Source organism: Pseudomonas sp. KH_027 (assembly GCF_057838565.1).
In genome coordinates this window covers 2,900,404-2,957,533 of the sequence record NZ_CM174470.1, presented here as the reverse complement: position 1 = coordinate 2,957,533, position 57,130 = coordinate 2,900,404, and the positions used below count along the sequence as shown (strand labels likewise).

Here is a 57,130-nt window from a genome sequence, read left to right as displayed (position 1 = left end):
GGTGCTGCTGTCGTTGGATGGCCTGTTTCGCAGTGACTTCGAAGACGGCTCGTTGGAGCAGTGGGTCCTTTCGTCGCACCCCCTGGCTCTTCTGGTTTTGGCCAAGGTGCTGGCACACTGGCTGTTTTCCGGGCTGGCATTGGTTTTGCTCGCACCTCTGCTGGCGTTGATGCTCGGCTTGCCATCGCGCTGCCTGCCGGTGCTGCTGGTGACACTCTTGCTCGGCACGCCGGTGCTGAGCCTGCTCGGCGCCGTGGGTGCGGCCCTGACCGTGGGCCTCAAGCGTGGCGGGCTGTTGCTGGCACTGCTGATTCTGCCGCTGTATATCCCGGTGCTGATTCTCGGCAGTGGTGCGTTGCAGGCGGCACTGCAGGGTTTGCCGGTTGTCGGTTACTTACTGTGGATGGGCAGTCTCACCGCGTTAGCGGTCACACTGACACCTTTTGCGACAGCTGCCGGCCTGGCCATCAGCGTCGGCGAATAATAATGACTTGGTTACCGTGATGAACTGGACTTGGTTTCATAAATGGGGTTCGCCCAAATGGTTCTACGAAATCAGTGGCCGCTGGTTGCCGTGGCTGACGGTGGCCGCTGCCTTGCTGATCGGCGTGGGCCTGGTCTGGGGGCTGGCTTTTGCCCCGCCGGATTACCAGCAGGGCAATAGCTTCCGGATCATCTACATCCACGTACCGGCGGCCATACTCGCCCAGTCCTGCTACATCATGCTGGCGCTGGCGGGCGCGGTCGGGCTGGTGTGGAAGATGAAGCTGGCGGATGTGGCGTTGCAGGCCGCTGCGCCCATCGGCGCCTGGATGACCGTTATCGCACTGCTGACCGGCGCCATCTGGGGCAAGCCGACCTGGGGCTCCTGGTGGGTCTGGGATGCCCGACTGACGTCAATGCTGATTCTGCTGTTCCTGTACTTCGGTCTGATTGCCCTCGGGCAGGCGATCAGCAATCGTGACAGCGCCGCCAAAGCCTGTGCGGTGCTGGCCATCGTCGGGGTGATCAACATCCCGATCATCAAGTACTCGGTGGAGTGGTGGAACACCCTGCACCAGGGGGCCACGTTCAAGCTCACCGAGCGGCCGGCGATGCCGGCGGAAATGTGGCTGCCGCTGCTGCTGATGGTGCTCGGTTTCTACTGTTTCTTCGGCGCGGTATTGCTGTTGCGCATGCGTCTGGACGTGCTCAAGCGCGAGGCCCGCAGCAGCTGGGTCAAGACCGAAGTGGCCAAGCAAGTCGGGCTGGGGGGCGTACGATGAGTTTTGCTTCCTTCAGCGACTTTTTCGCCATGGGCCAGCATGGTTTGTACGTCTGGTCGGCCTATGGCATCAGCCTGGCCGTGCTGGCCATCAACGTCGCGATGCCGCTGCTGGCGCGACGCCGTTACCTGCAAGAAGAGGCGCGCCGTTTGCGCCGGGAGAGTCAGAAGTGAACCCGCTGCGCAAGAAGCGTCTGTTGATCATCCTCGGCATTCTGGCCGGCGTCACGGTTGCCGTTGCGCTGGCGCTCAGCGCCTTGCAACAGAACATCAACCTGTTCTACACCCCGACGCAGATCGCCAATGGCGAAGTGCCCCATGACACCCGGATTCGTGCCGGCGGCATGGTCGAAAAGGGTTCCTTGAAGCGTTTCGGCGACTCGCTGGACGTGCAGTTCGTGGTTACCGACTTCGCCAAGAACGTCACCATCCAGTACCGCGGCATCCTCCCTGACCTGTTCCGCGAAGGGCAGGGCATCGTCGCCCTCGGCAAACTGAATGCCGACGGCGTGCTGATCGCCGATGAAGTGCTGGCCAAGCACGACGAGAAATACATGCCGCCGGAAGTGACCAAGGCCCTCAAGGACAGCGGTAACTATGAGTCCATGCAGCCGACCGCCACGCAAGCAAAAGAGGTAGCGCAATGATGTCTGGATTGATGCCTGGCCTGATGGTGCCCGAGTTGGGCCATCTGGCGATGATCCTGGCGCTGTGCATGGCGCTGGTACAGGCCACGCTGCCGATGATCGGCGCCTGGCGCGGCGACCGCCAGTGGATGAGCCTGGCGCAACCGGCAGCCTGGGGGCAGTTCACCTTTGTGCTGTTCGCTTTCGCCTGCCTGACCTATTCCTTCATGGTCGACGATTTCTCGGTCGCCTATATCGCCAACAACTCCAACAGTGCCTTGCCCTGGTACTACAAATTCAGCGCCGTGTGGGGCGCTCACGAAGGCTCCCTGCTGCTCTGGGCGCTGATCCTCGGCGGCTGGACCTTCGCGGTGTCGATCTTCTCCCGGCAGTTGCCGGACGTGATGCTGGCCCGCGTGCTGGGCGTGATGGGCATGATCAGCATCGGCTTTCTGCTGTTTCTGATCGTCACCTCCAATCCCTTCGAGCGCCTGTTGCCGCAAAGCCCGGTGGACGGTCGCGACCTCAACCCGCTGCTGCAGGATATCGGCCTGATCGTCCACCCGCCGATGCTCTATATGGGCTATGTCGGCTTCTCGGTGGCCTTCGCCTTCGCCATCGCCGCCTTGCTCGGCGGGCGTCTGGACGCGGCCTGGGCGCGTTGGTCGCGGCCATGGACCATCGTCGCCTGGGCTTTCCTCGGCATCGGCATCACCCTCGGTTCCTGGTGGGCTTACTATGAGTTGGGTTGGGGCGGCTGGTGGTTCTGGGACCCGGTGGAAAACGCCTCGTTCATGCCCTGGCTGGTAGGCACCGCGCTGATCCACTCGTTGGCGGTGACCGAGAAGCGCGGGGTATTCAAAAGCTGGACCGTGCTGCTGGCGATTGCGGCGTTCTCCCTGAGCCTGCTGGGGACCTTCCTGGTCCGTTCCGGGGTGCTGACCTCGGTGCACGCCTTCGCCTCCGATCCCGAGCGCGGGGTGTTTATCCTGGCGTTTCTGCTGCTGGTGGTCGGCGGTTCGCTGACGCTGTTCGCCCTGCGCGCGCCGGTGGTCAAGAGCCACGTCGGGTTCGCCCTGTGGTCGCGGGAAATGTTGCTCCTGAGCAACAACCTGGTGCTGGTCGTCGTCGCTTCGATGATCCTGCTCGGCACCCTTTATCCCTTGGTGTTGGACGCTTTGACCGGCGCTAAACTGTCGGTCGGCCCGCCGTATTTCAATGCGTTGTTCGTGCCGCTGATGAGCCTGCTGATGCTGGTGATGGGCGTCGGTGTGATCGTGCGTTGGAAGGACACCCCGCTGCGCTGGCTGTTCGGTATGCTCAGTCCGGTGCTGCTGGCCAGCGTGGTACTGGGTGGCGTGGCATCCATGCTGGTGGCGGATTTTCATTGGGCGGTGTTGGCGGCTTGTCTGCTGGCAGCCTGGGTGGTGCTGGCCGGGGTGCGCGATCTGCTCGCCAAGAGCCGCCACACTGGCCTGCTCAAGGGCATTCGCAGCATGACCCGCAGTTACTGGGGCATGCAGGTGGCGCACATCGGCATCGCCGTCTGCGCCCTCGGCGTGGTGCTTTCCAGCCAGAACAGCGCTGAGCGCGACCTGCGCCTGGAGCCGGGCGAGTCGATGGAGTTGGGCGGCTATCGCTTCCTGTTCGAAGGCGCGGAGCACTTCGAAGGGCCGAACTTCACTTCGGATAAAGGCACGGTACGGGTGACCGAGGATGGCCAGGAAATCACTGTGCTGTATCCGGAAAAACGCCTGTATACCGTACAGAACTCGGTGATGACCGAAGCCGGCATCGACGCCGGTTTCACCCGCGACCTCTACGTTGCGCTCGGCGAATCGCTGGAAAATGGCGCCTGGGCCGTGCGCGTGCACGTCAAACCCTACGTGCGCTGGATCTGGTTCGGCGGCCTGTTGACCGGTTTCGGCGGCTTGCTGGCAGCCTTCGACCGGCGCTACCGGGTGAAAGTGAAAACCCGCGTGCGCGATGCCTTGGGTCTGGCTGGAGCACAAGCATGAAACGGGCGATCTTGCTGTTGCCGCTGGCGCTCTTCCTGATCGGCGCGGTGTTTCTCTACCGTGGCCTGTACCTCGACCCCTCGGAACTGCCTTCGGCCTTGATCGGCAAGCCGGTACCGGCGTTTTCCCTGCCAGCGGTGGAGGGCGAGCAGACCCTGACCCAGGCCGATCTGCTTGGCAAACCGGCGTTGCTCAATGTCTGGGCCACCTGGTGCGTGTCTTGCCGGGTCGAGCACCCGGTGCTGAACAAGCTGGCCCAGCAAGGCGTGCGGGTCTATGGCGTGAACTACAAGGACGACAATGCCGCGGCGCTGAAATGGCTGAAGGAATTCCACAATCCTTACCAACTGAATATCCGCGACGAGCAAGGCAGCCTGGGCCTGAACCTGGGTGTCTATGGCGCCCCGGAGACCTTTCTGCTCGACAGCAAAGGCATCATCCGGCACAAGTTCGTCGGCGTGATCGACGAGCGCGTCTGGCGCGAACAACTGGCGCCGCTCTATCAGGGGCTGGTCGACGAGGCCGGGCAATGAAGCGCTGGTTTGTCGCCGCCATCCTCGGCCTGAGCCTGGTCGGCGCCGCTCGGGCGGCCATCGATACCTACGAGTTCGCCAATGAGGCCGAGCGCGCACGTTTTCGCCAACTGACCCAGGAACTGCGTTGCCCGAAATGCCAGAACCAGGACATCGCCGACTCCAACGCACCGATCGCCACCGACCTGCGCCGCGAGATATTTCGCATGCTCGGCGAGGGCAAGAGCAACGAGCAGATCGTCGAGTTCATGGTCGATCGATACGGCGAGTTCGTGCGCTACAAGCCGGCGCTGACTGCCCGCACCTGGCTGCTCTGGTATGGCCCGGCGGGCCTGCTGATCGGCGGCCTGCTGGTGATGGGCGTGATCGTGCTGCGCCGTCGCCGGGAAGCTTCTGCCGGGGTCGCCGCGCTTTCCGCCGAGGAGCGTGCGCGCCTCGACGCACTTTTAAACCCAGAGCCTGTGGATAAAAAACACCCATGATCGATTTCTGGCTCGCCGCCGGCCTGCTGTTGCTGGTGGCCTTGGCTTTTCTGCTGATTCCCGTGTTGCGTGGCCGCCGTGCCCAGGCCGAGGAAGATCGTACCGCCCTTAACGTCGCCCTCTATCAGGAGCGCTTGGCCGAGCTGGAAGGTCAGCAGCAGGCCGGTGTCCTTAGCGTCGAGCAACTGGACATCGGCCGCGCCGAGGCGGCCCGCGAGCTGCTGGCCGATACCGAAGGCGCCGAGCCCGGGCGCAGCTCGCGTTTGGGCAAGCTGACGCCGTTATTGGTCACGGTATTGGTACCGTTGCTGGGTTTTGGCCTTTACCTGCACTGGGGGGCGGCTGACAAGGTGGAACTGGCCCGTGAATTGGCCCAGCAGCCGCGTTCGGTCGAGGAAATGACCGCGCGCCTGGAGCAAGCCGTCAAGGCTCAGCCGGATTCCGCCGAGGCCTGGTACTTCCTTGGTCGCACCTACATGGCCCAGGAGCGTGCCGCCGACGCGGCGACTGCGTTCGAGCGAGCTCTTGGCGTGGCCGGCCGGCAGCCCGAACTGCTCGGCCAACTGGCCCAGGCGCGGTATTTCGCCAACGGCAAGAAATGGTCCGCCGAGCTGCAAGCGCTGACCGATGAAGCCTTGAAGGCCAATCCGGAGGAGGTCACCAGCCTTGGCCTGCTGGGTATCGCGGCGTTCGAGGATCAGCGCTTCAAGGATGCAATCGGTTTCTGGGAGCGTTTGGCGGTGCTGCTGCCGGCAGGCGATGCGTCGCGCAGCGCGATCGAGGGGGGGATCGAGCGTGCCCGTGAGCGGCTCGCGCCTGGCGAAAGCCTGTCCGAGCCGGCTGCGGTGGCCGCGGTTGCCACGCTGAAGGTACGGGTCGAGCTGGCACCGGCGCTGCTGGGCAAAGTCCAGCCAACTGACACGGTCTTCGTTTTCGCCCGCGCCGCTTCCGGCCCGCCGATGCCGCTGGCGGTCAAGCGCCTGACCGTGGCCGACCTGCCGGCGGAGGTCAGTCTGTCGGATAGCGACGCGATGATGCCGCAGCTGAAACTCTCCAATTTTCCTCAGGTCTTACTGGTAGCCCGTGTGTCACGGGCGGGAAATGCCAAGGCGGGCGAGTGGATCGGTCGCAGCCAGCCTTTGGCGAGCGGCACGGCTGATCAGCAACAGCTGACTATCGATACGGCGGATGGCCCGACACAATGAAAAACTCTCTTCGTCTCGGTGTGGCGCTGCTGCTGTTGGCGCTGGCCGGTTGTACGCTGCCAGTCGTGCAGCAGCCGCTCCCGCCACAACCGATTCCGCAACCACCTGGCGACAGGCAGCCGCCGCCAGGCCCGCCACCGCGCAGCACCCAGCACCCGAAAAGCCAACCGATCCCGGCGCAGCCACCCGCGGCCACGCGGATGAAGGCCCACCCGCACTTTGCCCCGCCGCCGAGCGCGAGCAGCTTTTGGGACAGCAAGCTGGGGGTCTATGTGCTCGAGGATGCTAAAGGCATCTACTACCGCGAGCGCACCTACTACCGCTGGAACAACGGCTGGAGTTGGGCCAGTAACCCGCAAGGGCCCTGGCAGCCGACCGACAGCAGCGGCGTGCCGCCAGGCTTGAGCCGCAAATACCCGCAGTAGGCATGGTCGCCGCAGAAAGCCTGTCGTTTCAGCTGGAGCGATCCATGTGCTGGGCTGCCAGCCATCCCTGGCGCAAGGTCGCGACGGACATCACCCGTGTCGTGGCTAACCTTTGCCAACCCAGAGTGGATCATTCCGTCGCGTAGAAACAAAGAGCCCGGCAGAAGCCGGGCTCTTTTGACCGCTAATTGTTGAATGCCACGGCTATTCGGGGAATGCGGCATCAAGACTGCAGTCTGGGCTCTAGAATACCCATCAACCGATGCAAACAAACTTCTAAGGGGATGATGGCCGTGTCCAGGCTCAAGGCCGGGAGCAGCGGAGGTTCGTAAGGTGCCGAAATTCCGGTGAAATCCTTAATCAGACCTGCTCTGGCGCGCTGATAAAGGCCCTTCGTGTCGCGTTGCTCGCAGCTCTCGAGAGAGGTGCTGATATGGATTTCCCGGAAAGCCTCATCGCCAATGATCAATCGGGCCATCTCACGGTCTTCGCGATAAGGGGAAATGAACGACGCAATGACGATAAGGCCGGCCGTGTTCATCAGCTTGGCGACTTCCGCAATGCGTCTGATGTTTTCCCGGCGATCATCCTGGGAAAACCCTAAATCCCTATTGAGTCCATGGCGGACATTGTCGCCATCCAGCACGAAGCAGATGTGGCCAGCCTGCAGTAGCTGTTTTTCCAGCTCGAAGGCCAATGTCGACTTTCCTGCCCCGCTCAGGCCCGTCATCCAGAGTGTCGTCGGCTTCTGGTGCAGTAGGACTGTTCGTTGTTGCGCATCGACTAGCGTGCTTTGCCAAACAATATGTTCCTGATTGCTGTCCATATTCATATCGGGTGTCGCTCAAGATGTGTGGCTGTAATCAATGTGAATAAGGTGCTTTAAGTGGCCGTAGACGGCAGGGCATCAAGGCCCTCTGGTTTTCCTCAAATCTTCCCGAGTAGGGTCGCCGCCAGAAGGCCAATGTTGCCAAATACTGTTTGCCGGTGCACGCCGGATCGGCCAGTTCCTATGAGCCTTGGCAGTAGTGGCGGCTTTCTCGCAACAGAAAACTTCGTCAGGACTCTTTCGTTAGGCGTTGCGGTGGTTGAAATTTCAACCACCGATTTGGTTGGCGCCAATACCGAAGAGCTGAGCAAACTCGTTAAGCATGGCGTGGCTTCAAGTAGGCAATTGATTGGTAACTGTCGGAATCGTTTTTCTCGATACCTGCCAGGGTCCACTCTTTCCAGTTGCGAACTATATATTCAGGTGAGATGGATGCGTCGCCATATGTGATCTCGCCGTCAATGGCTTCGCGTTTGTGTGGAACGAATGCATAGCCTTTGCTCAGGTGATCGCTCTTGAGTTTCTCAAGATCGATTTTGCCATGGTACTGATTGTGCAGATCCCAATATTCCGGGGGGCGGATGGTAACCACCAACAGACCGTCAGGAGCGATGGACTTGCGCAGGCAGGAAAGTACTGCCGTTGCGGTTCTTTCCGAAAGGTGGGTGAAAACTGAAAAAGAATAAATGAGGTCGAATTTATTCTCTGCGAACGGAATATCCTGCGGGATGTAGTCGCAAAGAGCTAAGTTGCCTTTGATGCCATGCTGCTGACACAAGCTGATCGATTGGTCCCAGGGGTCACAGCCAAACAGATTCTCGGGTGCGGTGAACGCGTACATCAGACGCATGATGCGGCCCCAGCCACAACCGTAATCCAATATCTGCTTGTCTTTAAGATCCTGGCCGGTGATGGTCTTGAAGTTTCTCGAGATCGAGTTGGCAAAGTCCACGGTCTGCGCCAGCAGATGTTCGCCGGCTGAACCTGTCCAGGAAATCTGCACCTCGTCAGCTGGCATCGAGGGCAGCGCAGCCTTAAGTTTCGAGTGTACATCCGGGATGTTGAGCAGCAACTTTCCTACGGCCTCGGCGGATGACTCCCTGAGTGCATCGAAAAGCGCCGTTGATCCGCCGTTATCGAGCCGGTCTTCTAGTTGCGTATAGAACGATGTGTTCACGTAGTACTTCCCCCGAGAGCGGATTGTTGTATTTATGTCGTCGCGTCAGAAAACTCGTAACTCAAGTTGGCCTGAACACCTTCGCTGCTGCGTACATGCAGCCCGGCAGCCACGGCGCTGACGGTCAGTGCACGTTCCAGCGCATGGGCGAAGGTGCCATCGATCTGCCCAGCCTCTATCTCGAAGTCCTGTTCATCCAGGGCCAGATTCAACAGTGGTTGGAGTGCCTTGAGGCTAGCAAAAAACATGGTTCCGGCTACGAAGGTGAGGTCTTTTAGTTCGCTCGGGCGCAGGCCCAATCGACAGGCCAGCTTCTCAACGGTGGCCGCATTCGAGCCCCAGTAGTAGTTCATGGGTACGACGTGGCCAGCAGGGCCGAGAATACCTAGTGTGGTATCTGCGCTGAAAGCCTCGATGGCATGCAGCATGGCGGGCTCGGTCAGCAGCTTATCGTACAGATCCCGCCGCCAGATATCGCCATCTACCCGGTGCGTGGATTTCTTGGTATGCACTTTGACGATGTGTTCAAAGCCATCCTGGATCAACTGCGGCAGGACTTTCATGAAAGGCAATACATCGCGCCCATGATTGTGCATTTCCTGCAGGGAATGCTCATGCGGGCAGTTTTCGAGGAGCTTGCCGATGGCCGCGCCGCGCCCGATTGGTGTGGTGATGTAGAGCTTTAACGTAACCCCCCGGATCGCATTGAGGTAATCGATGATTTCCTTGAACACATCCGGGTAGTAAGCGTGGATCACCACTGCCAGCTTCTTGTCGGGAGCCGGGCGGGTGGGGGCCAGTTGCAGGGATGCCCTCAAGCAGGCCATCCGGGTGGCTTCGAGGAAGCCATAGCCATGGCGCTGATCCGGTTCAAGGTGCGCACCTTCAGCCCACTCGTTCCAGGCATTGATGAATACCAGGCGCTCGTCCTTGTTGGGCTGCTGGCGCACGGTGTCCTGGATCGCGTTGAGCAGCCACTCCTGGTAACCGCGTGGCGAGCTGTTGATAAAGGACGTGCCGTGACTCTTGCGTCGCGCGGTGTTATCCCATGATGGACACACACCGCGGAACAGTTTGTAGGCGGGTTTGCCATAGTTGGCGCTGCGTTGCAGAAAGACCCTCCAGTCGTACACTTTTCCAGAAAACTCGTTGTTCAGAGGCGCGATCTTTTCCGTGACGTCAGGCGGAGTCGTATTGTTTGGTGGAAACTCGATGGCGGCGTCAAAGTCATACTTGCCGGGCGGCACCGACTCGAATGACTGGGTGTAGGCCAGGTAAATTTCGCCGACTCCATTCTCTCGACACCAGGTGCGCCAGAGTTTGGCTGTCTCTCTGGCATCAGGCAGCAGGCTGGGGCGATAAACGAGCAGCAGCGGTTTGCCGTCGATACGGATGTAGCGTTCATCGCGCAGGTATTTGGCTATGTAAGTAATGAAAGCCAGGTCGTCTTGCGCAGAGTGGTTCTGTCCGATGAGGATCTTGCTGTCCAGGCCATCCCAGCGCCGGCTCCAGTTTTCATTCGCCCAGCACAGACAGAAAGGAAGGTCCAGGTCGCGGTTTTGCAGGTATTGCTCGATCGGGTTTTCTAGCAGGCGCTTGCCGTCGAACCAATAGAAATAGAAGCAGAAACCACCTAAGCCGTAGAGCTTGGCCAGCTCGACTTGGCGGCGCTGGGTCTCAGGGTTTTCTAGGTTGTAGTAACCCAGATCACTCGGTACATGGGGCTGGTAGTGGTCCTGATACCAAGGTTGTGCGGGCTTGACGTTGCTCCACTCGGTAAAGCCTTCACCCCACCAGAGATCGTTCTCCGGGATCGCATGAAACTGCGGCAGATAGAAGGTGATCAACTGGGCTGGCAGCTCGGATGGCGCAGCGGCCAGGAGCTTTCTGACTGGCGCTATCGGTTCTTTGATCAGTTTAAGCGGCCGCTCATCGGCGGGCGGTGCGCTATTGGCTGCCGAGGTGCTGGCGCTGGAGCAGGCCCGCTGCCAATCCTGAAATGCCTTGGTGTGCTTCAGGGCGAAGCCGCAATTCTTGAATAGGCATGCCTTAATGCGCTGCTTCAAGCCTATCGAGCCCGGCAAGTTCCTCCACGCCAGGCGAGCGCTTTCCGAGAGCAGCGCGCGGACTAGGAGCGGGGGGTTACGGCGGTGCTTGCGCAGCCCGCGCAGTGGCCGGGTCAGCGACCAGGATTTGCTGGAAAGTATCAGCTTGAGCTGCTCGCGCAGCTCTTCCCGTTGTTGGATGCTGAGGAGCAGTTCGCTGGAAAGCTGGTGCTTGTCCTGCGTCGCCCTGTCGTGCATGGACCAAGCTTGCTGGCATTCTGCCTGGTTAGCCGCGAGCAGCGCCAACAGGTTGTCACGTTCGCTGCCGAGGATCCCATAGTCGAGTTTCTGCTTATCGGCGAGCTCTTCCAGGCGCCTGCGGTCCGCGTTCAGCAATTCAACTTCTTGAGTAAGCGGTTGCAGTGCTTCGAGGGCGTCGCGCAGGCGACTGCGGTCCGCGTTCAGCAATTCAACTTCTTGAGTAAGCGGTTGCAGTACCTCGAGGGTGTCGCGCAGGCGCCTGCAGTCCGCGTTCAGCAGGTCAACTTCACGAGTAAGCGGTTGCAGCGCTTCGAGGGCGTCGAGCAGGTGCGCGCAGTCGGCCTGGAAGCCGTGCGCGGTGGTATCGAGCGCATCGTTCGCAGCAGCGTGTAGAAGCCTGTGCAGCTTGTGCACCAGTTGCGGGACTTCGGCCAGGTTGCTCAATTGCGCTTCAGCAAAAATATTATGACGAAGCGTGGGTGTGAGGAATTCCAGGCTGAATTCCTCCAGGGCCCGCGGGTTCTCGCCTGGCGCGGGGAGATTGAAGGCTGCGGCGATTCGCGCGAGCTGCACATGCGGATTGTCTAGAACGCCATCGTAGTCGACGACCAGGCGCAGGCATGAATGGGTGTCGCGCAGCGCGTGCAGCATATGCTTGGCCCAGAGTAACTGGGCCTTGGCTTGGTACATGCTGTCGCGTTTGCGCAGTGAGGCGGCAACGCTCAGCGGATTGCGGAAGCTGATCAGGTAACGGATATCTAGGTTCAGCTGGGCAAAGATGTGCTGCCAGAAGGGCAGGAGCAACGAAGTGCGCGGATCTTTGAAGGCGAATAGACGGGTGTTCAGCAGCTTCTGTTCGAGGAGGCTGCGGGCCTCCTCCTGTTCCGCTTGAAACGCGGGTTGCAGCAGCTGCTGCGGTTCGATCGGCGAGAGCTGGTCCCAGGCTGAGCCGAGGCTGAGCAGAAGCCGTTCGTTGAAGGCGTGGATATCCAGGTCTTCGAAAAAGCCTTTCTCGTTGTTGTCTTCGGCGCCCGGCATGAGGTTGTCGCCCAGCTCCACTCCGAGGACCTCCAGCCCGCGGGTAATGGCACTGGTGCCGCTGCGATGCATGCCCAGCACGACCAGGACTTTTTTACGCTCAACGCTCATTTCTACCTCAGCCCACAGGCTTCTGCGGATGCTGAGCATCCCTTTCTTGTTATGTGTTGCGCTGCAACCAAGTGTCAGCTGGCTAAGGCCGCGCGGGCTGCGACTCGAGCTTTGCTGTTTTCATCACGAACAGCGATACGGATAGCTTCAAAGTATTGATCGATGATGTCATTCGGGTTGCCGCAGATGATGGATTTGCCCTTTTCGATCCACAGCACGCGGTCGCAGAGCTCGCGGATGGCCTCCATGCTGTGTGAGACCAGCACTACAGTCTTGTTGGACTGGATCTTGGACTTCATTGCCGCATGGGATTTGAGTTTGAAGCTTTGGTCGCCGACGCCGAGCACTTCGTCGATCAGCAAGATGTCGGGATCGGTGTGGATGGCTAGTGCGAAGCCGAGGCGAGCCCTCATCCCTGTCGAATAACTGCCTACGGGGCGCTCGAAAAAATCGCCCAATTCACTGAAGGCGCGAATTTCTTCCATTTTTTCTGTGATGGCCTTGAGGCTCAGGCCGAGCAACAAGCCACCGAAGATCACGTTCTCACGGCCAGACAATTCCGGCTTAAAGCCGACATTGAGGGCCAGCAAGCTGGCGGTCATGTGCGGGTGACGCCAGACGTGTCCACGGTTGGGGTCGATGATGCCGGCGATCATGCGCAGCAGGGTGCTTTTCCCTGCGCCATTGCTGCCAATCACGCCCAGGGTTTCGCCGGCACGCAAGGTGAAGCTGACATCGTTCAGCGCCCAGAAATTTTCGTATTGCAACAGCCCAGTGCGCTGCCGATAGGATATGCCGACATTGTAGGCATTCAGAATCACTCTGCCTGTCATGGAGAGTCTGTCCTCAGAGCATCAGTTTCGGGTAGAGCCGCTCGTTGCAGCGAAGGATCACGCTGGCGAGGATCAGCATGGGGGTGGCTACCAGCACAACGTAACCGAGTTGACCCCAGTCGGGCCACTGGTTGCTCAGCAGCACCGTGCGGTAGGACTCGATGATCAGCACCATCGGGTTGAGCTCAAAGGCGAAACGCATCGATTCGGGAACGCTGTCAGCACTGAAGAAAATACCGGACATGAACATCATCAGCATCAGCAGGTTGTCCACAACCTGTTTGAGATCCTGGGCGAAGGGGATGACGGCTGCGAGCAGCAGGCCCAGCGAAATGATCAGGAAAAGCTGGGACAATATGACGGGTAGCAGGCCAAACCAGTGCAGTGAGGGTTGCTTGCCGGTGATCAGCAGAAAGGCTATCAGCAGTAACAGCACGATGATGAACTTGAAGGTGTTGCTGAAGATCTGGATCAGTGCGAACAGACTCTTGGGCACGTAGATCTGCTGGACCAGGCCGGAGTTCATCGAAATCGAAACACTTGCCTGGCGTACCGAACTGTCGAACCATTTCCAGGCGATCATGCCGCTCAGCAGAAAGGGCACGTAGCCGGGTCCCCCCTGGCGCAGGGCGAGGCCGAAAACGACGTAGAAGGTGGCCATGTACATGACCGGTTCGATGATCCACCAGAGAAAGCCGAGGAAGCGTCTGGCCACTTCAGTACGCAGATCGCTGTAAACCCCGTACAGCAAGATTTCTTTATAGTTCATCTAGTTGTTGGCCGGATTGAAATAGGTGCGTGATTTAAACACAATGCGTTCTCTTGTCATCACGTTGCCAGCAAAGTTAGGCTGTTGTCCGTTGAGCGGTGCACGGCAGCGTACATAACAATAATGAGGAAGTCATGCGTTTCATCCGGTCTTTAGTGGCTCGCGTCTTGCCCTCGGCTTCCCAGGCCGGTGTGCCTGTGATGGTGGTTGGCATGCACCGCAGCGGCACCAGTTTTCTGACGGGCTCCCTGCAACAGGCAGGTCTTGAGTTGGGCAAACACAGTGCCTGGAATCCGCACAATCTCAAAGGTAATCGTGAGAACCTCGATATCGTTGCGTTCAACGATGCCGTGCTGGCAGGGCGCGGGTATTCATGGGATAACCCGCCCACGCAGACGGTAAGCTGGAGCAGCGATGAGTTCCGCCAGGCGCGCGAGCTGATTGCCGGCTATGACGGTGTGCCGCGCTGGGGCTTCAAAGATCCGCGCACGTTGTTGCTGATCGAAGGGTGGCACAGGCTGTTGCCGGATTTGCGTTTCGTCGGAATTTTCCGTCATCCAACCGCCGTTGCCCAATCGCTGGAAGCCCGCGGCGGGATGCCCCAGGAGAAAGCCTTCGCCTTGTGGAAGGCCTACAACCTCTGCTTGCTCAAGCTGTATCGGCAAGTCAAGTTTCCGTTGCTGTGTTTTGATGATGACGAAGCGTTGTTGCACCGCAAGCTCGATGTGATCCTGCAGGAGTTGGGGCTCGATGCGCTGGCGGATGAGCGTTTCTTCAGTGCCGAGCTGAAGCATCACGAGCAGGTGCCCCAGGCCGTGCCGGAAGATCTCGAAGCCTTGTATCAAGAGCTGCGTGCTTGCGCCCGTTAATTCAGAGATTTCCCATGCCGTTATTTCGCCGAAAGCCCCGTCTGTCAGTGGTCCTGATCGTCTACAAGATGCCCGACCAGGCGGAAAAGACCCTCTACTCGCTCAGCCCCGCCTATCAGCAGGGCGTGCGCGAGCAGGATTACGAAGTGATAGTGGTGGAGAACCACTCGGATCGCCTGCTGGGAGCCGAACGGGCGACCCAGTACGCGAAGAATGTGCGCTATTTCCATCGTCACGAGACCCAGCGCTCGCCGGTGAATGCCATCAACTTCGGTGCCGCACAGGCACACGGCAGCCATGTCGCCATCATGATCGATGGGGCGCGGATGCTGACGCCGGGCGTGGTCCGGCTGGCGCTGGAAGCCTTCCAGATGGCTCCGCAGGCAGCGGTTTCCGCGCCGGGCTATCACATTGGCCACAAGCTCCAGCAGGTCGCCGTCAACGAGGGTTACAACGAGGAAGCCGAAGCCGCTCTGCTGCAGAGCATCGAGTGGCCGAAGGATGGTTACCGGCTCTATGACATCGCCGTGTTGAGCGGCTCCTGCCAGGGCGGGTTTTTCCAGTCCAATTACGAGAGCAACTTCATCGCCATGTCGATGAAGAAGTGGAAGACGCTGGGTGGGGTCGACTCGCGATACGACGATTTTGGTGGCGGCAATGCCAATCTCGATCTCTACAAGCGCCTGCTCGAATATCCCGACACTCCCTATTATCTGCTGTTTGGTGAGGGCTCCTTCCACCAGTTCCATGGTGGGGTGACTACCGGAACCCTGAAGGCCGAGCGCGATGTGATCTACAAGGCGCTGGATGATCAGGATCGCGCCCTGCGCGGCGATAATCGGGCCGCGCCGAATGTGCGTCCGATTCTGCTGGGCAGCCCACACCCCAGTGTCTACCGCTTCGTGCGCCTCTCGCTGGAAAGGGTAGGGGTTTAGTGAGTACGCCCTTGCTTTCCATCATCGTCATCGCCTATGACATGCCGCGTCAGGCGTTGAATACGTTGATCAGCCTCAGCCCTGCCTATCAGGAGGGCGTGGAGGCTGATGACTACGAAGTGATAGTGGTCGAAAACCGTTCGGGGCGGAACATGGATGCCGAGGCCATTGCGGCATTGCCGGGCAACTTCCGCTATTTCCTGCGCGATGAGCCCGGCGTGTCGCCGGCTGCGGCGATCAATTTCGGCTTCACCCAGGCGCGTGGCCGTTTCATCGGCCTGATGATCGACGGCGCCCGCATGGTAACCCCGGGCGTGGTGCGTTATGCCTTGATGGCATTCCGGGTCACGCCGGATGCGATGGTGGTGGTTCCTGGCTACCACTTGGGGGAGAACGAGCAGCAGTTCCACCTCACCCATGAATATTCCGAGGAGAAGGAGCAGGTCCTGCTCGACGAGATCGACTGGCAGCACAACGGCTATCGGCTATTCGACATCTCCTGCCTGAGCGGCGCCAACCCCAACGGCATCTTCCACCCTTTCATGGAGTGCAACTGCCTGTTCTTGTCGGCGGACATCTTCCGAGACATTGGCCAGGCCGACGAGCGCTTCAACCTTTCCGGTGGCGGAGCGTTGAACCTTTACCTCTACCGCCTGGTGGCGCTGCACCCGCGCACCGAGCCTTATGTACTTGCCGGCGAGGGGTCCTTCCATCAGTTACATGGTGGCGTCACCACCTCGGAGAGCGGCGATCGCGAGCGTATTCTCGAACGCCAGCGCGTCCAGCTCTCCGAACTGCTCGGCTATCCCTATACCTCGCCAACGGTCGAGCCGATTTTGTTCGGTAAGATTCGTCAGCCTGCCATGCGTTACCTGAGGCAGTCGGTGGAGCGCGGTAGTGAGCGGCTGGCGCGCTTCGCCCGGCAGAGCGGCGACCCTTATGCCGACGACACGCAGAAGAAGCTTGCCCTCACGGAGGGGTTGTGAGGGCAGTTGAGCGAATTGCGGGTCTCGATGGCTTGCGCGGCGTAGCCATTCTATTGGTTGCGCTCTATCACATCTGGACGTGTATCAGCGGTCAGAAACAGATGCCGGAAGGCTCTTTACTGTCTTTCCTGTATGCCGGAAACACGGGTGTCACGCTGTTTTTCGTGCTCAGTGGCTTTCTGGTCAGCCGTCCATTCATCAAGAGATTGGAGCGGGGCGAGACGTATTCGTTGAGGGAGTACGTTGTACAGCGCGCTCTGCGGATACTCCCGCCTTACTACACGGTTGGCCTGATCGGTGTGCTTTGCATGCAGCAGTTCGACCAACTGTTGCCCATGTTGCTGCTCTGCGCCAATGGCTACGATCTGGGTGCTTTCAGCGCGGTCTGGTGGAGTTTGGCGACAGAAATCCAGTTCTACGCATTGGTACCCCTCTTGTTCTTCATGGCGCTACACCCCCGCAACGCTCCACTCTTGCTGCTGGTCGCGTTGTCGGCCATAGCGGTATATCTGGCGGTGATCTTCAAATTGATCGGCGCACCAGGGAATGCGGGCTTCGAGTTGAAGTACCAATTGATCCTATCGGTCATTGGGCAACTGCCGGCCTTCATGGTGGGGCTTTTCCTGAGTTTCGCCCATCGCCGTTGGCCTGGCCTGGCCGTCGGATCCTGGGTAAGTCGCATTTGCCTGCTCGGGTTGCTGGCTTTGCTCGGATGGGTGCTGCTACCTGCCGCCAGGATGGGGCCGGAAATATACATATGGAACAGCCCTTGGTATGTATTGCCCGAGGCGCTTATCTGGGGCGCAGTGGTCTGGGTGATGCTGCGTCGGGAGCCAGGCGTCTTCAGCATGCTGGACAACCGATTGACTCGCTATTTCGGTCGAGTCTCTTTCTCTTTGTATCTCGTCCACATGCCGGTGATCCAGCTTGTGCAGAATGTTGGAGAGTTCACCAGCATCTGGGCTGCGCTGCTCTTGGCTTTTGCAGTGTCGCTGGTGTTGGCCCAGTTGCTTTACTGGCTGGTAGAAAGACCCTCTCTGGCCCTAAAAATCAATCTATCGCAACCGCAAACACTGCAGGGAATACAAGTATGAGCCATGTATACATGCCGCCCTCGATCCGCCATTTCGAACCCCTGCACATGGTGTTCAGTACCTGGGTCGATCACCTTGCTTTCGGTTATGACCTGGTAACCGCGATTCGCCCGAAAATGCTGGTCGAACTGGGTACGCACAAGGGATTGTCCTATTTCACCTTTTGCCAGGCCATGAAGGAGAACGAGATCGATGGCCTGTGCTACGCGGTGGACACCTTCGAAGGTGACGAGCACACCGACAAGTACGACGAGACGGTATTCAACGCGGTGAACAACCATAACCGTCAGAACTATCACGGTTTCTCCTATCTGATGCGGATGTTCTTCAATGATGCCTTGCGGCATTTCAGCGAAGACAGCATCGATCTGCTGCATGTCGATGGCTTTCATACTTATGAAGCGGTCAGCGAGGATTTCGCCAGCTGGTATCCGAAAGTTAAGCCAGGCGGCATCATCATCTTCCACGATGTGGCGGCCCGCCTGCAGGATTTCGGCGCCTGGAGGTTCTGGGACGAAATTCGTGGCCAGCATGAGACCTTTACCTTTAATCACGGTTTCGGCCTTGGCGTTCTGAGAAAGGCCGGTGGTGATCGTAGCCAGGACTCCGCGCTGCTCAAGTTGCTGTTCGAGAACCAGACGGAGGACTCATCCGCCACGTTGCGCGCCTTCTATGTGCATGCCAGCAAGCACCTGGAGAACATGCGCAAGATCAAGCGCCTGACCCCAGCACCGAAAGTGGCCAGTCAGCCGGAATGAGTCGTGCCGAGCGACCTGCAGGGCTGCGTATTGCGGCGCGGTTCATTCCCGAGTTGGAGTCTCTGCGCGGTTGGGCCATCCTTCTGGTTATCGCGTTCCATTACTTCGGAATACTTACCAGGGGCCAACAGAGCACGATCGCGGACGCCCCTTTCTTGGTGAAGATAGCGGCCGCCGGCAATACCGGTGTCACTCTGTTCTTCGTACTCAGCGGCTTCCTGTTGGTCCAGCCTTTTATTGCTGCGTTACAGAAGGGAGAGCAGGTCAGCATTCGGCGTTTCTACTGGGCACGGCTGCTACGTATTGTTCCGCTGTATTACACGGCGGTGCTGATTGCCTGGCTGGTTAGTCCGGATATGGCGGCATTGAAAGCGCTGGCGTTCATTCCAGTTGGCTTCCAGATGTTTCCTTTCAGTGTGCCCTGGTGGTCACTCTGTACCGAGATGCAGTTTTATCTGGTGTTGCCCTGGATAATGTTTGCGTTGCAATACAAGGTGGGTCGCTACGCTATGGTTTCGGCTGGCCTCGGTTGGCTCTGCCTGCATGTGTACTATTTCCACCAGCCGGGTTGGCTGACGAATATCCAGACGTTGTGGCTGCAGCCTTCTATCTTCGGGCGTGGTGTTGCCTTCCTGATCGGCGGGTTCTGCGCCTGGTTGTATGGCAGTCGTCACTACGCGCGCTTTGTGGCCTCGCCCAAGGCCGTTCTGCTGAGCTACCTGCTTTTGCTCTGGGCGTTGCTCGAGTTGTTCCAGTGGTACTCCGTCATGGGGCAGCAGCCCGCCCTCATGGCGATGCCGCTGTACCATGACCTGGAAGCCTTGTTGTGGGGAGGACTGCTGCTCTGTGTTCCCAGCCTGACGGGGTGGGTCAAGCGAGTGTTCATCAACCCGCTACTGAATCATTTCGGCACCATCTCCTATTCGCTGTATCTGGTGCACATACCTATCCAGTTCTATCTCATATATCCAATCACGGCTGCAGCACAGGGGCCTGTGGACTACATGGACATGAAAACCATCGCAGCACTGGTTGCCAGTTTCCTATTGTCCTGGCTGCTGGCAGTGCTCTGCTACCGGTTAATCGAAAAGCCATTCCTCAAGCTCAAAGCCCATCTTCCGGTATTTACCGATAGGTTCCGGGTAAATCCTGCCAGTGCGTAGCGAAGCCTGGCTCTGCTTCACCTTCCGGACGTCCGTTGGTGTAGTAATAGAGGGCCAGGGATTTGCGGTAGACCGTTTCGGGGCAGTTGAGCGGTTGTGGATGCCCGTGAAACGAGGTCGCGGTGGTGGTGAATACGACGCAGCGATTGAGGATCGGTGAAATTTTCAGGGGCGGCCCTTGCATGTGCTGATCCCAAAGCTGCAGATGACCGCCGTATTCTTCCTGCCAGTCTTCATTTAGATAAAGTAGAAAGTTCAGGCGGCGATCCAGGCCAAAGTCGCGATGGGTGGCGAAGTCGGCATGCACCTTGAGGAAGCCACCGCGACTGATCTGATGAATTCCGGCACCGCGCAGATTGGGATCGGGAAGCAGGTTGTCGATCCCGCTCAGTTTCGCCATGAAGTCGAGAAAGTAGTGGGAGTTCAGTTCCCAGATCAATTGTCGGTAGGTGGGCGGCATGCGCAGCGGATCGCGAATGTTGCGCTTTTCCTTTTGTACGTACTCGCCAGTGGCCTTGTCGCGATGGGTCGCGTCGTTCCAGAAGGTCGAGGACTGGTCGTACGGGTACTCGGCCAGCAGGGCTTGCACCGTTGTTTCGGGCAGGAAGTTGTCGATCACTATATGCGCGAAAGGCTGGTTTTCCCTGTAGTGGCGGCCCAGTTGCGCCACGGAGTCTTGCAATACCGCATAGTCGATCAGCAGCCCGGAGTTATCTGTTTCGGCAATTTGATTGTTTGGCAGCTTCGGGAATAATGCGTCACTCATTTGCCAAGGATCCTGTACATGTCGGTTTCCTCTAGTCATAGAAGAATATTGGGTGTGGGGCTGCTGCTAGTCATAGCCATTGTGTTGGGATTCATGGGTTGGGGCAATGTCGCCGAGCAGCCTCCAAGACCGAATATTCTATTTATCCTGGCGGATGACCTGGGCGTTAACGATATCGGCTCATGGGGGGATGGTGTAGCGTCGACGCCCACCTTGGATGAGCTGAGCCAGCAGGCGATTCGTTTTCGCCGACACTATACGGATAGTACTTGCTCCGTCAGCCGGGCTGCGCTGCTGAGCGGGCGTGCGCCAGTGAGCATTGGCTTCGAACCGGATGGCCTGGGGCTCTCCCCGGATCTGCCGAACCTGCCGAAGTCTCTCAAGGCTCTGGGGTACCGGACTCACCATATCGGCAAGTGGCATGTCGGCGAGGCGATGGAATATCCCGATGTCTGGCCCTACCGGCAGGGCTTCGATGACTGGTTCGGAATGTTCAATCATTTTGTCCTGCGTGGCCCGGACGCGAGTGGCCAACTGATCCGCCGACCGCCGACCTATTACAATCCCTGGCTGCAGGAAAATGCCGGCCCGCCCCAGCAATATCAGGGCCATCTGGACGACATCCTGACGGAGCGGGCGATTTCCCTCATCCAACAGCCGCAGGGGCGTGAGCCCTGGTTCATCAACCTGTGGCTATTGGCACCACACCATCCCTTCGAGCCTTCGGAGACCTTCAAACAACAGTTTCCCGATACCCCGCAAGGTCGCTATCTGGCCCTGCTGAAGCAGCTGGATCACAACGTCGGGCGAGTGTTGAAGGCACTCAAGGAGTCGGGTCAGTGGGATAACACCATCGTGGTGTTCGGCAGCGATAACGGCAGCCCGAATCTGACGCGAAACAGCAACTACCCGTTGGAAGGTGTCAAAGCGTCTTATCTGGAGGGGGGGGTGCGTACCCCGTTGCTGGTGCGCTGGCCTGGGCACCGCGCGAATGTGGATATTCAGGCCATCACCCATATCACGGACCTCTACCCGACCCTGATCAGCATGGTTCAGAGTGACGTGCCAGAAGGTCTGAGCGGGCTGAATCTGACCGGGCTGATGGACGCTGGCGAGCAACTGGCTGATCGCCAGCTGTATTGGGCGATGGATGTGAAGGATAGGGGCATGGCCTATGCCGGACATCTACCCGGCCATGGGATTTTTTATCGTGACCTGTATGCGCGCCTGGAGAGCTCGTCCATGACTGGGGCGCTGGTGCCCAATTCAACCCTGGGGCCATGGCGTAGCGAGTTTTCCCTGGAGCAAGCCTCACAGCTCATCCGCGCCTGGGAACAGCGGGTCCGGCCTGTACCGCTGCAATGGCACCCGGCGACAGCATCGAGCGCGGCTTTTGTCAGTGGTCGCGACTATCAGCGGACTCCGGCATTCGGTTCCTACTCCCTGGGGGTGGGGCTCGAGCCCGCCGGCAGCACGATAAGCGATCAGACTATTCTCGAGCAGAAAGGGGTGTGGAAGATTGCCCTGGATAGCGAAGGCCAAGTCCAGGTAACACACGGTGCGACTCGTTTGGCCGGTCCGGTCCTCAAGTTCAGGCGCGGCTGCAACAGTCTGGTGGCCAGTTTGAATATCAAACCGGGGACGGCTTTCCCATTCGCCAGTAAGGTCGCGAGTATTTTTGCGCTCTATCTGAATGGGGAGCAGGTCCTTGGTAGCGAAGAGCTTATGCAACGTCCCGCTGTGCCGGCTGCCTTGAGTCAGCCCACGATTCTCGGGCGTGGCGCGGATGGTAGCGCCCCCTTCATGGGTACCGTCGGCAAGCCAGTCATTGTCGGCAAGTATCTATTGCCCATGCAGGAGGGGTACAACCTCGACGACATGCAAGAGGCCGTGTGTTCCGACTCCCGTCGAGCGCTGGCCGCCGGGGGCGAAGCTGAGTGACGGGGCACGCGGCTTGTACCTGACAGGTAACAAGGCGCCAGGTTGAAACCGGTGTGGCAATGCTGAAGGGGGAAAGTGGCGGGAGGCCTGACGCTGCGGGTGATGCTCTAGAGGAGTGTCTGTACCTATGCCAAAGCGCAATTCAACCACCCCGCGCGTTCTGGCCGAGCTGCTGGACAGCCTGTGTATGAGTGCGGGCTAAGAATAATAATGCAGTCCATTAAGGGGTCCTCTTCCATGTCTTACCGCGAGAATCTGCCGCAGTGCGAGTCGGTACGTGGAATCGCCATCCTGTTGGTGTTCTGCTTTCACTATTTCGGTGACCTCCGAGGGTACTTGCCCTACCCGGAAATGCCTACGGGCATGGGGTTATTCTTCGGTGGGAATACGGGCGTCACCTTGTTCTTCGTTCTTAGTGGCTTTCTCCTGACGCGCCCTTTCATCCTGGGTGCGCCCTTGCAGGTGAGGAGTTTCCTGTCTCGCCGCGCCTTGCGCATCCTGCCGATGTTCTATGTTTCTATCCTGCTGGGCGGGTTCTTGACCGGTCAATGGGGGGCGGTGTTCAAGTCGCTATTCTTCTACGACATCGGCCTGACGACGCTCTGGCCGATGGGTTCGGTCTGGTGGAGTCTGGTGGTGGAGGTGCAGTTCTACCTGCTCCTGCCGCTGTTAGTGTGGCTGGCCGACCGACCGAACTGGCGTCTGTTGCTGTGGCCATTGTTAGCGGGTGCCCTGTACCTTTACCTGCAAATTCGCAATGCGCCGATGGACACTGCCTGGCCCGGGTTGCGGGATAGCATCCTGGGACGCTGGCCGGTGTTCTTGACCGGCGCAGGCTTGGCCTTGGCCCAGGTGAGGTTTGGTGCGCGCTTGCACATACAGGAGGGGCGCCGGCCCTGGCCCTGGCTCGGGCTGCTGCTGGTCCTGATCGCGATCAGCGCGCTGGTGCTGCTCTGCGATCACCGTCTGCGCGTGTACGGAATGCTCGCCCACGTACTCTGGTATGACCATTACGTCTTCGAGGGGCTTGCCTGGGCCTTGTTCGTTTTTGTCTTGCTGAATTTCCGCTTCCCTGGCTATCGGCTGTTCGTCAATCCGTTGCTGCATCATTTGGGTCAGTGGTCCTACTCGCTCTATCTGCTGCACAGTGCCGTGCTGTTCTTCGCGTTGAAGCACAACCCGCTTCTGCCGGCGGGCTGGTTGCCCAGCGGCAACATCCAGGTCGCGCTGACCGGTGCAACGCTGCTGCTCATTGCCACCGCGTTGTCGGCGCTGACTTATCGCTATATCGAGCAACCGTTCCTCCGCCTCAAACCGCGCTGGTCATCACCGATGCAGCGTACTGGAGCCTTGGCCAACTGAGATCCGGCTCCCGCATCGATCTTGGCGTTTGCGCTTCCACGCGGCGAAAAAGCCACGTCTGCGTTGCCGGCTGCGCAAGAAGGCCTGCCCCAGCGTTGCCGCACCTCGCCATAGCCCAGCAATGGCTCGTCGCCACGCCTTGTCTCGGACCCCAGGCATCCGAGCTTGAATTAACCAACTCGCCGTACAGGTCCCTAGAGACTTTTTTATAACCGCCGCAGGGGCGTCGTCGGCTTTGATTCGAGGGCCGCCTGCCGCACCGAGCGGCGAGCGGCCTGCACCAGCCAGCAGGCGAGAATAAAGGGCGCGGTCAGCGCCGACAGCCCCAGGGCCGCAAAGCCCGGTTGCAGGAGCAGCGCCAGCACGATGCCGAGCAAGGGCGCCCAAGGTTGTCGATGGTTCTGGCTGAGGGCGATGGCGACCAGGGCGGCGTTGTAACCGTAAAGCCCGGCCAATGCGGTTGGCAGCGGCCAGCCCTGCAGCAGGGCCAGGCCCAGCCCGGCAGCGGAGCCGAACAGTGCCCAGCAGGCGGCGCGGCGGCTGGCCACGAGCAAGCCGGCAAACAGAATCAGGCCCGCCAACGGTTGGTCGAGAAATATCACTTGGCCCAGGCCGCGAGCGACGGCGGCGCAGAGGGTCAGCCAGTCGATACTCAGTGCCGGGTTGTTGACTGCAACTGCGGGCGTCAACTGCAAGGGGCTGGCGATTGCCAGCAGCAACCAGCTCAGCACCACAAAGGGCGAGGTGTAGGCGGCTAGCCATTGGCGCTGACGCGAACGCTGCAATAGAAAATTCAGCAGCATGGCGGAAATCCCGCCGCTGGCGATGATCAGCAGTGGCAGCAGCGGCGACCAGGCGAATGTATAGCAGAGCAACAAACCCAGCAGTACGCCGTTGTAGCTGTACAGCCCGGCCTCGATATCGTCTTCGGCATATTGCCGCTGCCGCGCCGTCAGCACCCCGGCATAACCGCCGAGCACGGCGCCGCCGAGCAACTGCGGGGCCGTCAGGAAAATCGCCAGCAGGCAAAGCAGCCCGAACAACGGCTGCCGTTGCAGGAAAATCTGGCTACAGCCATTGAGCAGGGCTCGGGGCTGGCAAAGGGTTCGAGCGGGCAGCCTGGGGTTGAACATGTCGGCAGTCGTTGGATAAAAAGCAGGCGCCAGGTGAGGGAACACCAAGCGCCTGGAAACTGGCAAAGCCAGATGGGATGGGTTGATCGACGCCTCGCCCGCAATGGGCGAGGCGTTGTTTCAGTGCAGCGTTTCGATGCGCAGGGTGTTGGTCGTGCCCGGTTGGCCGAATGGCACGCCGGCGGTGATCACCACGGTGTCGCCGCGCTGCGCCATGTTCTGCGCCTGGGCGATTTCCAGGGCGGTGCTGGTGATCTCTTCGACCTTGTTCAGTCGTTCATTGACCACCGAGTAGATGCCCCAGGCGACGGTCAAGCGCCGCGCCGTTTGGATATTCGGTGTCAGGCTGAGGATTGGCGCCTTCGGCCGTTCACGCGAGGCGCGCAGGCTGGAGCTGCCGGACTCGGTGTAGTTGACCAGCGCTGTCACCGGCAGAATGCCGCTGATACGACGGATCGCACAGCTGATGGCATCGGAGGCGGTCGCCTCGGCTTGCGGGCGGCTGACGTCGAGCTGGGCCTGGAAGTCCGGGCCGTTTTCCACCTGGCGGATGATCTTGCTCATCATGCTCACGGCTTCCAGCGGGTAGTCGCCGGAGGCGGTTTCAGCCGACAGCATCACCGCGTCGGTGCCTTCGGCCACGGCGTTGGCCACGTCCGTGACCTCGGCGCGCGTCGGTGCGGGCGAGAAGCGCATGGATTCGAGCATCTGTGTGGCGACCACCACCGGCTTACCGAGCTGGCGGCAGGTGCGGATGATGTCTTTCTGGATGCGCGGCACGTTTTCCGCCGGCACTTCCACACCCAGGTCGCCTCGGGCCACCATGATCGCGTCGCAGAGCTTGGCGATTTCTTCCAGATGCTGCACGGCCGAGGGTTTCTCGATCTTGGCCATGAGGAAGGCTTTACCCTGGATCAGTTCGCGGGCTTCGATGATGTCTTCCGGGCGCTGCACGAATGACAGCGCGACCCAGTCGACGCCCAGCGCCAGGCCGAAGGCCAGGTCGATGCGGTCTTTTGGGGTCAGTGGGCTCAGTTGCAGCACGGCTTCCGGCACGTTGACGCCTTTGCGGTCGGACAACTCACCGCCGGCAATCACCAGGGTGTCGACGCCGTCGGCCTGTTTGGCGGTCACTTGCAGGCGCAGGCGGCCGTCGTCCAGCAGCAGGTTCATGCCGGGTTGCAGGGCTTCGATGATTTCCGGGTGCGGCAGGTTAGCCCGTTGCGCCGTGCCCGGCGTGCTGTCCAGGTCGAGGCGAAAAGCCTGGCCGCGCTCCAGGTTGACCTTACCTTCGGCAAAGCGGCCGACGCGCAGTTTTGGCCCTTGCAGGTCCATCAGGATGCCGATCGGGTAGTTCAGCTGCTTCTCCACTTCGCGCACCCAGCCAAAGCGCTCGGCGTGGTCGGTGTGCTCGCCGTGGCTGAAGTTCAGGCGGAACAGGTTGACGCCGGCTTCTACCAGTTGGCGGATGTCGTCGATGCCCTTGACCGCTGGACCCAGGGTGGCGAGGATTTTTACTTTCTTATCAGGCGTCATTTGGCGGGGCACTCCAGAATCAAGATGGCACGGAAATCGTTGACGTTGGTACGCGTCGGCCCGGTGACGAGCAGGTCGTCGAGGGCGGCGAAGTAGCCATAGCCATTGTTGTTATCCAGTTCGTCACTGGCGCTGAGGCCCTGGCGGGCGGCGCGGGCATAACTGTCGGGGCTCATCAACGCGCCGGCGTTGTCTTCCGAGCCGTCGATACCGTCGGTGTCGCCGGCCAGGGCGTAGACGCCGGGCAGGCCTTTCAGGCTGTCGGTCAGGCTCAGTAGAAACTCCGCATTGCGCCCACCGCGCCCCTCGCCGCGCACGGTGACGGTGGTTTCGCCACCGGAGAGGATCACGCAGGGCGCTTTGAGCGGCTGGCCGTGCAGGACGATCTGCCGCGCGATACCGGCGTGGACCTTGGCCACCTCGCGGGCTTCGCCTTCCAGGTCACCGAGAATCAGCGGCGTGAAACCGGCTTCCAGGGCTTTGGCGGCGGCTGCGTCCAACGATTGCTGCGGGGTGGCGATAAGCTGGAAATGGCTGCGGGTCAGGCACGGGTCGCCCGGCTTGACCGTTTCCGAGCGCGGGTTCTGTAACCAGGCACGCACATGGGCCGGGATCTCGATGGCGTAGCGGCTGAGTATCGCCAGGGCTTCGACCGAGGTGGTCGGGTCGGCGACGGTGGGGCCAGAGGCGATCACCGTTGGTTCGTCACCCGGTACATCGGAAATCGCGTAGGTGTAGACGCTGGCTGGCCAGCAGGCCTTGGCCAAACGGCCACCCTTGATTGCCGAGAGGTGCTTACGCACGCAGTTCATTTCGCCGATGCTGGCGCCGGATTTGAGCAGGGCTTTGTTGATCGCCTGCTTGTCCTTGAGGGTGATGCCCTCTGCCGGCAACGCCAGCAGCGAAGAGCCGCCGCCGGAGAGCAGAAAGATCACCCGGTCGCTTTCACTGAGGCCGCTGACCAGTTGCAGCACCCGTTGGGCCACCGCCAGCCCGGCGGCATCCGGCACCGGGTGCGCGGCTTCGACCACTTCGATTTTCGCGCAGTGGGCGCCATGGCCGTAGCGGGTGACCACCAGGCCGGAAATTTCGCCCTGCCACTGCGCTTCGATCACTTCGGCCATGGCCGCCGCGGCTTTGCCGGCGCCGATGACGATGACCCGACCGCTGCGGTCGGCCGGCAGGTGGTCGGCCAGCACCTGACGCGGGTGCGCAGCGTCGATGGCGGTGGCGAACAGGTCGCGCAACAGGCTTTGTGGGTCGATAGGCATGGCAGGGCTCCTGAGTTCTTGTTGTGCTGCTGGGCCGATTGCAGTCCGCAGCCGCTGTGGAGTACAGCGGCTCGGGACTGGAATCGACCAACCCGGCAAGCAGGCCGTGACACCGTTTGCCGGGAGGTCGAAAGGGTGCCCTCTCCCCGTAAAACCCCGTGGGAGGCGCTTCAGCGGCGACGCGACGGTCGCGGCTAAAGCCCCTCCCACAGCCCATTGGGGAGAGGGGTGGGCTTACTCTTCGCGGATCGAAAAGTTGGCCATATGTTCCAGGCCCTTGATCAGCGCCGAGTGGTCCCAGTTGCTACCGCCGATGGCCGCGCACGTGCTGAACACCTGCTGGGCGTTGGCGGTGTTGGGCAGGTTCAGGCCCAATTCGCGGGCGCCGGCCAGGGCCAGGTTGAGATCCTTCTGGTGCAGGCTGATGCGGAAGCCCGGGTCGAAAGTGCCTTTGATCATACGCTCGCCATGCACTTCGAGAATCTTCGAGCCGGCGAAGCCACCCATCAGCGCTTCACGCACCTTGGCCGGATCGGCGCCGTTCTTGGCGGCGAACAGCAACGCTTCGGCCACCGCCTGAATATTCAGGGCGACGATGATCTGGTTGGCCACCTTGGCGGTCTGGCCGTCGCCATTGCCGCCGACGCGGGTGATGTTCTTGCCCATGGACTGGAACAGCGGCAGGGCGCGCTCGAAGGCATTCGGGCAACCACCGATCATGATGCTCAGAGTCGCAGCCTTGGCGCCCACTTCGCCACCGGATACCGGTGCGTCGAGGTAGGCGGCGCCGGTGGCCTTGATCTTCTCGGCGAAGACTTTGGTCGCAGTCGGCGAGATCGAACTCATGTCGATCACGACTTTGCCGGCGCCAACGCCTTCGACTACACCGTCCTTACGGAACAGCACGTCTTCAACCTGCGGCGTATCCGGCACCATGATGATGATGAACTCGGCTTCCTGGGCCACTTCGCGCGGGTTGGCCAGGCCGATGCCGTTGTTGCCCAGCAGGTCGGCCGGTGCTTTGTCGAAATGTTCCGAGAAGAACAGGGTGTGCCCGGCTTTTTGCAGGTTCTGAGCCATGGGCTTGCCCATGATGCCGGTGCCGATAAATCCGATTTTAGCCATGAGGGTGCTCCTTAAATGGCGTTATGGGTTTTCAGCCAGCCGAGGCCAGCAACGGTGGTAGTAGCCGGCTTGTATTCACAGCCGATCCAGCCCTGGTAGCCAATGCGGTCCAGGTGCTCGAAGAGGAAGCGGTAGTTGATCTCGCCAGTGCCCGGCTCGTTGCGGCCCGGGTTGTCGGCCAGTTGTATGTGGTTGATCAGCGCCAGGTTGCCTTCCATGGTGCGGGCCAGATCGCCCTCCATGATTTGCATGTGGTAGATGTCGTATTGCAGGTACAGGTTGGCGTTGCCGACCTTCTCGCGAATAGCCAGCGCCTGCTTCGTGGTGTTCAGGTAGAAGCCTGGGATGTCGCGGGTGTTGATCATTTCCATGACCAGCTTGATGTCCGCAGACGCCAGCTTCTCTGCCGCGTACTTGAGGTTGTCGACAAAGGTTTGCTCGACGCTGGCGCAGTCCAAACCTTGCGGGCGGATGCCGGCCAGGCAGTTGATCTGCTTGTTGCCCAGCACGTTGGCGTAGGCGATGGCCTGGTCGACGCCGGCGCGGAACTCGGCCACACGGTCCGGGTGGCAGGCGATGCCGCGCTCACCCTTGGCCCAGTCACCGGCGGGCAGGTTGAACAGCACCTGGGTCAGGCCATTGGCGTCCAGGCGCGCCTTGATTTCCTCGGCGCTGAAGTCATAGGGGAACAGGTATTCGACGCCGCTGAAGCCGGCTTGGGCGGCAGCGTCGAAACGGTCCAGGAAGTTCACTTCGGTGAACAGCATGGACAGGTTGGCAGCGAAACGGGGCATAAGAACTCTCCTCGGTTAACACCCCTCTCCCGGCCTTATTTCAGGTAGAGGGGGAGAGGGGCCGGGGGAGAGGGTAAATGCAAAAGCCCCTCTCCCTAACCCTCTCCCATAAGCGGGAGAGGGGATGGTTGCGCATCAGTCCAGCATCGAAATGGCCGTCGGTGCATCGGCACCGGTCAGCGCCAGGTCTTCGAACTCGTTGACCGCATTGATCTCGGTGCCCATGGAGATGTTGGTCACCCGCTCCAGAATGATTTCCACCATCACCGGTACCCGATGCTGTTTCATCAGTTCCTGCGCCTGGCGCAGGGCCGGCTGGATCTCGCTCGGCTCGAACACGCGGATCGCCTTGCAACCCAGGCCTTCCACTACAGCGACATGATCAACGCCGTAGCCATTCAGCTCCGGCGCGTTGATGTTGTCGAACGCCAGCTGTACGCAGTAATCCATCTCGAAACCGCGCTGCGCCTGACGGATCAGGCCGAGGTAGGAGTTGTTTACCACGACATGGATGTAGGGCAGGTTGAACTGTGCGCCGACAGCCAACTCTTCGATCATGAACTGGAAGTCGTAGTCGCCGGACAGCGCCACCACGTTGCGGGTCGGATCAGCCTTGACCACGCCCAGCGCCGCCGGAATGGTCCAGCCCAATGGGCCGGCCTGGCCGCAGTTGATCCAGTGGCGCGGCTTGTAGACGTGCAGGAACTGCGCGCCGGCAATCTGCGACAAGCCGATGGTGCTGACGTAGCAGGTGTCCTGGCCGAACACCGCGTTCATCTCTTCGTAAACGCGTTGCGGCTTGACCGGCACGTTGTCGAAGTGAGTCTTGCGTTGCAGGCTGCGCTTGCGTTGCTGGCAGGCATCCAACCAGGCGCCACGGTTCTTCAGTTTGCCGGCGGCGTGCCACTCGCGGGCGACGGTGAGGAACATGTCCAGCGCGGCGCCGGCATCGGAGACAATACCCAGGTCCGGGTTGAATACGCGGCCAATCTGCGTCGGCTCGATGTCGACGTGGATGAAGCGACGGCCTGCGGTGTAGACATCGACCGAACCCGTGTGGCGGTTAGCCCAACGGTTGCCGATGCCCAGTACCAGGTCGGATTCCAGCAGGGTGGCGTTGCCGTAGCGGTGCGAGGTTTGCAGGCCGACCATGCCGACCATCAAGGCGTGGTCATCCGGGATCGTGCCCCAGCCCATCAGGGTCGGTACCACCGGTACGCCAACCAGCTCGGCGAACTCCACCAGCTTGGCGCTGGCGTCGGCGTTGATCACGCCGCCACCGGAAACGATCAGCGGGCGCTCGGCTTCGTTGAGCATTGCCAAGGCTTTTTCGATCTGGGTGCGGTTAGCGGCGGGCTTGGCCAGCGGCAACGGTTGGTAGGCGTCGATATCGAATTCGATCTCGGCCATCTGCACGTCGAACGGCAGGTCGATCAGCACCGGGCCCGGGCGGCCGCTGCGCATTTCATAGAAGGCCTTCTGGAACGCGTAAGGCACTTGGCCCGGCTCCATGACGGTGGTCGCCCACTTGGTCACCGGCTTGACGATGCTGGTGATGTCGACCGCCTGGAAATCTTCCTTGTGCATGCGTGCACGCGGCGCCTGGCCGGTGATGCAGAGGATCGGGATCGAGTCGGCGGAGGCCGAGTACAGGCCGGTGACCATGTCGGTGCCGGCAGGGCCGGAAGTACCGATGCACACGCCGATGTTGCCGGCTTTGGTGCGGGTGTAGCCCTCGGCCATGTGCGAGGCGCCTTCAACGTGACGGGCCAGGACGTGGTCGATGCCGCCGACTTTTTTCAGCGAGGAATACAGGGGGTTGATCGCGGCGCCGGGGATGCCGAACGCGGTGTCAACGCCTTCACGGCGCATTACGAGGACGGCTGCCTCGATTGCTCTCATTCTGGCCATTTTTTTGTGCCTCTTTTGTTCTTAAATTGTATACAACTTTCTGTGGCTGATTCTATTCAGCACATGACTTAACGGTCAAGTTTTTTTATCCGGCAAAACACGCCCGTGAAAAAATCTTTTAAAACAGCTGTTTGAGCGGAGCCTGCGCAGGATCATGGGTTCTTGCTGATGATCGTGTATACAAGTATCTATTTTATTGTGTTGTTTGGTTGCGTTTTTTGTTTTAGGTGGGATATTGGCGTTGCCTTTTCGATTGCCTCCGCTCGGCGCGGATCGCATTTTCTGGCGGCTGCGAGCTAGGGCAGTCGCGCTGCCAGACAGCGCCGGCAGGTGGTTTCTTGCGCTTTTTCACTCCAATAAGAAGGTTCGACGATGAACGCTTTAACGCTGCAAACCGCTACCAGCATTACCAACCAGGCCCTGGCTGCAGGCCGCGCCATCTCCGCCGCGCCGCTGACCATTGCGGTGCTGGATGCAGGTGGCCATTTGATCTCGCTGCTGCGCGAAGACGGCGCGAGCATGCTCCGGCCGCAAATCGCCATCGGCAAAGCCTGGGGCGCGGTGGCGCTGGGCAAGGGGTCGCGTCTGATTGCCGCCGACGCGCAGCAGCGCCCGGCGTTTATCGGTGCGGTGAACAATCTGGCTGACGGCAACCTGATCCCGGCACCGGGTGGCGTGCTGATCCGCAATGCGCAGAATGCGGTGATTGGTGCCATCGGCATCAGCGGCGACACCTCTGATATCGACGAGCAATGCGCGGTCAAAGGTGTGCTGGCGGTCGGCTTGATGGCCGATGCGGGCTAGGGGCTTGTAGGAGCGGGCCTGCAACCCACATGGATGTGGGAAATGCTGCAAGCCCTAAAGAGCGGCTGCCGCCCCGCCAAATGCGGCTAAAGCACCGCGGGCATGGCCCGCTCCTGGTGTGGAGTGCTGCCTGCGCCCATCAAAGTGGGGATCGAACTCAGGCGCTGGCAACCTGTTCGGGGTGGCTGACTGGGCTGTCATCGATCTCGCAGCCTTTGATCACCAGGCGAATGATGGTCTCGGCGGCCGCTTCGTAATCGGCATCGTCGAGGCTGGCTTTGCCGGTGACGGTGGAGATCTGCCAGTCGAAGTCGGCGTAGGTCTGGGTCGCCGCCCAGATGCTGAACAACAGGTGGTTGGGGTCGACCTTGGCCATCAGGCCCTGGTCGATCCAGGCCTGGATGCAGCTTATGTTGTGCTTGGCTTGGCCGTTGAGTTGGGCGGTCTGTTCCGTCGACAGGTGCGGCGCACCGTGCATGATCTCGCTGGCGAATACCTTGGAGGCGTAAGCCAGTTCGCGGGAAATGCGGATCTTCGAGCGGATGTAGGCCTTCAGTACCTCTGCCGGTCGGCCACCTTCATTGAACGGCGCCGAGGCCTGCAGCAGGGGCTCGATGATGCTTTCCAGCACCTCGCGGTAGAGGTTCTCTTTCGACTTGAAGTAGTAATACACGTTGGGCTTGGGCAAGCCCGCCTTGGCAGCGATATCGCTGGTCTTGGTTGCGGCGAAGCCCTTGTCGGCGAACTCTTCACTGGCCGCGCGCAGAATCATTTCTTTATTGCGCTCGCGAATGCTGGTCATTTAACGACTCTTTTGCTGTCCGAGGAGGGGTGACGGGCGGTCGGGCATGGTAGCACCGGCCTCGCGCGAGGCTCAACGTTACTGGGCCTGAATCGGAATGCGCATAACCCGCAGGAGTTGGCCATGCCTGCGATGCCCTTGCTTGAAAAGCTTTCGCGGGCATGGCCCGCTCCCTGCGACAGCCCACCTGCGTGTGCAGTAATGGCAAATTTTTGTATACGCGCTGGGAGGATTCTGGTTACATTCCTGACTTAACGGTCAACAACAAAAATGCCTCGGCCCATGCGCCAGGAGACCTCTTTGCACAGTCCCAAGCTGGTCGACCCCTTTGGTCGGCGCATCACCTACCTGCGTCTGTCGGTCACTGATCGCTGTGACTTCCGCTGCACCTACTGCATGAGCGAAGACATGGTCTTCGCTCCGCGCGAGCAGATCCTCAGCCTGGAAGAACTCTATGCCGTGGCCGACGCCTTCATCGGCCTCGGGGTAAAGCGCATCCGCATCACGGGTGGCGAGCCCCTGGTGCGCAAGAACCTGCTGAGTTTGCTGGCACGCCTGGGCGCCCGTCCGGAGTTGGACGACCTGGCGATCACCAGCAACGGCTCGCAACTCCATCGGATGGCGCCGCAACTGCGCGCCGCCGGCGTCAAGCGCCTGAATATCAGTATCGATTCCCTGCAGCGCGAACGTTTCGCCGCTTTCACTCGACGCGACCAGCTCGACCAGGTGCTGGCCGGCATTGAAGCGGCGCGGGCGGCTGGCTTCACCAAGATCAAGCTCAACAGCGTGGTGCAAAAGGGCCGCAACGACGATGAAGTGCTCGACCTGGTCGAGTTCGCCGTCGAGCGCGGGCTGGACATCAGCTTTATCGAGGAGATGCCGCTGGGCAGCATCTCCAGCCACAAGCGCGAAGAGACATTCTGCTCCAGTGATGAGGTGCGCGCGCGCATCGAACAGCGCTACGCCCTGGTGCGCAGCCGCCGCGTCACGGGCGGGCCGTCGCGCTACTGGCAGGTGGTCGGTAGCGCTACCCAGGTCGGTTTCATCTCGCCACACAGTCACAATTTTTGCGGCGACTGCAACCGCGTGCGGGTGACCGCCGAGGGCAAGCTGGTGCTGTGCCTCGGCCATGATGGCGCCCTCGATCTGAAAGCCTTGCTGCGCGCCCACCCCGGCGACAGCCAGCGTCTGCGCGAAGCGCTGCAGAGTGCCCTGCAACTCAAGCCGGAGCGCCATCACTTCGAGGTCGAGGAGCAAGTACAGGTATTGAGGTTCATGAGCATGACCGGTGGCTAGGCCGCATCGCCAGATCGTTATGGCGGTTTCCCACGCTCCAGTACGGGAGTTGCTCGGTGGAGCCGACACGAAGCGCCTTCGCCTGCATATCCACGCTGAGCGTGGGAACGATCGAAATATCCCCGCTTAAGTCGATCCAATACTAACCAGGAGGGTTGCTGTGAAGCCCACACGCGTCTGCAGTCTGTTAGCCGTTTTGCTCTCCACCAGCGCCCAGGCGCAAACCTATGTGGTGGGTGTGGAGAGCCTGGCCTTCTTGCCGCACTACAGCACCGATAAACAGGGCAATTACGAGGGCTTCGCCCGCGAGGTGCTGGACCTGTTCGCGGCCAAGAGTGGTGTGCAATTGCAGTACAAGGCGCTGCCGGTCGAGCGCTTGCTACCGGCGCTGCTGCAAGGCGAGGTGGATTTCAAATACCCGGACAACCCCAACTGGTCGCAGTCGCAAAAAGCCGGCAAGGGCTTGAGCTACAGCCAGGGCGTGGTCAATTACGTCGACGGCGTGCTGGTCGCCCCGCAACAGCAGGGCCGAGGCCTGGAACAGCTGAAACGCCTGGCGGTGGTGAATGGCTGGACGCCCTGGGCCTACCAGGAGCGCATCGCCGCGCAGCAGATCCAGCTGTTCCAGGGCGCCGACCTGCAACAGATGATCAAGCAAGCGCTGAAGAAAGACGCCGACGGCGCCTACTTCAACGTGGTGGTCGCTACGTATTACCTCGACAACATCCGCGCCCGCCCTGGCGCCCTGGTGTTCGACCCGCAACTGCCCTACACCCGCAGCACCTTCAACCTCTCGACGGTTAAACACCCCGAGCTGCTTCAGCGTTTCGACCAGTTCCTGGTGGAGCAGCACGCCGAAATCGCCGCGCTTAAAGCCAAATACCAAGTCGAGGCCAATCTCGATTCGGAGTTTATCGGCATGGAGCAGTGGAAGGTGGACTTCCTCAAGCGGCAGAAAGCCAAAGAGGCGGCGGGTCTCTAAGCGCTGCTTTCTCCGGGCAAAGTTCTGCTGGTCGACCCATGCTCGCGGTATTTTTTTCGGCGCGCCTGAGCAACCGGCACGGGATCGTTGTCTTATCGTTCGGCAGGCTCATCGTGGTGATCAGAGCGCTGCAATGGCGGGATCCGTCCGCGCCCCGCCTGCCGTGGCGGATCCTTTCTTGCCGAGGTGACGAGATGAGTGTGAAACCCGTTCTGCTGATGTGCCTGGCAACCTTGGGGGTCGGCATGCTGAGTCCAGCCATGGCGGACCAGCGGCGGGATAATCGCGACTATTACGACCGTGATGAAAACTGGAAGGACGAGTTCTGGGACGGTCCGTGCCGGGTGAAGCAGGAGTCCGATGACGGCCAGTACAAGGAAGAGATCAAATGTCCCAACGGTCGAGGCGCGACCTGGCGGCGGGGCGAATGGAAAGAGGTGTTTTGGGACGGGCCCTGTCGGGTGAAGATCGAAGCCAAGCGCGATGAATACAAGAAAGAGGTCAAGTGCGAAGGGCGTGGCGATAATTGAGTCGCGCTGCATGCCGGGGCGCCTCTCTGCCTGGCCCTTCTGGCCTCTGCCGGAAAATTCCCGGCGGCCATGCAAAAGGGGGATGGAGGTGTCGGGCGGCTGAGCAGGCGCGGAGCGTCTTGGGCTGAGTTCCCATGCTGGAGCCTGGGAACGAGCGAATTAATCGTGAGGTATCCATCTATGTCCTCCAGTACACCCCCTGTTTTCGGCGTCGGTGATGCGTCCTTCCTGGCGGCCGGCGGTATCGAAGGCATTAACAAGTTGGTCGACGACTTCTATCAAATCATGGACGAGTCGAGTGACATCGCCAGCGTCAGGAAAATGCACGGCAAGAGCTTGGATCAGGCGCGCAATAAGTTGGCTAGTTTCTTGTGTGGCTGGCTGGGTGGGCCGCGGCTTTATGCCGAGAACTACGGGCCGATCAATATTCCGCAGTTCCACGCGCGCTGGCCGATTGGCGCAGGGGAGCGCGATGCGTGGTTGCTGTGTATGCACAGAGCTATTGTCCGGCAGCCGTATTCGCCAGAGTTTGCGCAGTATTTGCTGGTGCAGTTGCGAGTGCCGGCTGAACGCATAGTGCAAGCGAGCGGCATCCTGTATGGCCGCAAAGAGTCTTAAACCTTTGCTGAGCTTGCTTGCCGCAGGCGCAGCAAAAGCAAAAGGGGGATAACGTTCGGCGTTATCCCCCTTTTGCTTGACCGCTGCCGCCTACCTGGCAGCGGCCAAATGCTTTAGAAGTGGTATTTCACCAGCGCCTGGACGGCGGCCTGGTCGAAACCATCGTCGGAGCCGTCGACGGGTTTGAGGCCGTACTTGTTGTGCCACATGTTCAGCTCGGTGCCGACGTAGAGTTTACGCTCGTCGCCGAACAGGGCCTTGCCCGCATCCCATTTGATCTGGATCGAGGAGCCGAGCGAGGTCTGGGTGCCGGCATCCTTGGAAGGGCTGCGCCAGTCGACATAGCCGTCGATGACGAAGCTCTGCTTGCCGACGTTGAAGGGGTAGGCGCCAGCGATGGTCAGCTGTTCGGCATAGCCTGGGCCGCCGGTGTCGGTGAAGAACACGTGATCGTTGATCTTGACCCGATACAGGTTGGTCTGTAGGAAGGCGAAGCCGGGCACATTCCAGTCCAGACCAATACCGTACAGGTAGTTTTCGGTGCCGGGGCCGCCATTGCCTTTTTCATACACGAAGGCTGCCAGGACGTCCTTCAGCGGGCCGGCCGAGAGGCTTTGGCCGGTCAGCCAGCTGCCGCTGACGCGGGGATTAATCTCCATGTAGTAGAAGCTGTCGTTCTCACTGGTATGGAAGGTGCCCTGTTCAAAGCTGCCGCTGTACTGGAGGTTGTCCGCATCGATGTAGTCGTAGAAGGCAAAGATGTCGCCCCACTTCCAGCCGCTGGCGTGCTCGAAGGTATAGGTAGTTTGCGAGCGCTGTTCTTCGGCGTCGAAGTTCATTTCGTTGAAGTTGCTGCCATTCAGATAGGTCAGGCTATTGTCTTGCCAGTGCAGCAAATCGCCGGCGATGGCCGCCTGGCTAGCGGTAAACAGACCGGCTGACAGGGCGAGGCAGTGGGGCAGGTGCTTCAGGTTCATGCGGTTTTCCTTGTTGTAGTGGTTTACGGGGCTTCTCATCCCTTGCGTTGACCACCGCACTGACGCGGGTTTCAGGTCAGGGCAGTGGCCGTGGCAAGGGTTGAAGAGGGGGCCGGCACCCAGTACTTCAGCTCGACAGGCTGGCTTGTGCTGGTCGGGTCAGTGGATTCGCTGGGCTGGGGTTGTCGATGGCGGCTGCGTCGCTGGGGGGCTGCGGCACTTCGAGTGGCGAAGCTTGCGGGTCGAGTTTGCGTTCTTCCAGTTCGAGATATTCTTCCGGCAGGAAGATGTTCGACGGGATCGCCGCGAAGGCGCCTACGACTATCGAGGGTGATGATGCCAACGAAAGTCGCCAGCACGTGTTGCAGGGCGGCGAAGATCACCGCACTGAAGTGCGGTCTGTCTTCCAGGCCGTAGATAAGCTCGGCGCGGTTGTTGCGACGAGAGCTAGCGGTTGTGCTCATGGTTAGCCTGCCAATTGTTTTTATTTGGTCGTGGGCTTACGGGGCGCGGGGGTACCCTGCTGACGGACCTGTCAATAAGTTGATCGCAAGGTCAGGTTTTCGACTATAACACTCTGTGGACAAGGTAAATAACAATTTAATTGAAAATTGTGTACAAAAAATTGGTCGCGCAGGCTGGGCACATAACCAATGAATTCGCCCCTGCAGCTGAGCGCTATGCCCAGATCCCCCGGTAAGCCGCGAAGGACCAACAAAAAGCCCGCCTTGTGGCGGGCTTGATCAGAAGCTCAACTCCAGGTTCAGTGTTGGCGTCGAGGTGCGGCTGCCGCGGCCGCCGTCCACGCCGAACTTGTTGTGCCAGTACTCATAACCGACGCCGAGCCAGAGGTTCGGCTTGGTCTTCGCGCCTGGCAGGGTGGCCACCATCAGCGCGGTGCGCATCAGTGTCTCGGGGGCGGTGTCGTTGTCGTTGTAGTCCTCGCCCTTGTCGCCGACGTGGTTGACGAAGCCTTGGAACTTGGCCGCGTGGTCGCCGATCTGGAACGGCCGCAGCCAGGTCAGGTTGAGCATGTAGGTGGTGTCGAAGGTGTGATCCGGGTGACGCACGCCGGGAATGCCCGAGTGGTTCTTCTCGCGGTAGGACATCAGGCTCAGGTCGAGCACGCCGGGGCCGTTGAACTTCAGCGTCGGGCCGAACACCAGGGCGCGCTTCTTCGCCGAGGCCCGGTTGTTGTTGCGGTTGGCGTCGAAGCCGAAGGTGAAGGCGTAGTCCTTGATCAGCCCGGTGCCCAGCGGCCGGTCGAACACCCGCGAGGCGAACAGCTGATGGCGATACACGCCATACACCTCGCTGCCGCCGTGGTCGGTGCCCTTGCGTGGGTCACTGCTGTCGGAGAGGAAGACGTCGAGGTTGAAGAAGTTGCTGCCGTAGCGGTAGCCGTCGGCGTGGGTGAAACTGTAGACGCGCTTGGCGAACTTATCCGGGTTGTTCGGGTTGGTGAACTGCTGGCCGTAACGGAAACCGACGCTGTTGTTCACCCATTCGAACAGCTTGCCTTCCTCTGTGCCGGCGAAGCTGGTCGGGCTGGCGGCGATAAGGGCGGCGCCGAGCGCCAGGCTTGGGTAGCGGATCATGCGGGTTTTCCTTCTTGTTGTGCTTCTGGACACTGGCCAAGGCCTTACTCGGCCTCTGCCTCGGACTCGGCGTGGCCGCGCAGGTGAGCGCGCTCCTTTGCACCGAGGATGTTGAGCAGCAGGTTAAATAGTCGCTTGAGCAGTACGGCCCAGAGGGCCGAGATGGCGATAGGGCTGTGAGTGATAGGCCCTATCCCAGGCCGGGAGGGCGGCGAAGAAGTCGGTTGGCTGTAGGTCCAGGGCTTCGTCGAGTAGCGCCACCCACTTCCGGCACCCGGATGGCTGTCGGAATCGGAAGTGGATAGCAATGCCTGTGCAGTTGTAGCCTGAGTGCCGCTGGCTAAAGCGCGCTAGTGGGCTGCCGGGCGGGTGCCGTCACTCGATGGGGCTTCGGCGCGTGGTCGTCTTCGACGATTACCGGGACTTCCTCGCCCTGGGCATCGTAGAGCTTGCCGTCGATGAAGTGATCGCCTTCATTGAGCGCGGCAATATCCTGATAACGCAGGCTGCGCTCGGTGCCGGCGACGAACACCGACTGTTGATCCGAGTTGCCGGTGGTGAAGTGGTTGAACAACAGGTTCAAGAGGATCGCCATGATCGCCGCCGAGCTGATGCCGGAGTGAAAGATGGTGGCGAACCAACTGGGGAAATGATCATAGAAGGCCGGGGCGGCGATCGGAATCATGCCGAAGCCGATGGAGGTCGCGACGATGATCAGGTTCATGTTGTTGCGGTAGTCGACCTTGGACAAGGTACGGATGCCACTGGCGGCCACGGTGCCGAACAGGACGATACCGGCGCCACCGAGGACCGAAGTCGGCACGGCGGCGATCACCCGGCCCATCACCGGCAGCAAGCCCAGGCTCACCAGAATCAGACCGCCAGTAGCCACCACATAGCGGCTCTTGACCCCGGTGACGGCAACCAGGCCGACGTTCTGGGCGAAGGCGCTCTGGGTGAAGGAGCCGAAGATCGGCGCGAACATGCTGGAAATCATGTCGGCGCGCAGGCCGTTGCCCAGGCGCCGGGAGTCCACCTTGGTCTCGATGATGTCACCGACCGCGAGGATATCCGCCGAGGTTTCCACCATGGTCACCAGGATCACGATCAGCATGGAAATGATCGCCGCCACTTCAAAGGTCGGCAGGCCGAAATGGAAAGGCGTCGGGAAGGCCAGGAGCGGGCCGGAGCTGACTTTGGAGAAATCGGCCATACCGAAGCACAGGGCGATCACGGTGCCGATGACCATCGCCAGCAGGATCGACAGGCGCGAAATCGTCGCGCTACCGACCTTGCTCAGCAGCAGCACGATGGCCAGGGTGATGGCGGCCAGGCCGATATTGGACATGCTGCCAAAATCCTCGGCACGGCTGTTGCCGCCCATGGCCCAGCGCGCCGCGACCGGCATCAGCGTCAGACCGATGGTGGTGATCACGATTCCCGACACCAGCGGCGGGAAGAATTTGGTGACCTTCGAGAAGATCGGCGTTATCAGCAGGCCGATCAGCGAAGCGGCAACCACTGCGCCTAGCACCGCCTGAACACCACCACCGCTGCCGCCGCCGTTGGTGGTAACGATGGCAATCATGGTGGCGACGCCAGCGAAGGACACCCCTTGCACCAGCGGCAACTGGCAACCGAAGAAGGGCAGGCCGAGGGTCTGCAACAGTGTCGCCAGGCCACCGACGAACAACGACGCGGTAATCAGCAAGCCAATGTCGCTGGGGGAAAGCCCGGCCGCCTGACCGACGATCAGCGGCACCGCGACAATGCCGCCGTACATGGTCAGGACGTGCTGCAGGCCGTAGGCCAAGTTGGCGCCAACACCCAGCTTCTCGTCCTCGGGACGTTGCTCTGGAGTTGTTCTAGCAGTGGACGTTTTCATGGTGAGAACCTCTCGCTATTTGTTTTTGTGCGGCAACTGTAGACATTTAGATCTGTGATTGTCTAATTATTTGTATACATATTTAAATTTTGACTTGACGGTCAGGATTTTTGCAGGGTTTTTCAGGAGTGAGCAAGCGCCTAACGACGCAGGAAGGCCCGCGCTGTTGTCTTGATCGGGGGGAAAGGGGAGGTTTGCGCAGGCTCTGCTGTGGGCACGGCAATGCGCTTATCAGCACGCTGCCGGTGGGTAGGCGCGCCATTTTGGCCACCATTGCAGTGGTCAAAGTCATGACTCGGCGGCGTGAGGCGGGGCGGTTTACTGCTTGCAGTTACCCAGCACCTGCAGCAGATCATCAATCGACGTAGGGTGGATAACGCTCTTTTATCCACCGTGGAAGCAGCATGGCTGCCGCATGGTGGAAAACCGCTTTGCGGGTTATCTACCTTGCGCAACTGCATATCGCCTACGGCGTACTCACATCGGGGCAAGCTTTTGAGGTTCGACGGGCTCTTGCCCACTGACGAGTGAGACGGTAGCTACCGTGCTTCTGCCTTCCCAAGGCGTGCCCTGAGCTGTTGGCTCAGGCATAGCCAAAAGAGCCGCGCCCGAGGGCGCGGCAAAACGTCGGTCAGTTGGTCTGTGCGCCCTGGGCAATCCAGGCGCCGATCAGGTCGCGTTCTTCCTGGGTCATCTGGGTGATGTTGCCTAGCGGCATGGTCTGCGTGGCGACAGCCTGGGCCTGGATCTTCGGCGCCAGCTGCTGGATCTGCTGCGGGGTATCGAGCATCACGCCGCCAGGCGCTGCGCTGAACAGCGGGCTGGTCGGCTTGGCCGAGTGACAGACCGTGCAACGTTCTTGAATCACGCTGTGTACCTTGTCGAAGCCGGCGGCGGCTGGAGCCAGTGCGGCGCTGGTGGCGACGGGTTCCTTGGCTGCTGCGGCAGGGGCTGGCGCTTTGGCTTCCGGTTTGGCGCCGCTGATGGCGGTTGCCGGAATCGGCATGTATTCGATGACTTCAGTTTTCGCCACTTGCGGGGTTGTCGACTTCAAGCCCGGGCCGGTGACAAAGGCCAGGCAGATCATGCCCAGTGCGCCAGCTGGCAACGCCCAGGAGAACGCGTTGCTCTGATGGCGGGTGTTGAAGTAGTGACGAACGATCACGGCCAGCACGGCAATACCCGAGAGGATCAACCAGTTGTACTGGCTGCCGTAGGTACTCGGGAAGTGGTTGCTGATCATGATGAACAGCACCGGCAGGGTGAAGTAGTTGTTGTGGCGCGAGCGCAGCAGACCTTTGGCCGGCAGTGCCGGATCCGGCGTGCGGTTTTCTTCGATGGCTTTAACCAGTGCGCGCTGGGCCGGCATGATGGTACGGAAGACGTTGCCGACCATGATGGTGCCGATGATGGCGCCGACATGGATGTAAGCACCGCGCCCGCTGAACACCTGGCTCAGGCCAAACGAAGCGGCGACCAGCAGCACGAACAACACCAGGCCGAGCAGGGCCGGTTGCTTGCCCAGCGGCGAATCGCAGAGGAAGTCGTAGACGAACCAGCCGGCGACCAGCGAGGCGATGCCGATGGCGATGGCAATGCCTGGCGCCATGTCGCTACCCGGTGCAATCAGATACAGCGTCGGGTTGAGGTAGTAAACGATCATCAGCAGGGTGACGCCCGACATCCAGGTCCAATAGGCTTCCCATTTGAACCAGTGCAGGTTGTCCGGCATTTTCGGCGGAGCGAGTTTGTACTTCTCCAGGTGATAGATGCCACCACCGTGGATCGCCCATAGGTCACCGGCCAGCCCGTCTTTCGGGTTGACCCGGTTGAGGTTGTTTTCCAACCAGACAAAATAAAAGGATGCGCCAATCCAGGCGATGCCGACGATCATGTGAATCCAGCGAACGCCCAGATTCAGCCATTCAATCAAATGTGCTTCCACAGTCTTTACCTCTTTCCCAGTGCCGGCGTGCCGGGCCCCTGAGCTTCTCTTATTGGTGGGGGTTGAGGAGAACCTGTTCATCCTCGGTAAAAAAATGCTCATCGCAGTTGTTGCCAGAACCACTGCGATCAACCACCAGGAAGTCATCCCGCTTTTCGATCGTCAGCACCGGGTGGTGCCAGACGCCGCGATGGTAATTGACGCCCTGCCTGCCGTTGCTGCGGAAGGCGCGGACTAACTCTGATTCAGGTGCATCGCCAAGTGGCGCGACCACGATCAGAAAAGGGTTGCCGAGCAGCGGAATAAACGCCTGACTGCCCAGCGGATGGCGCTCCAACATGCGGATGGTCAAGGGCATTTCCAGCGCCTGGGCACTGAAAATACTGATGATGGCTTTATCGTCCGGCTGCGCAGTCTCGACCGTCGCCAGTTTGTGATAGCGACGGGTGGAGCCGTTGTTGATCATGAAGTGCTCGCTGCCGTCGGTTTCAATGACGTCGCCAAAGGGGGCGAAGGCTTCTTTGCTCAACGGTTCGATGATCAGTGTGCGCATGTTGGTTCTGCTTGTTCGTTGGTTTATCTCCCCTCTCCGTGGGAGAGGAGGCGGGACTTGTGGGAGGGGCTTTAGCCGCGAAAGAGCTTCGTGGCTAAAGCCCCTCCTGCGGTTATTTTATTTTGCCAAACAAGCGCAGACGGCTGACGCCACCGTCCGGGAACAGGTTCAGGCGAATGTGGGTGATCGGGCCGAGGGCGTTGATCTGTTCGGCGTACTCGTGCTCGGCGTGCATGGACAGTTTCTGGCTTGGCAGCAGTTCGCGCCAGAACAGGCTTTGCGTTTCGATCTGGCTGTCGGTGCCGCCTTTGACGAAGGCCGCCTGGATCGAGCAGCTGTCCGGGTAGTTGCCTTTGAAGTGCAGGGTGTCGACCACGATGCGTTCGATTTCGCCCGGGTGGCCGAGGGCGACGATCACCCAGTCGTTGCCTGGCGTACGGCGGCGCGCGGTTTCCCAGCCGTCACCCATATTGATGCCACGGCCCGGGTTGAGAATGTTGCTCATGCGCCCGAAGTGTTCATCGGAGCAGGCCAGGGCGCGACCGCCATTGAGGGCGCTGGCCAGGTCGAGCTGCTCGTTGTCACCGACCGAGGACCAGTCGCGGAACGGGATGCCATATACGCGCAGACGGGCTACACCACCGTCCGGGTAGATGTTGAAACGCAAGTGTGTCCAGGCCTGGGCGTTGTTGATCTCATGGTAGTGATGGCTGTTGCCTTGCAGTTCCACGGCGCTCAGCACTTCAGTCCACTGGGTCGCATCGCTCGGATCGCCTTCGGCCACGAAGCAGGCTTCGAGGGAGGCGGACGGCGGGAAGTTACCGGTGAAGAAGCTGGTGTCGATGTCCACACCCTTGATCGAGCCTGGTACGCCGAGGCGGATCACGGCGCTGTCGTAACCTTCGAAGCGCTTGCGGCGCGATTCCCAGCCATCCATCCACTTGCCGTTGTCATCGAACACGCCTTCTTTCCACACCGCCGGAGTCGGCTGGAACAGGCGGTTGACGTCGGCAAACCAGTCGTCGGTGACGGAGATGGCTTGGGTGCCGAGGCGGGCATCGGCGAGGTTGACGAATTTCTCGAAGGGTACGGCGTAAGCTTTCATGAGTTGTCTGCCTTAATTGGGGGCGGGGGAGGTGGCGGCCTTCTGTTCTCTATAGGAGCAGGCTTACAGGGTTTGCAGCCGGAACAGCGCGATCTTGTTGATCTCGGCCAGCGCCCGGGTGAACTCGGCATCGGTCGAGTTGTGGATGCGCTCTTCGAATGCCGCCAGGATCTGGTGCCGATTGCTGCCTTTGACCGCCATGATGAAGGGGAACGCGAACTTCGCTTTGTAGGCGTCGTTCAGCTCGGTGAAGCGTTGAAACTCTTCAGCCGTGCATTCGTGGATGCCGGCACCGGATTGCTCCGAGGTGCTGGCTTCAGTCAGTTCGCCGCGTACGGCGGCTTTGCCGGCCAAGTCCGGGTGAGCGTTGATCAGCGCCAATTGCGCAGCCTTGTCCGCACTCAGCAAAATATCGGCCATGCGCTGGTGCAGGCCGTCGATCTCGTCGACGCTGGCATCCAGGCCCAGGTCAAAAGCCTTTTCGGCGACCCAGGGCGAGTGTTCGTAGATGTCGGCGAAGGCCGCGACGAAGGCTTCGCGCGTCAGTTGCGAAGGCTCCAGGGTTTGAAAGCGGCTCATTTCGAGCTCTCCTGTTTGAGCGACTGTTGTTGAAATGGATGGTTTGCGTGCCAGTGGCGGGCGATATCGATGCGCCGGGTGAACCAGACCTGCTCCTGGCTTTGCGCGTATTCAATAAAGCGTTGCAGGGCCGCCAGGCGCGCTGGACGGCCGATCAGGCGGCAGTGCAGGCCAATGGAAAGCATCTTCGGCGCCTCGGCGCCTTCCTCGTAGAGCACATCGAACGCGTCTTTGAGGTACTGGAAGAACTGCTCGCCGCAGTTGAAGCCCTGGACCTGGGTGAAGCGCATGTCGTTGGTGTCCAGGGTGTAGGGGATCACCAGGTGCGGCTTGTCGGTCGGGTTGTTGCTTTCCCAGTAGGGCAGGTCGTCGTCGTAGGTATCGGAGTCATAGAGGAAACCACCTTCCTCCATCACCAGGCGGCGGCTGTTCGGGCCGGTGCGGCCGGTGTACCAACCCAGCGGCCGTTCGCCAGTGATCTCGGTGAGGATGCGGATGGCTTCGAGCATGTGCTCGCGCTCCTGGGCCTCATCCATGTATTGATAGTCGATCCAGCGGTAGCCGTGGCTGCAGATCTCGTGGCCAGCGGCGGCCATGGCGCGGATCAGCTCCGGATGGCGCTGGGCGGCCATGGCCACGGCGAAGACGGTCAGCGGAATATCGAATTTCTGGAACAGCTTGAGAATGCGCCACACGCCTGCACGGCTGCCGTACTCGTACAGCGACTCCATGCTCATGTTGCGTGCGCCTTGCAGCGGTTGTGCGGCGACCATTTCGGAGAGAAAGGCTTCGGACTCTTTATCGCCGTGCAGGATATTGCGTTCGCCGCCTTCTTCGTAATTCAGCACGAAGGAGATCGCAATACGCGCATTACCCGGCCAGTGCGGGTGGGGGATGTCGTTGCCGTAACCGATCAGGTCTCGAGGATAGTCAGCGCTCACCGCAGTTTTCCTTCTTGAAGATGTTGCGATCGCAGGGAATGCCAAAGGGTTCTGGCGTGGGCGATCGTGATGGGGTGATTGTATACAAAGTGAGTGGTACTTTGTAAATCTAAAATTTCACCGTTTTTCGCGCCGTTGTCGTTGCAAGGAAATTAGCTCAGTGCTCAAGGGCATCCATCTTGAACCACCTCTGGCTGAGCCGACTGGTCGACCAGGCTGAGGCTAGCTGAATTGCTTTATGAGCATCGCGCTGTAATTATTGTGTACAATTTTATCTTAAAGTGTCTTATATTTTTCGTCGGCATGCTATGCTTGGCTTGCGCCGGGGCTTTTGCCTGTGCGGCGTATCGAATTCAACTGAGTAAAGGAGGCGTGGCGTCTGTAGCGTTCGCTTGGCGAGCACAGATGCCCTGAACCGATGGGACGTTTAACCACGCATGTACTGGATGCCGCACATGGCTGCCCTGGCAGCGCGATCAAGGTCGAGCTGTATCGGGTCGAAGCCGAGCGGCTGGAATTGATCGCAACCGTACTGACCAATGCCGATGGCCGCTGCGATGCGCCGATTCTGCAGGGTGCTGACTACGTCAGCGGTGTCTACCAACTACAGTTCCACGCTGGCGATTACTACCGCGCCCGTGGTGTCGAGTTGCCCAGCCCGGCCTTTCTGGATGTGGTGGTACTGCGCTTTGGCATCAACGCCGGGCAGGATCATTACCACGTGCCGCTACTGATTTCGCCTTACAGCTATTCCACCTACCGCGGTAGTTAGGCTGCGCGCACGGTCAGCGCCAGTTCCTTTGGAAGAGTCTTTAGCCCGCCACACTGCGGGCTTTTTTTCGCCCTTGGTTTGTACGCGGGCTGGACTGGGAAGAGGATCGCCAGCCCTGCCTGTTGGCTTGGTCGCAAATCGGGGTGTGGGCAGCCAGGTTGCGCTTGCGTGTGCCCCAGGCATGCGCGAAAGCCCGCTAATCAGTCGAGGCTGAGCAGAGCGACGCCTGTTTCCAGGCGCCTTAACGGCTGAGCAATGACGCTGTGCCCGCTCCGGCGAACAGCCCGGCACTGATGCGGTTGAACCACACCTGGCCCTTGCCCGAGCGCAGAAAACGCGCGGCACCGCGCGCACTCAAGCCGTAGAACAGCTTGCTGGCCAGATCGAGTACGGTCCAGGTGGCGATCATCACCAGCAATTGCGTCAGCAGCGGGCGTTCGGCGCTGATGAATTGCGGCAGGAAGGCGGCGAAAAACAGGATGTCCTTCGGGTTGCTGGCGCCTAGGCCGAAGGCTTTCCAGAACATGCTGCGCCAGCTTGGGTTGACGGGCTGTTCTTCGGCGCGTGCGGGTTTGGCCGCTTGGCGCGACTCGACCCAGCTTTGCCAGGCGAGATAAAACAGGTAAAGCGCGCCAATGATCTTCAGCGCGCTAAACAACTTTTCCGAAGCGAGCAGCAGGGCGCCTAACCCCAGAGCGGACGCGCTGAGCAAGCAGATCGAAGCGCTGACGCCACCGACAAACGCCGGCAGGGAGCGGCGCAAGCCATAGTTCAGGCTGTTGCTGACCATCAGCAGGGACAGGGGGCCGGGGATCAGGATCACGATCAGTGCGGCACTGCTGAACAGCAGCCAGGTTTCCAAATTCATCGTACGTCTCTCCAGATGCAGAAAAGCCCCAGCGCTGGCGCGCTGAGGCTTGTTGTCGCTCGCTCGAACTTTACAGGAAGATGAACTTGGCGAGGCAGATTGCCGCCAGGGCATACAGGCTGACAGTAATTTCCTTGTGCTTGCCAGTAAACAGCTTGAGTGCCACGAAGGTGATAAAGCCCAAGGCCAGGCCATCGGTGACCGAGAAGGTCAGTGGCATCATCACCACCGTGATAATGGCCGGGATGGTGTTGGTGTGGTCCTCCCAGTCGATGTGCGCCATGCCGCTCATCATCAGCATCGCCACATAGATCAGCGCGCCAGCGGTAGCGTAGGCCGGAATCATCCCGGCCAGCGGGGCGAAGAACATCGCGGCGATGAACAGCACGCCGACGGTGACTGCGGTCAGGCCGGTACGACCACCGGCGGCGACGCCTGCGGCACTTTCCACATAGCTGGTGACGGGTGGGCAGCCAACCAGTGCGCCGAACGCGCTGGAGGTGCTGTCGGCTTTCATCGCCTTGCTCAGGTTCTCGATATGACCGTTCTCATCGACCAGTTTGGCGCGCTGCGCCACGCCCATCAGGGTGCCGGCGGTGTCGAACATGTGCACGAAGAGGAAGGCCAGGATGACGCTGATCATGCCGACGTTGAGGGCGCCGGTAATATCCATCGCCAGCCAGGTCGGCGCGATGCTCGGCGGCATCGAGAAGATTCCGCCGAACTCGACCAGACCCAACCCCCAGCCCGCCAACGTGACGGTGAGGATACTGATCAGGATGCCGCCGAATACGCGGTGGTATTCGAGCACGGCGATCATCAGGAAGCAGATCGCTGCCAGCAGCGGGCCAGCGGAGGTCAGATCGCCTAGCTTGATCAGCGTGGCTGGGCTGGCGACCACGATACCGGCGGTTTTCAGGCCGATCAGCCCGAGGAACAGCCCGACCCCGGCGCCCATCGCAAAGCGCAGGCTGCTGGGGATGCTATTGAGCAGCCACTCTCGAATCCGCGAGAACGTCAGGATCATGAACAGGATGCCGGAGAGGAACACCGCGCCGAGGGCGATCTGCCAGCTGTAACCCATGGTGCCGACCACGGTGTAGGTGAAAAATGCGTTGAGACCCATGCCCGGTGCCAGGCCAACCGGCCAGTTGGCGTAGAAGCCCATCAGGAAGCAACCGAATGCAGCGGCGATACAGGTGGCGACGAAGGCCGCACCGTGATCGATGCCGGCATCGGCCATGATGTTGGGGTTGACGAAAATGATGTAGGCCATGGTGATGAAGGTTGTCAGGCCGGCGGCCAGCTCGGTTTTGACTGTGGTGCGATGCAGGCTCAGTTTGAACAGGCGCTCAAGCAGGCCAGAGCGGGCGGGGGTCGCGGCATAGAGTTGTTCTTGTTTAGTGCTTTCCACAGCGGGGTACTCCTCATCTCTTGTATTTTTGGTCACCGAAAGTCTGGGGCTAAGCTCCGCGGCTCTCTGAGGCAGGTGGTGTGCGTGATGCGCTTGCTGGCGGTCTTTGTTGACTCGTTGGTCAGGAAGTCACACGAGCGCGATTATGCTTTTGTATACAAAAAAAGCAAATAATGTTTTCACTGTTGCTGAATTCGCACCGCTGGATTGTCGGTATATGGAGCGAGGAGTTGGGCGCGGCAGTTTTGCTTTGCTATTTCTATAAGTTCTTTTAAAACATGGTGATAGATTGTTTTGCTGGGGCGATAAGGTCGAATCCAGGTTGTCTTGGGCCTGGGTGCGCGGTATCGCTGGCAAGAAAGTCGCCATTTGCGCATGAGCTCCATGCGGGATATGCGCTCAGGTTGCAGCATAAATAACTGGGCAGGAGCCGCCCGGCAAAAGGACCAACCTTTTACTGAGTAAGCAAGGGTGGCGGGGCGTAGCGTGTGCAGGCCGGTTTGATTGTGTACAATGCTCCGGTAGTTTTACCTTCTGACTTTTCCCTCTTCTGCTTGCCCGCAGAGCCGGGAAAGGCAGTAGAGTCGCGCATGACCGCCGACCTTTTCTGACGCGAGCCCGAATGAACGAACAATTGCAGCCCCTCAAGAAGCAAACGCGTGCCGGCAAAAGCAGCCGCAGCGGGACTCAGGACGATGTCGTTTACGCGCATATCTTCGATGCCATCCTCGAACAGCGCTTGGCGCCGGGCACCAAGCTGAGCGAAGAGGCCCTGGGCGAGATTTTCGGTGTCAGCCGCACCATCATCCGCCGTGCCTTGTCCCGCCTGGCCCATGAAGGCGTGGTGCTGCTGCGCCCCAATCGTGGCGCGGTGGTGGCAAGCCCGAGCGTCGATGAAGCGCGACAGATTTTCTACGCCCGGCGCATGGTCGAGCGCGCGATCACCGAGTTGGCGGTCGAGCACGCCACGGCCGAGCAATTGGCTGAGCTGCGGCAGATGGTCAGCGACGAGCAAACCAGCTTTTCCCGTGGCGATCGCGGTGCCGGAATCCGCCTCTCCGGCGAGTTCCACTTGAAGTTGGCCGAAGCGGCGAAGAATGCCCCCTTGATCAGCTTCCAGCGCAGCCTGGTGTCGCAGACGTCGTTGATCATCGCCCAGTACGAGAGCGGCAGCCGGTCGCACTGTTCCTACGACGAGCACAATCAGCTGATCGACGCGATCGAGGCGCGCGACAGCGCCAAGGCCGTGAGCTTGATGATGCACCACATGGATCATATCGACAGCAAACTGAACCTGGACGAAGACAGCGCCTCTGACGATCTGCATGCGGTGTTCTCGCACCTGCTGCCGACCAAGAAGAAAGCCCCGCGTAGCGCTGCGCCACGTTGATGGGGTTGGTGCGCACAGCGCACCCTACGTCGCCGTAGAACAAAAAACGCCCTCGATAGCAAGACGTTCAGTAAAAGTGTTGATGGGCTGAGCGGAAAGTCTTGCCCCACCTGGGCCGGAAAAGAAAAAACCCTCGGAAGATAATTTCTCCGAGGGTTTTCTGTTTCTAGACCCCGAGCTAGATGGGCTCAGTCACTTACTTTCAACACCTTAAGCGAACGGCTTGCCTCGATAGGCTGTTTTTTTATGGGCCGCCATGGGGCGGATACATGCGGCGAGGTTCGCGGTTGAAACAGCTCCGCCGATTCCAGGTGCAGGCGTCGATGCCGACGGCGGATAACCGCTTTGCGGTTATCCGCCTTGCAAAAGCATCGCGGCTAAAGCCGCTCCCACAGGAAAGGAGCCGTGCTTTTTTGTGGGAGAGGCTTTAGCCGCGATTGGATCAGCGTTGATGCACGCTCTGGCCGGCGGCGAAAGTTTCCAGAATCGCGCGGTCATCGCCGATGGTCATCAGTACGAAGAGTTTTTCCTCGATGTTCTTCGCTTGCTGCAAGCGGTAGGACAGCAGCGGCGTGGCGTGGTAATCGAGGACGATGAAGTCCGCATCCTTGCCGCTGGCGAAGCTGCCGATCCGCTCGTCCAGGCGCAAGGCCCGGGCGCCGCCGAGGGTGGCCAGGTACAGCGATTTGAACGGGCTGAGCTTGTTGCGCTGCAACTGCTGGACCTTGTAAGCCTCGTTCAGGGTTTGCAGCATGGAGAAACTGGTGCCGGCGCCGACATCGGTGCCCAGGCCGACGTTGACCTTGAACTGTTCGGCTTGCTTGAGGTTGAACAGACCGCTGCCGAGGAACAGGTTGGAGGTCGGGCAGTGGGCGATGGCCGAGCCGGTTTGCGCCAGACGCTGACACTCGGCATCGCACAGGTGCACGCCATGGGCGAACATCGAGCGCTCGCCGAGCAACTGGAAGTGGTCGTAGACGTCCAGGTAGCCGTTCTGTTCGGGGAACAGGGCTTTGACCCAGTCGATCTCGTCGAGGTTTTCCGAGAGGTGGGTGTGCATGTACAGGTCCGGGTATTCCTGCAGCAACTGGCCGGCCAAGGTCAGTTGTTCCGGCGTGCTGGTGGGGGCGAAACGGGGGGTTACCGCATAGTGCAGGCGGGCCTTGCCGTGCCAGCGTTCGATCAGTTCCTTACTATCTGCATAGCTCGATTGCGCGGTGTCGGTCAGGTAGTCCGGTGCATTGCGGTCCATCATCACCTTGCCGGCGATCATCCGCAGGTTCAGTGCTTCGCAGGCCTCGAAAAAGGCGTCGACCGATTGCTTGTGCACACTGCCGAACACCAGTGCGGTGGTGGTGCCGTTGCGCAGCAGTTCCTTGAGGAAAATACTCGCCACATCGGCGGCATGGGCCTTGTCGGCAAACTGCTTTTCGGTGGGGAAGGTGTAGGTGTTCAGCCAGTCCAGCAGTTGCTCGCCATAGGCGGCGATCATGCCGGTCTGCGGGTAGTGGATATGGGTGTCGATAAAGCCCGGGGTGATCAGGGCGTCGCGGTATTCGCTGATCTCAACGCCCTTTAGGCTCGGCAGCAGATCGGCGGCGTGGCCGACCTGGGCGACCTGGCCGTTTTCGATGACGAGCAGGCCATCGTCGAAGTATTCAAAGGACTGCTCGATACCCACTTCGGCCGGGTCGGCGATGCTGTGCAGGATGGCGGCACGGTAGGCTTTTACGTGGCTGGTCATAGGCATCTCTGATTCAGATAGTGTTCGATAGTCATTGTGGCGCAGGAGGTTATCTCCCTCTCCCGTTTACGGGAGAGGGTTGGGGAGAGGGGCGGTCAGGCCTGCTCCCGGCGTGAGTTGGGCAGCAGCTTGGCGACAGATTCGCCCTTGTTCACTTCTTGGCCGAAGCTGGCGTTGTAGGTCGCTATTACCTCGCCGGCGATGGACACGGCGATCTCGATCGGCAATTTGCCCTTCACTTCGGGCAGGCCCATGGGGCAGCGCATGCGTTGCACCACGTCCGCTTGGAAGCCACGCTCACGCAGGCGGTGTTCGAACTTGACGCGTTTGGTGCGCGAGCCAATCAGGCCGTAGTAAGCGAAATCGTTGCGCTTGAGAATGGCGGCGGTCAGTTCCAGGTCGAGCTGGTGGTTGTGGGTCATGACGATGTAGTAGCTGCCGGCGGGCATGTTGTCGACTTCATCGACCACTTCGTCATTGATCACTTTTTCTGCGCCGTTTGGAATCTGCGCGGGAAACTCGCTCTCGCGTGAATCGATCCAGCGCACCTTGCACGGCAGGCTGGCCAGCAGCGGCACCAGGGCGCGGCCGACATGCCCGGCGCCGAATACGGCAATCTGCGCCTGCGGCTGGCCCATCGGCTCGAACAGCAGCACGGTGGCGCCACCACAGCATTGGCCGAGGCTGGCGCCGAGGCTGAAGCGTTCCAGGCGGGTGTCCTGGCTGCGACTGCTGAGCATTTCGCGGGCCAACTCCATCGCCTTGTATTCCAGGTGACCACCGCCGATGGTCTCGAATATGCGGTCGGCGGTGACCACCATTTTCGAGCCGGCATTACGCGGGGTCGAGCCGCGCTCTTCGATGATGGTCACCAGCACGCAGGGCTGCCCCTGTTGCTGCAAGTCGGCGAGGGCGCTGATCCAGCTCATTTGCTCAGCCTCCAGGTCGGTGGCAGTTGTCCCGGGCGGGGCAGACGCCAGTTGCTTGGTGAAGGATCCAGTATGGGCACCGGAATCTGCCGCGGCGGTTGGATTTTCGGTTCGGTGTGTTTTGTCATTGTTCTACACCTGTTTGGTTCAGGGCGTAGGGTGGATGTCGCTTGGCACATCCACCCAGGCTGGTTTGCGTTACGCTGGTTCGACCTCTGCGGCGACAGCAGACTTGGCGCTTTGCTGCAGTTTCTTCATTTGCTCCACACCCCAGAGCACGCGCTCCGGTGTGGCGGGGGCGTCGATCTGCGGTTGCACGCGGTAGTCGGCCAGGCTGGCGACGGCATCCTTGAGCGCACACCAGGCGGCGATGCCGAGCATGAACGGCGGCTCGCCGACGGCCTTGGAGTGGAACACCGTGTCTTCCGGGTTCTTGCGGTTTTCAACCAGCTTGACGCGCAGGTCGATCGGCATATCGGCGATGGCCGGGATCTTGTAGCCGGCCGGGCCGTTAGTCACCAGCTTGCCTTTGGCATTCCACACCAGTTCTTCGGTGGTCAGCCAGCCCATGCCCTGGACGAAGGCCCCTTCCACCTGGCCGATGTCGATGGCCGGGTTCAGCGAGGCCCCGACGTCATGCAGAATGTCGCCGCGCAGCATCTTGTACTCGCCGGTCAGGGTGTCGACTATCACTTCGATGCAAGCGGCGCCGTAGGCGAAGTAATAGAAGGGGCGGCCGGCGGCTTTATCGCGGTCGTAGTAGATTTTCGGCGTGCGGTAGAAGCCAGTGGACGACAGCGAAACCTGGTTGAAGTAGGCCTTCTGGATCACCTCTTCGAAGGACAGGAACAGTTTGCGCACGCGCACCTGGCTGTTGCGGAACTCGACATCTTCCGGGGTCACCTTGTATTCGCGGGCGAGGAAGTCCACCAAGCGCTGCTTGATGATCTCGGCGGCGTTCTTGGCGGCCATGCCATTGAGGTCGGTGCCACTCGATGCGGCGGTCGGTGAGGTGTTGGGTACCTTATCGGTATTGGTCGCGGTTATCTGGATGCGCGAGATATCCACCTGCAGCACTTCGGCGACGATCTGCGCGACCTTGGTATTCAGGCCCTGGCCCATCTCGGTGCCGCCGTGGTTGAGGTGGATGCTGCCGTCGGTGTAGATGTGGATCAGCGCGCCGGCCTGGTTGAGGAAGGTGGCGGTGAAGCTGATGCCGAACTTTACCGGAGTCAGCGCCAGGCCTTTCTTCAGTACCGGGCTTGTGGCGTTAAACGCGCGAATTTCTTCGCGGCGCTTGGCGTATTCGCTGCTTTCTTCCAGTTCCGCGGTCATCTCGTGGATAACGTTGTGCTCGACCGTCTGGTGGTAGTGAGTGATGTTGCGTTCGGTCTTGCCGTAATAGTTGCTCTTGCGAACCTCCAGCGGGTCCTTGCCCAGGTTGCGGGCGACCGCATCCATGATCTCTTCGATGGCGACCATCCCTTGCGGGCCACCGAAGCCACGGTAGGCGGTGTTCGAGGCGGTGTTGGTCTTGCAGCGATGACCATTGATGGTGGCATCGCCGAGGTAGTAGGCGTTGTCTGAGTGGAACATCGCCCGGTCGACGATCGAGCCGGACAAGTCCGGCGAGTAGCCGCAGTTGCCCGCCAGTTCGATTTCGATGCCGTGCAGCAAGCCATTGTCGTCGAAGCCAACATCGTATTCGACGTAGAAGGGATGACGTTTGCCGGTCATCTGCATGTCTTCGACGCGCGGCAGGCGCATCTTGGTTGGCCGGCCAGTGAGGTGTGCGATCACCGCGCACAGGCACGCGGGGCCGGCGGCCTGGGTTTCCTTGCCGCCAAAGCCGCCGCCCATGCGGCGCATGTCGATAACGATTTTGTGCATGGGTACACCCAGCACTTCGCCCACCAGTTTCTGCACTTCGGTGGCATTCTGCGTCGAGGTGTAGACGATCATGCCGCCGTCTTCGGTTGGCATCACCGAGGAGATCTGGGTCTCCAGGTAGAAGTGTTCCTGGCCGCCAATATGCAGGCTGCCTTGCAGGCGCCGGGGGGCGCTGGCCAACTTGCTGGCGGAGTCGCCGATCTTGTGTTGGTGGCTGTCGAGCACGAAGTGCTTTTTGCGCAGGGCGTCGACCACATCCAGCACCGGCTCGAGGTCTTCATACTCGATAACCGCCGCCATGGCCGCCTTGCGTGCGGTTTCCAGGCTGTCGGCACCGACGGCGATCACCACCTGACCGACGTACTCAACTTTGCCATCGGCCAGAAGCGGGTCGCCGGCAACTACCGGGCCGATGTCCAACTGGCCGGGTACGTCCTTGCTGGTGATGGCGATGGCTACACCCGCAAATGCGTAGCAGGGCGCGGTGTCGATGCTGATGATGCGTGCGTGGGCGCGGTCGCTCATGCGGGCGTAGACGTGCAGCTGATTGGGGAATTCCAGGCGGTCGTCGACGTAAACCGCCTCACCGGAGACGTGTTTGTCAGCGCTCTCGTGCTTGACGCTGCGGCCGACGCCTGTGGTGATATCGGCGCGGAACAATTCGGCCAGTTCGGCCTGGGTTTTAGCTACATGATGATTAGACATACGCGGTCACCCGTGTTTCGACTTCAGGGGTTTGCAGTTCGAGGGAGTACTTGCGCAGCAGGTTCTGGGCGATCAGCAGGCGGTATTCCTTGCTGGCACGGAAGTCCGACAGCGGGGTGAAGTCCTCGGCCAGGGCGGCGCAGGCGCGCTCGACCACCCCTGGATACCAGGCCGAACCGATCAGGGCTTGCTCGCAGGCTGCTGCGCGTTTCGGGATGGCCGCCATACCGCCGAAGGCGATGCGGGCATCACGCACCACACCATCCTCGATGCGCAAATTGAAGGCTGCGCAAACGGCGGAAATGTCGTCATCCAGGCGCTTGGAGACTTTGTACGCGCGGAACGCCTGATTGCTCTGGGCGCGTGGCACGATGATTTTCTCGATAAATTCGGCTTCCTGGCGGGCCGTGACCTTGTAATCGAGGAAGTAGTCTTCGATCGGCAGGCTGCGAGTGTCATTGCCTTTGCGCAGGACAATCTGCGCGCCGAGGGCGATCAGCAGCGGCGGGGCGTCGCCAATCGGCGAGGCGTTGCCAATATTGCCGCCCAGGGTGCCCTGGTTGCGGATCTGCAGGGAGGCGAAGCGGTGCAGCAGTTCGCCGAAGTCTGGGTAGTCTTTGGCCAGTGCGGCGTAGCAATCGGACAATGCAGTGGCAGCACCGATTTCGATGCTGTCGGCGGTGATGTCAACGCGCTTCATCGATTCGATATGGCCGACATAGATCATCACCGGCAGTTCACGGTGGAACTGGGTGACTTCCAGCGCCAGGTCGGTGCCGCCGGCCAGCAGACGTGCTTCGGGATTGGCGGCGTAGATGTCGGCCAGGTCGGCGACGGTCAGCGGCAGCAAGCAGCGCTTGTCGCCGCTGTTCAACTCTGCGGTTTCACGCGGGGCGATGGTTTTCAGCAGGGCGATGGTTTGCGCTTCGGCAGCGTCAAACTGATCGGGCTGTTTCTGGCAGCAGGCCTGTTCGGCCGCATCGATGATCGGGCGGTAGCCGGTGCAGCGACAGAGGTTGCCGGCCAGCGCCTCCAAGGTGTCGGCCTTGTCGAAGCCATCGCTATTCTTTTGCAGGGCGAACAGCGACATGACGAAACCGGGGGTGCAGAAGCCGCACTGCGAGCCGTGACAGTCGACCATGGCCTGCTGCACGCTGTGCAGTTGCCCGGCGTGCTTGAGGTCTTCGACGGTGATCAGCTGTTTGCCGTGCAGGGAGGCAACGAAGGTCAGGCAGGCGTTCAGGGTGCGATAGCGAATGCGTTCCGTGCCGCTGGAGTTGTCCAGCTCGCCAACCACTACGGTGCAGGCGCCACAATCGCCAGAGGCGCAGCCTTCTTTGGTTCCGGGCTTGCCGACGTGCTCGCGCAAGTAATCGAGCACGGTGACATTCGGGTCGAGACGCTGCTCGGTGCGCAGCTCACGGTTGAGTAAAAACTGGATCAAGGACGACCTCCAGGCACTTTATTGTTTTAAACGAGGGCTCGCATTAATGACGAATTTAGAGTTTTCTGACTTTTGGGTCAATAAATATTTGACCTTATG

Annotated in this window: 52 protein-coding genes and 1 pseudogene (1 of these 53 cut by a window edge); 24 read left to right on the top strand and 29 right to left on the bottom strand. The window is 60.4% G+C overall.

Annotated features, from left to right (window positions below; genetic code table 11):
* The 9 genes in view from ccmB to AC3IYG_RS13830 are tightly spaced (at most 23 nt apart) and all read left to right on the top strand, a layout consistent with a single transcriptional unit that may run on beyond the window.
* On the top strand, nt 1-484 hold the 3' portion of the coding sequence (ccmB, locus tag AC3IYG_RS13870; protein ID WP_489309278.1) for a heme exporter protein CcmB. Its footprint begins 188 nt before the window's first position; the window shows 484 of its 672 coding nt (coding positions 189-672); the start codon falls outside the window, past its left edge; its stop codon occupies nt 482-484.
* Nucleotides 485-500: 16 nt separating this feature from the next.
* Complete coding sequence (locus AC3IYG_RS13865; protein WP_489309276.1) at nt 501-1,265, top strand: heme ABC transporter permease; 765 nt, start codon at nt 501-503, stop codon at nt 1,263-1,265.
* Entirely contained in the window at nt 1,262-1,438 is a 177-nt protein-coding gene (ccmD, locus tag AC3IYG_RS13860) for a heme exporter protein CcmD (protein ID WP_489309274.1), read from the top strand. The genes AC3IYG_RS13865 and ccmD overlap by 4 nt, the downstream gene beginning before the upstream one ends.
* A complete protein-coding gene (gene ccmE / locus AC3IYG_RS13855) occupies nt 1,435-1,911 on the top strand; it encodes a cytochrome c maturation protein CcmE (RefSeq protein WP_489309272.1) in 477 nt (158 codons plus the stop codon). The genes ccmD and ccmE overlap by 4 nt, the downstream gene beginning before the upstream one ends.
* Before the next feature lie 23 nt (nt 1,912-1,934).
* On the top strand, nt 1,935-3,908 hold the full coding sequence (locus AC3IYG_RS13850; protein WP_489313913.1) for a heme lyase CcmF/NrfE family subunit: 1,974 nt from the start codon (nt 1,935-1,937) through the stop codon (nt 3,906-3,908).
* Nucleotides 3,905-4,441, top strand: a complete 537-nt coding sequence (locus AC3IYG_RS13845) for a DsbE family thiol:disulfide interchange protein (RefSeq protein WP_489309270.1) — start codon at nt 3,905-3,907, stop codon at nt 4,439-4,441. The genes AC3IYG_RS13850 and AC3IYG_RS13845 overlap by 4 nt, the downstream gene beginning before the upstream one ends.
* On the top strand, nt 4,438-4,923 hold the full coding sequence (locus AC3IYG_RS13840) for a cytochrome c-type biogenesis protein (protein WP_489309268.1): 486 nt from the start codon (nt 4,438-4,440) through the stop codon (nt 4,921-4,923). The genes AC3IYG_RS13845 and AC3IYG_RS13840 overlap by 4 nt, the downstream gene beginning before the upstream one ends.
* Nucleotides 4,920-6,128, top strand: a complete 1,209-nt coding sequence (gene ccmI / locus AC3IYG_RS13835; RefSeq protein WP_489309266.1) for a c-type cytochrome biogenesis protein CcmI — start codon at nt 4,920-4,922, stop codon at nt 6,126-6,128. The genes AC3IYG_RS13840 and ccmI overlap by 4 nt, the downstream gene beginning before the upstream one ends.
* Complete coding sequence (locus AC3IYG_RS13830) at nt 6,125-6,553, top strand: hypothetical protein (RefSeq protein WP_489309264.1); 429 nt, start codon at nt 6,125-6,127, stop codon at nt 6,551-6,553. The genes ccmI and AC3IYG_RS13830 overlap by 4 nt, the downstream gene beginning before the upstream one ends.
* Nucleotides 6,554-6,776: 223 nt before the next feature.
* Here the strand turns inward: AC3IYG_RS13830 and cysC are convergent, their stop codons facing one another.
* From cysC to AC3IYG_RS13805, 5 genes are all read right to left on the bottom strand, one after another.
* A complete protein-coding gene (gene cysC, locus AC3IYG_RS13825; RefSeq protein ID WP_489309262.1) occupies nt 6,777-7,385 on the bottom strand; it encodes an adenylyl-sulfate kinase in 609 nt (202 codons plus the stop codon).
* Nucleotides 7,386-7,698: 313 nt separating this feature from the next.
* Nucleotides 7,699-8,559, bottom strand: coding sequence for a class I SAM-dependent methyltransferase (locus tag AC3IYG_RS13820; protein WP_489309260.1), 861 nt, complete (start codon nt 8,557-8,559; stop codon nt 7,699-7,701).
* Between the two features lie 32 nt (nt 8,560-8,591).
* Complete coding sequence (locus AC3IYG_RS13815) at nt 8,592-12,014, bottom strand: glycoside hydrolase family 99-like domain-containing protein (protein WP_489332100.1); 3,423 nt, start codon at nt 12,012-12,014, stop codon at nt 8,592-8,594.
* Nucleotides 12,015-12,088: 74 nt separating this feature from the next.
* Complete coding sequence (locus AC3IYG_RS13810; protein ID WP_489309257.1) at nt 12,089-12,835, bottom strand: ABC transporter ATP-binding protein; 747 nt, start codon at nt 12,833-12,835, stop codon at nt 12,089-12,091.
* Nucleotides 12,836-12,860: 25 nt separating this feature from the next.
* Entirely contained in the window at nt 12,861-13,616 is a 756-nt protein-coding gene (locus AC3IYG_RS13805; protein WP_489309255.1) for an ABC transporter permease, read from the bottom strand.
* A gap of 134 nt (nt 13,617-13,750) precedes the next feature.
* On the opposite strand from AC3IYG_RS13805, the gene AC3IYG_RS13800 reads away from it, so the two are divergent.
* The 6 genes from AC3IYG_RS13800 to AC3IYG_RS13775 are packed head-to-tail and all read left to right on the top strand — an operon-like array spanning nt 13,751 to nt 19,421.
* Complete coding sequence (locus AC3IYG_RS13800) at nt 13,751-14,485, top strand: sulfotransferase family protein (protein WP_489309254.1); 735 nt, start codon at nt 13,751-13,753, stop codon at nt 14,483-14,485.
* Between the two features lie 14 nt (nt 14,486-14,499).
* Nucleotides 14,500-15,420: a glycosyltransferase family 2 protein gene (locus AC3IYG_RS13795; RefSeq protein WP_489309252.1), complete on the top strand. Its 921-nt coding sequence runs from the start codon at nt 14,500-14,502 to the stop codon at nt 15,418-15,420.
* A complete protein-coding gene (locus AC3IYG_RS13790; RefSeq protein ID WP_489309250.1) occupies nt 15,420-16,406 on the top strand; it encodes a glycosyltransferase in 987 nt (328 codons plus the stop codon). Before AC3IYG_RS13795 ends, AC3IYG_RS13790 begins: the two co-directional genes overlap by 1 nt.
* Complete coding sequence (locus AC3IYG_RS13785) at nt 16,403-17,500, top strand: acyltransferase family protein (protein WP_489309248.1); 1,098 nt, start codon at nt 16,403-16,405, stop codon at nt 17,498-17,500. Before AC3IYG_RS13790 ends, AC3IYG_RS13785 begins: the two co-directional genes overlap by 4 nt.
* A complete protein-coding gene (locus AC3IYG_RS13780; protein WP_489309246.1) occupies nt 17,497-18,258 on the top strand; it encodes a class I SAM-dependent methyltransferase in 762 nt (253 codons plus the stop codon). Before AC3IYG_RS13785 ends, AC3IYG_RS13780 begins: the two co-directional genes overlap by 4 nt.
* Nucleotides 18,255-19,421 (top strand): acyltransferase family protein, encoded by a 1,167-nt coding sequence (locus tag AC3IYG_RS13775; protein ID WP_489309245.1) that lies wholly within the window; start codon nt 18,255-18,257, stop codon nt 19,419-19,421. The genes AC3IYG_RS13780 and AC3IYG_RS13775 overlap by 4 nt, the downstream gene beginning before the upstream one ends.
* Here the strand turns inward: AC3IYG_RS13775 and AC3IYG_RS13770 are convergent.
* Nucleotides 19,384-20,187, bottom strand: coding sequence for a 2OG-Fe(II) oxygenase (locus AC3IYG_RS13770; RefSeq protein ID WP_489309243.1), 804 nt, complete (start codon nt 20,185-20,187; stop codon nt 19,384-19,386). The genes AC3IYG_RS13775 and AC3IYG_RS13770 overlap by 38 nt on opposite strands.
* Before the next feature lie 18 nt (nt 20,188-20,205).
* Here AC3IYG_RS13770 and AC3IYG_RS13765 point away from each other — a divergent pair, with 18 nt between their 5' ends.
* The gene (locus tag AC3IYG_RS13765; RefSeq protein ID WP_489309241.1) at nt 20,206-22,128 is read left to right on the top strand and encodes a sulfatase-like hydrolase/transferase; all 1,923 of its coding nucleotides are present in this window, start codon (nt 20,206-20,208) and stop codon (nt 22,126-22,128) included.
* Between the two features lie 237 nt (nt 22,129-22,365).
* A complete protein-coding gene (locus tag AC3IYG_RS13760) occupies nt 22,366-23,490 on the top strand; it encodes an acyltransferase family protein (protein WP_489309239.1) in 1,125 nt (374 codons plus the stop codon).
* 206 nt (nt 23,491-23,696) lie between these two features.
* Here the strand turns inward: AC3IYG_RS13760 and AC3IYG_RS13755 are convergent, their stop codons facing one another.
* From AC3IYG_RS13755 to gcl, 6 genes are all read right to left on the bottom strand, one after another.
* Entirely contained in the window at nt 23,697-24,623 is a 927-nt protein-coding gene (locus AC3IYG_RS13755; RefSeq protein WP_489309237.1) for an urea transporter, read from the bottom strand.
* Between the two features lie 120 nt (nt 24,624-24,743).
* A complete protein-coding gene (gene pyk, locus AC3IYG_RS13750; RefSeq protein ID WP_489309235.1) occupies nt 24,744-26,159 on the bottom strand; it encodes a pyruvate kinase in 1,416 nt (471 codons plus the stop codon).
* Nucleotides 26,156-27,430 (bottom strand): glycerate kinase type-2 family protein, encoded by a 1,275-nt coding sequence (locus AC3IYG_RS13745; protein ID WP_489309234.1) that lies wholly within the window; start codon nt 27,428-27,430, stop codon nt 26,156-26,158. The genes pyk and AC3IYG_RS13745 overlap by 4 nt, the downstream gene beginning before the upstream one ends.
* 234 nt (nt 27,431-27,664) lie before the next feature.
* A complete protein-coding gene (locus tag AC3IYG_RS13740; RefSeq protein WP_489309232.1) occupies nt 27,665-28,555 on the bottom strand; it encodes a 2-hydroxy-3-oxopropionate reductase in 891 nt (296 codons plus the stop codon).
* 11 nt (nt 28,556-28,566) lie between these two features.
* Nucleotides 28,567-29,349, bottom strand: a complete 783-nt coding sequence (hyi, locus tag AC3IYG_RS13735; protein WP_489309230.1) for a hydroxypyruvate isomerase — start codon at nt 29,347-29,349, stop codon at nt 28,567-28,569.
* A 135-nt stretch (nt 29,350-29,484) separates the two neighbouring features.
* Entirely contained in the window at nt 29,485-31,260 is a 1,776-nt protein-coding gene (gene gcl / locus AC3IYG_RS13730; protein WP_489309228.1) for a glyoxylate carboligase, read from the bottom strand.
* 372 nt (nt 31,261-31,632) lie between these two features.
* On the opposite strand from gcl, the gene AC3IYG_RS13725 reads away from it, so the two are divergent.
* The gene (locus AC3IYG_RS13725; protein WP_489309227.1) at nt 31,633-32,064 is read left to right on the top strand and encodes a GlcG/HbpS family heme-binding protein; all 432 of its coding nucleotides are present in this window, start codon (nt 31,633-31,635) and stop codon (nt 32,062-32,064) included.
* 157 nt (nt 32,065-32,221) lie between these two features.
* Here AC3IYG_RS13725 and AC3IYG_RS13720 read toward each other — a convergent pair whose 3' ends face one another.
* The gene (locus tag AC3IYG_RS13720) at nt 32,222-32,866 is read right to left on the bottom strand and encodes a TetR/AcrR family transcriptional regulator (protein WP_489309225.1); all 645 of its coding nucleotides are present in this window, start codon (nt 32,864-32,866) and stop codon (nt 32,222-32,224) included.
* Between the two features lie 300 nt (nt 32,867-33,166).
* Here AC3IYG_RS13720 and moaA point away from each other — a divergent pair, with 300 nt between their 5' ends.
* The 4 genes from moaA to AC3IYG_RS13700 all read left to right on the top strand — a co-directional run bounded on the left by moaA (nt 33,167) and on the right by AC3IYG_RS13700 (nt 36,292).
* A complete protein-coding gene (gene moaA, locus AC3IYG_RS13715; RefSeq protein WP_489309223.1) occupies nt 33,167-34,162 on the top strand; it encodes a GTP 3',8-cyclase MoaA in 996 nt (331 codons plus the stop codon).
* A 160-nt stretch (nt 34,163-34,322) separates the two neighbouring features.
* Nucleotides 34,323-35,144, top strand: coding sequence for a substrate-binding periplasmic protein (locus AC3IYG_RS13710; RefSeq protein ID WP_489309221.1), 822 nt, complete (start codon nt 34,323-34,325; stop codon nt 35,142-35,144).
* Between the two features lie 38 nt (nt 35,145-35,182).
* Nucleotides 35,183-35,674: a hypothetical protein gene (locus tag AC3IYG_RS13705; protein ID WP_489309219.1), complete on the top strand. Its 492-nt coding sequence runs from the start codon at nt 35,183-35,185 to the stop codon at nt 35,672-35,674.
* A 180-nt stretch (nt 35,675-35,854) separates the two neighbouring features.
* A complete protein-coding gene (locus tag AC3IYG_RS13700; RefSeq protein ID WP_489309218.1) occupies nt 35,855-36,292 on the top strand; it encodes a group II truncated hemoglobin in 438 nt (145 codons plus the stop codon).
* 113 nt (nt 36,293-36,405) lie between these two features.
* On the opposite strand, the gene AC3IYG_RS13695 is transcribed toward AC3IYG_RS13700, so the two are convergent.
* The 10 genes and pseudogenes from AC3IYG_RS13695 to puuE form a co-directional block, all read right to left on the bottom strand.
* A complete protein-coding gene (locus AC3IYG_RS13695) occupies nt 36,406-37,269 on the bottom strand; it encodes an outer membrane protein OmpK (protein WP_489309216.1) in 864 nt (287 codons plus the stop codon).
* Nucleotides 37,270-37,396: 127 nt separating this feature from the next.
* The gene (locus tag AC3IYG_RS13690; RefSeq protein ID WP_489314000.1) at nt 37,397-37,612 is read right to left on the bottom strand and encodes a hypothetical protein; all 216 of its coding nucleotides are present in this window, start codon (nt 37,610-37,612) and stop codon (nt 37,397-37,399) included.
* Nucleotides 37,599-37,733, bottom strand: a pseudogene (locus tag AC3IYG_RS13685) (hypothetical protein); the annotation flags it as partial. The pseudogene AC3IYG_RS13685 and the gene AC3IYG_RS13690, both read right to left, overlap by 14 nt.
* A 279-nt stretch (nt 37,734-38,012) precedes the next feature.
* The gene (locus tag AC3IYG_RS13680; protein ID WP_489309214.1) at nt 38,013-38,867 is read right to left on the bottom strand and encodes a nucleoside-binding protein; all 855 of its coding nucleotides are present in this window, start codon (nt 38,865-38,867) and stop codon (nt 38,013-38,015) included.
* A gap of 340 nt (nt 38,868-39,207) precedes the next feature.
* Nucleotides 39,208-40,752: a nucleobase:cation symporter-2 family protein gene (locus AC3IYG_RS13675; RefSeq protein WP_489309212.1), complete on the bottom strand. Its 1,545-nt coding sequence runs from the start codon at nt 40,750-40,752 to the stop codon at nt 39,208-39,210.
* A 631-nt stretch (nt 40,753-41,383) separates the two neighbouring features.
* The gene (locus AC3IYG_RS13670) at nt 41,384-42,697 is read right to left on the bottom strand and encodes a urate hydroxylase PuuD (protein WP_489309210.1); all 1,314 of its coding nucleotides are present in this window, start codon (nt 42,695-42,697) and stop codon (nt 41,384-41,386) included.
* Between the two features lie 49 nt (nt 42,698-42,746).
* Nucleotides 42,747-43,250 carry an ureidoglycolate lyase gene (locus tag AC3IYG_RS13665; RefSeq protein ID WP_489309208.1) on the bottom strand — a complete coding sequence of 168 codons (504 nt, stop codon included), beginning with the start codon at nt 43,248-43,250 and terminating at the stop codon, nt 42,747-42,749.
* Nucleotides 43,251-43,362: 112 nt separating this feature from the next.
* A complete protein-coding gene (gene alc / locus AC3IYG_RS13660) occupies nt 43,363-44,355 on the bottom strand; it encodes an allantoicase (RefSeq protein WP_489309207.1) in 993 nt (330 codons plus the stop codon).
* 63 nt (nt 44,356-44,418) lie between these two features.
* The gene (uraD, locus tag AC3IYG_RS13655) at nt 44,419-44,934 is read right to left on the bottom strand and encodes a 2-oxo-4-hydroxy-4-carboxy-5-ureidoimidazoline decarboxylase (protein ID WP_489309205.1); all 516 of its coding nucleotides are present in this window, start codon (nt 44,932-44,934) and stop codon (nt 44,419-44,421) included.
* Nucleotides 44,931-45,875: an allantoinase PuuE gene (puuE, locus tag AC3IYG_RS13650; RefSeq protein ID WP_489309203.1), complete on the bottom strand. Its 945-nt coding sequence runs from the start codon at nt 45,873-45,875 to the stop codon at nt 44,931-44,933. The genes uraD and puuE overlap by 4 nt, the downstream gene beginning before the upstream one ends.
* A 418-nt stretch (nt 45,876-46,293) precedes the next feature.
* On the opposite strand from puuE, the gene uraH reads away from it, so the two are divergent.
* Nucleotides 46,294-46,647 (top strand): hydroxyisourate hydrolase, encoded by a 354-nt coding sequence (gene uraH / locus AC3IYG_RS13645; RefSeq protein WP_489309201.1) that lies wholly within the window; start codon nt 46,294-46,296, stop codon nt 46,645-46,647.
* A gap of 241 nt (nt 46,648-46,888) precedes the next feature.
* On the opposite strand, the gene AC3IYG_RS13640 is transcribed toward uraH, so the two are convergent.
* The gene (locus AC3IYG_RS13640) at nt 46,889-47,515 is read right to left on the bottom strand and encodes a LysE family translocator (protein WP_489309199.1); all 627 of its coding nucleotides are present in this window, start codon (nt 47,513-47,515) and stop codon (nt 46,889-46,891) included.
* Nucleotides 47,516-47,585: 70 nt separating this feature from the next.
* Nucleotides 47,586-48,929, bottom strand: a complete 1,344-nt coding sequence (locus AC3IYG_RS13635; RefSeq protein ID WP_489309197.1) for an NCS2 family permease — start codon at nt 48,927-48,929, stop codon at nt 47,586-47,588.
* Between the two features lie 622 nt (nt 48,930-49,551).
* On the opposite strand from AC3IYG_RS13635, the gene AC3IYG_RS13630 reads away from it, so the two are divergent.
* Nucleotides 49,552-50,319: a GntR family transcriptional regulator gene (locus tag AC3IYG_RS13630; RefSeq protein WP_489309195.1), complete on the top strand. Its 768-nt coding sequence runs from the start codon at nt 49,552-49,554 to the stop codon at nt 50,317-50,319.
* Nucleotides 50,320-50,761: 442 nt separating this feature from the next.
* On the opposite strand, the gene guaD is transcribed toward AC3IYG_RS13630, so the two are convergent.
* From guaD to xdhA, 4 genes are all read right to left on the bottom strand, one after another.
* Nucleotides 50,762-52,063 carry a guanine deaminase gene (gene guaD, locus AC3IYG_RS13625; RefSeq protein WP_489309193.1) on the bottom strand — a complete coding sequence of 434 codons (1,302 nt, stop codon included), beginning with the start codon at nt 52,061-52,063 and terminating at the stop codon, nt 50,762-50,764.
* Between the two features lie 95 nt (nt 52,064-52,158).
* Entirely contained in the window at nt 52,159-52,992 is an 834-nt protein-coding gene (xdhC, locus tag AC3IYG_RS13620) for a xanthine dehydrogenase accessory protein XdhC (protein WP_489309191.1), read from the bottom strand.
* Between the two features lie 198 nt (nt 52,993-53,190).
* A complete protein-coding gene (gene xdhB / locus AC3IYG_RS13615; protein WP_489309189.1) occupies nt 53,191-55,587 on the bottom strand; it encodes a xanthine dehydrogenase molybdopterin binding subunit in 2,397 nt (798 codons plus the stop codon).
* Entirely contained in the window at nt 55,580-57,031 is a 1,452-nt protein-coding gene (gene xdhA / locus AC3IYG_RS13610) for a xanthine dehydrogenase small subunit (RefSeq protein WP_489309187.1), read from the bottom strand. Before xdhA ends, xdhB begins: the two co-directional genes overlap by 8 nt.
* Between the last annotated feature and the right edge of the window lie 99 nt (nt 57,032-57,130).

Bases quoted from the DNA above. Each gene is read 5' to 3' on its own strand.
- ccmD (WP_489309274.1), top strand. From the start codon at position 1,262: ATGAGTTTTGCTTCCTTCAGCGACTTTTTCGCCATGGGCCAGCATGGT.
- AC3IYG_RS13850 (WP_489313913.1), top strand. From the start codon at position 1,935: ATGGTGCCCGAGTTGGGCCATCTGGCGATGATCCTGGCGCTGTGCATG.
- AC3IYG_RS13845 (WP_489309270.1), top strand. From the start codon at position 3,905: ATGAAACGGGCGATCTTGCTGTTGCCGCTGGCGCTCTTCCTGATCGGC.
- AC3IYG_RS13840 (WP_489309268.1), top strand. From the start codon at position 4,438: ATGAAGCGCTGGTTTGTCGCCGCCATCCTCGGCCTGAGCCTGGTCGGC.
- ccmI (WP_489309266.1), top strand. From the start codon at position 4,920: ATGATCGATTTCTGGCTCGCCGCCGGCCTGCTGTTGCTGGTGGCCTTG.
- AC3IYG_RS13830 (WP_489309264.1), top strand. From the start codon at position 6,125: ATGAAAAACTCTCTTCGTCTCGGTGTGGCGCTGCTGCTGTTGGCGCTG.
- cysC (WP_489309262.1), bottom strand. From the start codon at position 7,385: ATGAATATGGACAGCAATCAGGAACATATTGTTTGGCAAAGCACGCTA.
- AC3IYG_RS13815 (WP_489332100.1), bottom strand. From the start codon at position 12,014: ATGAGCGTTGAGCGTAAAAAAGTCCTGGTCGTGCTGGGCATGCATCGC.
- AC3IYG_RS13805 (WP_489309255.1), bottom strand. From the start codon at position 13,616: ATGAACTATAAAGAAATCTTGCTGTACGGGGTTTACAGCGATCTGCGT.
- AC3IYG_RS13800 (WP_489309254.1), top strand. From the start codon at position 13,751: ATGCGTTTCATCCGGTCTTTAGTGGCTCGCGTCTTGCCCTCGGCTTCC.
- AC3IYG_RS13795 (WP_489309252.1), top strand. From the start codon at position 14,500: ATGCCGTTATTTCGCCGAAAGCCCCGTCTGTCAGTGGTCCTGATCGTC.
- AC3IYG_RS13780 (WP_489309246.1), top strand. From the start codon at position 17,497: ATGAGCCATGTATACATGCCGCCCTCGATCCGCCATTTCGAACCCCTG.
- AC3IYG_RS13775 (WP_489309245.1), top strand. From the start codon at position 18,255: ATGAGTCGTGCCGAGCGACCTGCAGGGCTGCGTATTGCGGCGCGGTTC.
- AC3IYG_RS13770 (WP_489309243.1), bottom strand. From the start codon at position 20,187: ATGAGTGACGCATTATTCCCGAAGCTGCCAAACAATCAAATTGCCGAA.
- AC3IYG_RS13765 (WP_489309241.1), top strand. From the start codon at position 20,206: ATGTCGGTTTCCTCTAGTCATAGAAGAATATTGGGTGTGGGGCTGCTG.
- AC3IYG_RS13760 (WP_489309239.1), top strand. From the start codon at position 22,366: ATGTCTTACCGCGAGAATCTGCCGCAGTGCGAGTCGGTACGTGGAATC.
- AC3IYG_RS13755 (WP_489309237.1), bottom strand. From the start codon at position 24,623: ATGTTCAACCCCAGGCTGCCCGCTCGAACCCTTTGCCAGCCCCGAGCC.
- pyk (WP_489309235.1), bottom strand. From the start codon at position 26,159: ATGACGCCTGATAAGAAAGTAAAAATCCTCGCCACCCTGGGTCCAGCG.
- AC3IYG_RS13745 (WP_489309234.1), bottom strand. From the start codon at position 27,430: ATGCCTATCGACCCACAAAGCCTGTTGCGCGACCTGTTCGCCACCGCC.
- AC3IYG_RS13740 (WP_489309232.1), bottom strand. From the start codon at position 28,555: ATGGCTAAAATCGGATTTATCGGCACCGGCATCATGGGCAAGCCCATG.
- hyi (WP_489309230.1), bottom strand. From the start codon at position 29,349: ATGCCCCGTTTCGCTGCCAACCTGTCCATGCTGTTCACCGAAGTGAAC.
- gcl (WP_489309228.1), bottom strand. From the start codon at position 31,260: ATGGCCAGAATGAGAGCAATCGAGGCAGCCGTCCTCGTAATGCGCCGT.
- AC3IYG_RS13725 (WP_489309227.1), top strand. From the start codon at position 31,633: ATGAACGCTTTAACGCTGCAAACCGCTACCAGCATTACCAACCAGGCC.
- AC3IYG_RS13720 (WP_489309225.1), bottom strand. From the start codon at position 32,866: ATGACCAGCATTCGCGAGCGCAATAAAGAAATGATTCTGCGCGCGGCC.
- AC3IYG_RS13705 (WP_489309219.1), top strand. From the start codon at position 35,183: ATGCTCGCGGTATTTTTTTCGGCGCGCCTGAGCAACCGGCACGGGATC.
- AC3IYG_RS13700 (WP_489309218.1), top strand. From the start codon at position 35,855: ATGTCCTCCAGTACACCCCCTGTTTTCGGCGTCGGTGATGCGTCCTTC.
- AC3IYG_RS13695 (WP_489309216.1), bottom strand. From the start codon at position 37,269: ATGAACCTGAAGCACCTGCCCCACTGCCTCGCCCTGTCAGCCGGTCTG.
- AC3IYG_RS13680 (WP_489309214.1), bottom strand. From the start codon at position 38,867: ATGATCCGCTACCCAAGCCTGGCGCTCGGCGCCGCCCTTATCGCCGCC.
- AC3IYG_RS13675 (WP_489309212.1), bottom strand. From the start codon at position 40,752: ATGAAAACGTCCACTGCTAGAACAACTCCAGAGCAACGTCCCGAGGAC.
- AC3IYG_RS13665 (WP_489309208.1), bottom strand. From the start codon at position 43,250: ATGCGCACACTGATCATCGAACCGTTGAGCAAAGAAGCCTTCGCCCCC.
- alc (WP_489309207.1), bottom strand. From the start codon at position 44,355: ATGAAAGCTTACGCCGTACCCTTCGAGAAATTCGTCAACCTCGCCGAT.
- uraD (WP_489309205.1), bottom strand. From the start codon at position 44,934: ATGAGCCGCTTTCAAACCCTGGAGCCTTCGCAACTGACGCGCGAAGCC.
- uraH (WP_489309201.1), top strand. From the start codon at position 46,294: ATGGGACGTTTAACCACGCATGTACTGGATGCCGCACATGGCTGCCCT.
- AC3IYG_RS13640 (WP_489309199.1), bottom strand. From the start codon at position 47,515: ATGAATTTGGAAACCTGGCTGCTGTTCAGCAGTGCCGCACTGATCGTG.
- AC3IYG_RS13630 (WP_489309195.1), top strand. From the start codon at position 49,552: ATGAACGAACAATTGCAGCCCCTCAAGAAGCAAACGCGTGCCGGCAAA.
- guaD (WP_489309193.1), bottom strand. From the start codon at position 52,063: ATGACCAGCCACGTAAAAGCCTACCGTGCCGCCATCCTGCACAGCATC.
- xdhC (WP_489309191.1), bottom strand. From the start codon at position 52,992: ATGAGCTGGATCAGCGCCCTCGCCGACTTGCAGCAACAGGGGCAGCCC.
- xdhB (WP_489309189.1), bottom strand. From the start codon at position 55,587: ATGTCTAATCATCATGTAGCTAAAACCCAGGCCGAACTGGCCGAATTG.